The 44,099-nt window shown below is 36.9% G+C and carries 41 protein-coding genes and 1 pseudogene (1 of these 42 cut by a window edge); 3 read left to right on the forward strand and 39 right to left on the reverse strand.

Annotated features, from left to right (window positions below):
- The 24 genes from ACH0B5_RS02920 to ACH0B5_RS03035 form a co-directional block, all read right to left on the reverse strand.
- A protein-coding gene (locus ACH0B5_RS02920; protein WP_122970338.1) for a VanZ family protein crosses the window boundary here: on the reverse strand, nucleotides 1–28 show its beginning. Its footprint begins 470 nt before the window's first position; only the first 28 of its 498 coding nucleotides appear in the window; it begins with the start codon at nucleotides 26–28; its stop codon lies beyond the left edge, outside the window.
- A 270-nt stretch (nucleotides 29–298) separates the two neighbouring features.
- A complete protein-coding gene (ylqF, locus tag ACH0B5_RS02925; RefSeq protein ID WP_122970337.1) occupies nucleotides 299–1,177 on the reverse strand; it encodes a ribosome biogenesis GTPase YlqF in 879 nt (292 codons plus the stop codon).
- 96 nt (nucleotides 1,178–1,273) lie between these two features.
- A complete protein-coding gene (lepB, locus tag ACH0B5_RS02930; RefSeq protein WP_122970336.1) occupies nucleotides 1,274–1,837 on the reverse strand; it encodes a signal peptidase I in 564 nt (187 codons plus the stop codon).
- A 104-nt stretch (nucleotides 1,838–1,941) separates the two neighbouring features.
- Nucleotides 1,942–2,286 carry a 50S ribosomal protein L19 gene (gene rplS, locus ACH0B5_RS02935; protein WP_036171707.1) on the reverse strand — a complete coding sequence of 115 codons (345 nt, stop codon included), beginning with the start codon at nucleotides 2,284–2,286 and terminating at the stop codon, nucleotides 1,942–1,944.
- A gap of 135 nt (nucleotides 2,287–2,421) precedes the next feature.
- Entirely contained in the window at nucleotides 2,422–3,150 is a 729-nt protein-coding gene (trmD, locus tag ACH0B5_RS02940) for a tRNA (guanosine(37)-N1)-methyltransferase TrmD (RefSeq protein ID WP_122970498.1), read from the reverse strand.
- Nucleotides 3,150–3,668, reverse strand: coding sequence for a ribosome maturation factor RimM (rimM, locus tag ACH0B5_RS02945; RefSeq protein ID WP_122970335.1), 519 nt, complete (start codon nucleotides 3,666–3,668; stop codon nucleotides 3,150–3,152). The genes trmD and rimM overlap by 1 nt, the downstream gene beginning before the upstream one ends.
- A gap of 329 nt (nucleotides 3,669–3,997) precedes the next feature.
- Nucleotides 3,998–4,231, reverse strand: a complete 234-nt coding sequence (locus ACH0B5_RS02950; RefSeq protein ID WP_122970334.1) for a KH domain-containing protein — start codon at nucleotides 4,229–4,231, stop codon at nucleotides 3,998–4,000.
- A 14-nt stretch (nucleotides 4,232–4,245) separates the two neighbouring features.
- Nucleotides 4,246–4,518: a 30S ribosomal protein S16 gene (gene rpsP, locus ACH0B5_RS02955; protein WP_122970333.1), complete on the reverse strand. Its 273-nt coding sequence runs from the start codon at nucleotides 4,516–4,518 to the stop codon at nucleotides 4,246–4,248.
- Nucleotides 4,519–4,623: 105 nt separating this feature from the next.
- Nucleotides 4,624–5,982 (reverse strand): signal recognition particle protein, encoded by a 1,359-nt coding sequence (gene ffh / locus ACH0B5_RS02960; protein ID WP_122970332.1) that lies wholly within the window; start codon nucleotides 5,980–5,982, stop codon nucleotides 4,624–4,626.
- Nucleotides 5,983–5,997: 15 nt separating this feature from the next.
- Complete coding sequence (locus ACH0B5_RS02965; protein WP_122970331.1) at nucleotides 5,998–6,333, reverse strand: putative DNA-binding protein; 336 nt, start codon at nucleotides 6,331–6,333, stop codon at nucleotides 5,998–6,000.
- Between the two features lie 108 nt (nucleotides 6,334–6,441).
- Nucleotides 6,442–7,635, reverse strand: coding sequence for an MFS transporter (locus ACH0B5_RS02970; protein WP_122970330.1), 1,194 nt, complete (start codon nucleotides 7,633–7,635; stop codon nucleotides 6,442–6,444).
- Nucleotides 7,636–7,783: 148 nt separating this feature from the next.
- Nucleotides 7,784–9,013 carry a signal recognition particle-docking protein FtsY gene (gene ftsY, locus ACH0B5_RS02975; protein ID WP_122970329.1) on the reverse strand — a complete coding sequence of 410 codons (1,230 nt, stop codon included), beginning with the start codon at nucleotides 9,011–9,013 and terminating at the stop codon, nucleotides 7,784–7,786.
- A 19-nt stretch (nucleotides 9,014–9,032) separates the two neighbouring features.
- Complete coding sequence (smc, locus tag ACH0B5_RS02980) at nucleotides 9,033–12,587, reverse strand: chromosome segregation protein SMC (RefSeq protein WP_122970328.1); 3,555 nt, start codon at nucleotides 12,585–12,587, stop codon at nucleotides 9,033–9,035.
- 1 nt (nucleotide 12,588) lies between these two features.
- Nucleotides 12,589–13,350, reverse strand: coding sequence for a ribonuclease III (rnc, locus tag ACH0B5_RS02985; protein ID WP_122970327.1), 762 nt, complete (start codon nucleotides 13,348–13,350; stop codon nucleotides 12,589–12,591).
- Between the two features lie 153 nt (nucleotides 13,351–13,503).
- Entirely contained in the window at nucleotides 13,504–13,740 is a 237-nt protein-coding gene (acpP, locus tag ACH0B5_RS02990; protein ID WP_122970326.1) for an acyl carrier protein, read from the reverse strand.
- A 188-nt stretch (nucleotides 13,741–13,928) separates the two neighbouring features.
- Nucleotides 13,929–14,675: a 3-oxoacyl-[acyl-carrier-protein] reductase gene (gene fabG / locus ACH0B5_RS02995; RefSeq protein WP_122970325.1), complete on the reverse strand. Its 747-nt coding sequence runs from the start codon at nucleotides 14,673–14,675 to the stop codon at nucleotides 13,929–13,931.
- Complete coding sequence (gene fabD, locus ACH0B5_RS03000) at nucleotides 14,668–15,618, reverse strand: ACP S-malonyltransferase (RefSeq protein WP_406927369.1); 951 nt, start codon at nucleotides 15,616–15,618, stop codon at nucleotides 14,668–14,670. The genes fabG and fabD overlap by 8 nt, the downstream gene beginning before the upstream one ends.
- A 32-nt stretch (nucleotides 15,619–15,650) precedes the next feature.
- Nucleotides 15,651–16,640, reverse strand: coding sequence for a phosphate acyltransferase PlsX (gene plsX, locus ACH0B5_RS03005; RefSeq protein ID WP_122970323.1), 990 nt, complete (start codon nucleotides 16,638–16,640; stop codon nucleotides 15,651–15,653).
- On the reverse strand, nucleotides 16,624–17,214 hold the full coding sequence (fapR, locus tag ACH0B5_RS03010; RefSeq protein ID WP_122970322.1) for a transcription factor FapR: 591 nt from the start codon (nucleotides 17,212–17,214) through the stop codon (nucleotides 16,624–16,626). The genes plsX and fapR overlap by 17 nt, the downstream gene beginning before the upstream one ends.
- Nucleotides 17,215–17,323: 109 nt before the next feature.
- Entirely contained in the window at nucleotides 17,324–19,369 is a 2,046-nt protein-coding gene (gene recG, locus ACH0B5_RS03015) for an ATP-dependent DNA helicase RecG (protein WP_122970321.1), read from the reverse strand.
- Nucleotides 19,362–20,255 (reverse strand): L-serine ammonia-lyase, iron-sulfur-dependent, subunit alpha, encoded by an 894-nt coding sequence (sdaAA, locus tag ACH0B5_RS03020; protein WP_122970320.1) that lies wholly within the window; start codon nucleotides 20,253–20,255, stop codon nucleotides 19,362–19,364. Before sdaAA ends, recG begins: the two co-directional genes overlap by 8 nt.
- Nucleotides 20,256–20,266: 11 nt before the next feature.
- Nucleotides 20,267–20,929 (reverse strand): L-serine ammonia-lyase, iron-sulfur-dependent subunit beta, encoded by a 663-nt coding sequence (sdaAB, locus tag ACH0B5_RS03025; RefSeq protein WP_122970319.1) that lies wholly within the window; start codon nucleotides 20,927–20,929, stop codon nucleotides 20,267–20,269.
- Between the two features lie 200 nt (nucleotides 20,930–21,129).
- Nucleotides 21,130–22,782, reverse strand: coding sequence for a DAK2 domain-containing protein (locus tag ACH0B5_RS03030; RefSeq protein WP_122970318.1), 1,653 nt, complete (start codon nucleotides 22,780–22,782; stop codon nucleotides 21,130–21,132).
- Between the two features lie 18 nt (nucleotides 22,783–22,800).
- Nucleotides 22,801–23,163 carry an Asp23/Gls24 family envelope stress response protein gene (locus ACH0B5_RS03035; protein ID WP_122970317.1) on the reverse strand — a complete coding sequence of 121 codons (363 nt, stop codon included), beginning with the start codon at nucleotides 23,161–23,163 and terminating at the stop codon, nucleotides 22,801–22,803.
- A 325-nt stretch (nucleotides 23,164–23,488) separates the two neighbouring features.
- Between ACH0B5_RS03035 and rpmB the strand changes: the two genes are divergently transcribed.
- Complete coding sequence (gene rpmB, locus ACH0B5_RS03040; RefSeq protein WP_036202868.1) at nucleotides 23,489–23,677, forward strand: 50S ribosomal protein L28; 189 nt, start codon at nucleotides 23,489–23,491, stop codon at nucleotides 23,675–23,677.
- Between the two features lie 204 nt (nucleotides 23,678–23,881).
- Here rpmB and ACH0B5_RS03045 read toward each other — a convergent pair whose 3' ends face one another.
- The 15 genes and pseudogenes from ACH0B5_RS03045 to ACH0B5_RS03115 all read right to left on the reverse strand — a co-directional run bounded on the left by ACH0B5_RS03045 (nucleotide 23,882) and on the right by ACH0B5_RS03115 (nucleotide 38,025).
- A complete protein-coding gene (locus ACH0B5_RS03045) occupies nucleotides 23,882–23,983 on the reverse strand; it encodes a stage V sporulation protein SpoVM (RefSeq protein ID WP_122970316.1) in 102 nt (33 codons plus the stop codon).
- 15 nt (nucleotides 23,984–23,998) lie between these two features.
- A complete protein-coding gene (locus tag ACH0B5_RS03050; protein ID WP_122970315.1) occupies nucleotides 23,999–24,649 on the reverse strand; it encodes a thiamine diphosphokinase in 651 nt (216 codons plus the stop codon).
- A gap of 1 nt (nucleotide 24,650) precedes the next feature.
- Nucleotides 24,651–25,316: a ribulose-phosphate 3-epimerase gene (rpe, locus tag ACH0B5_RS03055; RefSeq protein ID WP_122970314.1), complete on the reverse strand. Its 666-nt coding sequence runs from the start codon at nucleotides 25,314–25,316 to the stop codon at nucleotides 24,651–24,653.
- 2 nt (nucleotides 25,317–25,318) lie between these two features.
- Nucleotides 25,319–26,200, reverse strand: coding sequence for a ribosome small subunit-dependent GTPase A (gene rsgA / locus ACH0B5_RS03060; protein WP_122970313.1), 882 nt, complete (start codon nucleotides 26,198–26,200; stop codon nucleotides 25,319–25,321).
- Nucleotides 26,201–26,211: 11 nt separating this feature from the next.
- Nucleotides 26,212–28,215, reverse strand: coding sequence for a Stk1 family PASTA domain-containing Ser/Thr kinase (pknB, locus tag ACH0B5_RS03065; protein WP_122970312.1), 2,004 nt, complete (start codon nucleotides 28,213–28,215; stop codon nucleotides 26,212–26,214).
- Between the two features lie 2 nt (nucleotides 28,216–28,217).
- Nucleotides 28,218–28,967 (reverse strand): Stp1/IreP family PP2C-type Ser/Thr phosphatase, encoded by a 750-nt coding sequence (locus ACH0B5_RS03070; RefSeq protein ID WP_122970311.1) that lies wholly within the window; start codon nucleotides 28,965–28,967, stop codon nucleotides 28,218–28,220.
- 13 nt (nucleotides 28,968–28,980) lie between these two features.
- Entirely contained in the window at nucleotides 28,981–30,120 is a 1,140-nt protein-coding gene (rlmN, locus tag ACH0B5_RS03075; protein ID WP_122970310.1) for a dual-specificity RNA methyltransferase RlmN, read from the reverse strand.
- A gap of 31 nt (nucleotides 30,121–30,151) precedes the next feature.
- Nucleotides 30,152–31,507: a 16S rRNA (cytosine(967)-C(5))-methyltransferase RsmB gene (gene rsmB, locus ACH0B5_RS03080; protein WP_122970309.1), complete on the reverse strand. Its 1,356-nt coding sequence runs from the start codon at nucleotides 31,505–31,507 to the stop codon at nucleotides 30,152–30,154.
- Nucleotides 31,504–32,445 carry a methionyl-tRNA formyltransferase gene (gene fmt / locus ACH0B5_RS03085; protein WP_406927370.1) on the reverse strand — a complete coding sequence of 314 codons (942 nt, stop codon included), beginning with the start codon at nucleotides 32,443–32,445 and terminating at the stop codon, nucleotides 31,504–31,506. Before fmt ends, rsmB begins: the two co-directional genes overlap by 4 nt.
- 2 nt (nucleotides 32,446–32,447) lie before the next feature.
- Nucleotides 32,448–32,939 carry a peptide deformylase gene (gene def, locus ACH0B5_RS03090; protein ID WP_122970307.1) on the reverse strand — a complete coding sequence of 164 codons (492 nt, stop codon included), beginning with the start codon at nucleotides 32,937–32,939 and terminating at the stop codon, nucleotides 32,448–32,450.
- Between the two features lie 61 nt (nucleotides 32,940–33,000).
- Nucleotides 33,001–35,415 (reverse strand): primosomal protein N', encoded by a 2,415-nt coding sequence (priA, locus tag ACH0B5_RS03095; RefSeq protein ID WP_122970306.1) that lies wholly within the window; start codon nucleotides 35,413–35,415, stop codon nucleotides 33,001–33,003.
- Between the two features lie 5 nt (nucleotides 35,416–35,420).
- A pseudogene (gene coaBC / locus ACH0B5_RS03100) lies at nucleotides 35,421–35,966 on the reverse strand (bifunctional phosphopantothenoylcysteine decarboxylase/phosphopantothenate--cysteine ligase CoaBC); the annotation flags it as partial.
- A 156-nt stretch (nucleotides 35,967–36,122) separates the two neighbouring features.
- Nucleotides 36,123–36,347: a DNA-directed RNA polymerase subunit omega gene (gene rpoZ, locus ACH0B5_RS03105; protein ID WP_122970304.1), complete on the reverse strand. Its 225-nt coding sequence runs from the start codon at nucleotides 36,345–36,347 to the stop codon at nucleotides 36,123–36,125.
- A gap of 4 nt (nucleotides 36,348–36,351) precedes the next feature.
- Complete coding sequence (gene gmk / locus ACH0B5_RS03110; RefSeq protein ID WP_122970303.1) at nucleotides 36,352–36,969, reverse strand: guanylate kinase; 618 nt, start codon at nucleotides 36,967–36,969, stop codon at nucleotides 36,352–36,354.
- 180 nt (nucleotides 36,970–37,149) lie between these two features.
- Nucleotides 37,150–38,025 carry a YicC/YloC family endoribonuclease gene (locus tag ACH0B5_RS03115; protein WP_122970302.1) on the reverse strand — a complete coding sequence of 292 codons (876 nt, stop codon included), beginning with the start codon at nucleotides 38,023–38,025 and terminating at the stop codon, nucleotides 37,150–37,152.
- A 257-nt stretch (nucleotides 38,026–38,282) separates the two neighbouring features.
- Here ACH0B5_RS03115 and ACH0B5_RS03120 point away from each other — a divergent pair, with 257 nt between their 5' ends.
- Together ACH0B5_RS03120 and ACH0B5_RS03125 are read left to right on the forward strand one after the other, a co-directional pair.
- The gene (locus ACH0B5_RS03120; RefSeq protein WP_122970301.1) at nucleotides 38,283–39,965 is read left to right on the forward strand and encodes an Rqc2 family fibronectin-binding protein; all 1,683 of its coding nucleotides are present in this window, start codon (nucleotides 38,283–38,285) and stop codon (nucleotides 39,963–39,965) included.
- A 289-nt stretch (nucleotides 39,966–40,254) separates the two neighbouring features.
- Entirely contained in the window at nucleotides 40,255–43,935 is a 3,681-nt protein-coding gene (locus tag ACH0B5_RS03125) for a S8 family serine peptidase (protein WP_406927371.1), read from the forward strand.
- Nucleotides 43,936–44,099 lie beyond the last annotated feature (164 nt).

The raw sequence follows: 44,099 nt of genomic DNA on the forward strand, positions 1-44,099 counted from the left end.
TTAGTGCTATTTTAATTACTTTTTGCATGTATCCTCCTTTCCGACCCAATTTCTCTTTAACTATCTAACTAAGGAAAAACTAATCATTCGGGAAATTTTGATAACTATAGTTTATCATTGGTCGTATCCTTAGAAAACAGATAGCTTTATATTCTCATCTTAACGGTTGATTTGGTCTGAAAATTGGAACTAAGTCAAATAATGAACGATACCAACATTGCTTAAAAAAGAACTATCCCTCATTTTTCCATTAAAAGGGATAGCTCTTCGTTTACACAAAGTTCAATTGTAATAGCTTTTAACTTTCAGCTACTGCTTCCTTTTCTAATTGTTCATCAACGATATCAAAGCTTAATTTGCCAAAATGTTGATTGCGTATATCACGAACGATAATTTCTGCCACTTGGTCATAGTCGATTTCTCCACCTGGACCAAATACATTTCTTCGTTTTCCAATATGATCAAAGGTTTCAACTAAATTTTCATGAACAAAGGTAATTCCATAACGTTCTTCCATTCGTTTCGGATAATGGATCGATAAAAAGCGTAATCCGTACACTGCTAAATCTTCCATATTGATAATCGTATCTTTAATGGCACCTGTTAAAGCAAGTTTTAACCCTACCTCTTGATCTTCAAATTTCGGCCATAAAATTCCTGGCGTATCTAGCAACTCTAACTCTTTTCCTACTTTAATCCATTGTTGGGACTTCGTTACCCCAGGTGTATTTCCTGTTTTTGCAATATTTTTCTTTGCTAAACGGTTAATTAATGTTGATTTACCGACGTTAGGGATGCCTACAATCATTGCTCGGATTGCTCTAGGCTTCATTCCTTTTGCTTTCATGCGTGCCCATTTATCAGCTAAAATTTCTTGAGCAGCTTTTGTCACCTTTTGCAGCCCTTTTCCATCTAATGAATTGATAGCAACAGCCATATGACCTTTATTTGCAAAATACTGAACCCATTTATGCGTTTCCGTTTCATCGGCCATATCAGCCTTATTTAAAATGAGAAGTCGAGGTTTTTGATTAATCACCTCGTCAATCATCGGATTTCTCGAAGAAAGAGGTAATCGGGCATCGATTAGTTCAAAAATAATATCAACAAGCTTTAGTTTTTCTTGAACTTCACGTCTAGCTTTCGCCATATGTCCTGGAAACCATTGAATCGTCATGTTGTTTTCCTCCTTATGTAATCTTGATGTTTACTACTTTTTTCTTATGTATCAAAAAGAAAAGGAGATTGCATAGAACCTCCTTCAATCGAAAAATTAATCTACAATTTTCATTTCGCTTAATGGCCAAAATACGATACTTGTATCTCCGATAATTTCATCTTGACTAACAACCCCAATATGGCGGCTATCTTTACTATAACGACGATTATCCCCCATGACAAATACGTATCCTTCTGGCACAACTTCTAAATTTGGATCAATTTCTTCTAAAGTGAAGTCTTGTGTTAGTGTACCCTCAGTTATTTGGGATTTATACTCGTCTAAATAAGGCTCATCAATTGGTTCTCCATTAATATAGAGCTGATCGTCTTTATATTCGATATGATCCCCTGGAAGTCCAATTACCCGTTTAATGTAATCCTTACCTTCTGGTGCATGGAATACTACAATATCAAATCGATCCGGTTCCCCGATTTTATAACCAATTTTGTTTACAATCATTCGGTCACCATTTTTTAATGTAGGCATCATGGATTCACCATCAACGACAATTGGTGTAAAGAATACATAGCGAATAATAAGAGCTATTCCAAAGGCAATAACGAGTGCTTTAATCCATTCCCAAAGTTCATTTTTTTCTTTTTTTGTTTTCTCCACGAGAGAAATCCCCCCATCTAACACTATTTTATTGTAAATGGATGATCTATGACAAGCAAAAAGAAAAGGGAGCTTGCAAACAAGCCCCCTTTCTTAAAAAGTGATTATCGAATTTCTTTAATACGAGCTGCTTTACCACGTAGGTTACGTAGGTAGTAAAGTTTAGCACGACGTACTTTACCACGACGGATAACTTCTAATTTAGCGATTTTTGGAGTGTGTACAGGGAATGTACGTTCAACACCAACACCGTAAGAAATTTTACGAACTGTGAAAGTTTCGCTAATTCCGCCACCACGACGTTTAATAACAACACCTTCGAAAACTTGGATACGTTCACGAGTACCCTCTACTACTTTCACGTGTACACGTACAGTGTCACCAGGACGGAAAGTTGGTAGATCAGAACGAAGTTGTTCTTTTGTAATTTCTGCAATAATATTTGACATTGTTTTTCTCTCCTTAGACAGATGCTCTTGCAGTCCTCTTTGGCCACAGCGGAACACCGTAATTCAGCACTTCATAAAAGAAGCACAGATTGAATATTACCATAAAACTATTGATTTATGCAAGTAATATATAAATTATTTTTGGTTCTTTAAAGCTTCAATAAAAGCTTGTTGGTCCTTTGTTAATTCCATTTGTTCTAGTAAGTCAGGACGTCTTTCAAACGTACGTTTTAATGACTGTTCTTGTCGCCATTTTTCAATGTTTGCATGATTACCAGATAATAAAACGTCAGGCACTTTCATCCCTCTAAACTCTGCTGGACGTGTATAGTGAGGGTGTTCAAGTAACCCCGTGGAAAAGGAGTCATGGATATGGGAATCTTCTTGTCCTAAAACGCCAGGCAGTAGTCTTACAACAGCATCAATAACCGTCATCGCAGGTAATTCTCCACCCGTTAAAACAAAATCACCGATGGAAATTTCATCTGTAACAAGATGTTGTCGTATTCGTTCATCATACCCTTCATAATGCCCACATAAGAAAACAAGTTCTTCCTCTTTAGCAAGCTCTTCTGCCTTCTTTTGAGTAAATCGTTCACCTTGAGGGCACATGAGGATAATTCGCGGTTTACGGCCTTCTGTAATCGTCTCTACCGCTTGAAACATTGGTTCCGGTTTTAATACCATCCCCGCTCCTCCACCGTAAGGATAATCATCGACTTGTTTATGTTTATTATTACTAAATTCACGAATATCCGATACGGATAATGTTACAGCTTCTTTTTCTTGAGCTTTTTTCAAAATAGATGAACCGAAAACACCTGTAAACATCTCTGGGAATAAACTTAAAACATGTATATTCATCATAAAAGCCCTTCCATAACGTGAATCGTAATCTTTTTCTCATCTACATCTATTTCTTTTACAATATCCTCAATGTACGGAATATAATGTTTTTTCCCGTTTGGTGCTTTAATCTCCCATACATCATTGGCACCAGTTTGTAAAATATCTGAAACCGTTCCGATTTTTTCTCCCTCTTCAGAGAACACTTCACAGTCCATGATTTCAAAGTAGTAATATTCATTTTCCTCTAATTCGTCATCCGCAAGTTGATCTTTCGTTACTTTTAGAAGACCTTCTTTAAATGGCTCTACAAGATTAATGTTATCGTAACCTTTAAACATTAATAATATAAAGTTTTTATGGCGACGAGAGCTTTCTACCGTAACCCACGTTGGTTTATTTTCATCTTTTTTGAATACCGCCAGTTTACTCCCTGGGGCAAACCGAACTTCTTCAAAATCTGTAGAAGAAAGAACCCGAACTTCACCACGAATTCCATGTGTATTCACGATTCTACCTACATTAAACCATTCCATAGTCATTATTCCACCCTTCAATCCGTTCTACTTCAGAATAACTGTCCCCTAATCCGCTCACATTTCTTACTTAAAGGGAACTGCCAAAACTGAAGTATTTACATGTAGTCGATTATTTTTCTATATTTATATCCTTCACTCTATCGACTTTATCATACTAAAAAGAGTAATAAAAAAGAAGGGATAGCCTAGGCTCCCTCCTATTTTATGTCCAGCTTTGGTGGTTAGCTGTTACGGTCACTTCAGTATGAACTAACCTATGCGAGTCGCATGCTAGAATCAAATCTTCAAGCACCTTCATAGCTCATCAAGCCACCTTCGCTTTTCTTTTAATCCAATATATCGACGTAAGTCTTTTTCTTATGGTGACTGCCTGCAGCTGAATAAACAATTGTACGAATTGCCTTTGCAACACGACCTTGCTTGCCTATGACTTTCCCTCTGTCTTGTGGATGGACAAAAAGTTTATAAACAATTCGACTCGAATTCTCATCCGTCTCAATACGAACTTCCTCCGGATAATCGACTAACGGTTTTACGATTGTTTCAATCAGCTTCTGCATGACGCCACCTCCGATTATTTACTGAATTTTTGGTTGTGGAATTTTTCCATAATACCTTGTTCTGAGAACAGGTTACGTACAGTATCAGATGGTTTTGCTCCATTAGCTAACCATTTAAGAGCTTTCTCTTCATCGATGTTTAATGTAGCTGGTGAAGTAAGTGGGTTGTAAGTACCAACTGTTTCAATTTGACGTCCGTCACGTGGTGAACGAGAGTCAGCTACTACGATACGATAGAAAGGAGATTTTTTAGCTCCCATACGTTTTAAACGAATTTTAACTGCCATTTTTTCTTGCACCTCCGAATAAGTTTCACACAAGATAGTATATTATCAATGTTTCTGTAGTTTGTAAAGTGTTTTTTCTTAACAGTAAAAAAAACCTTCAACTTTTTACTTAAATAATGAATCTAAACCAGGTAATTTCATCTTTTTCTTCCCTTTTCCTTGGGACATTCCTGTCATTTGTTTCATCATTTTTTTCATATCTTCAAATTGCTTCAGTAAACGGTTCACTTCTTGAATCGAAGTACCTGACCCTTGCGCAATCCGTTTTTTACGGCTTGCATTGATAATATCAGGATGTTTTTTCTCTGCAGATGTCATGGAATAAATGATTGCTTCAATTCGTCCCATTTGTTTTTCATCTACTTTAACGTTATCAAGACCTTTAATTTTATTGGCACCTGGTAACATTTTCAAAATTTCATCAAGGGGCCCCATTTTTTTCACTGCTTGAAGCTGCTCAACAAAGTCATCAAAGGTAAAGCTTTGGTTCATGAATTTCTCTTCCAATTCCTTCGCCTTTTCCATATCAACATTTGCTTGTGCTTTTTCAATTAATGAAAGAACGTCACCCATCCCTAATATACGAGAAGCCATTCGTTCTGGATGGAATGGTTCAAGGGCATCCATTTTTTCACCCATACCGACGAATTTAATCGGTTTTTCTGTTACAGCACGAATAGATAGCGCAGCACCACCGCGCGTATCACCATCAAGCTTCGTTAAAACAACGCCTGTAATTCCAATTGTTTCGTTAAAACTTTGGGCTACGTTAACGGCGTCTTGCCCAGTCATCGCATCAACAACTAAAAATACTTCATCAGGCTCTTTTAACGCTTTAATATTTTTCAATTCATCCATTAGTTCTTCATCAATATGCAAACGACCGGCCGTATCGATAATGACAACATCATGGTGTTCCTCTTTTGCTTGCTCTATCGCTTGGCGTGCAATCTCCACAGGGGAAACTTGATCGCCCAAGGCAAATACAGGAATGGAAAGTTGCTTCCCTAATGTTTGAAGTTGTTGTATGGCAGCTGGTCGATAAATATCCGCAGCTACTAATAAAGGTTTACGATTATATTTTTTTCGTAATACGTTCGCTAATTTACCAGTAGTTGTCGTTTTACCGGCACCTTGTAAACCGACCATCATAATAACTGTCGGTGGTTTTGTATTAAATTTAATTGGGCTTTGTTCGCCACCCATTAATGATGTTAACTCATCTTGAACGATTTTAATTACTTGTTGACCTGGCGTTAAGCTTTTCATCACTTCAGTGCCAACTGCACGTTCACTTACTTTTTTAACAAACTCTTTAACAACCTTTAAGTTAACGTCTGCCTCGATCAATGCAAGTCGAACTTCTCGCATCATCGCTTTAACGTCTTGTTCGGTAACGAGACCTTTACCTTTAATCTTTTGGATTGTTCCTTGGAGTCGTTCTGCTAACCCTTCAAATGCCATGTTTAGTTTAGCCTCCTAATCCGTTTCTTTTAGTTGATTAATTAATGTAAGACGATCTTCAACCGTTTTCGTTTCGTCTTTTATTGCAATTGTTAATTGCTCTAAGATTTGCTGACGTTCACCAAATTTTTCAAATAATCTTAGTTTATCTTCATATTCCTCAAGCATCGCCTCTGTACGACGGATATTATCATATACAGCTTGACGGGAAACTTTATAGCTTTCAGCAATTTCACCTAACGAAAGATCATCTAAATAATAAAGTTCCATATAACTTCTTTGTTTATCTGTTAATAATGCTTGATAAAAGTCGAAGAGAAAGTTCATGCGTGTTGTTTTTTCAATAAGCATCAAAATATCTCTCCAATCATAATTTGTCTACTGTATCATATATGTTTTCAAATATACTGTCAAGGAAATTTCCTTGTCCAAAAAGGTTTTCTATGTAGAATTTATTCGCTAGTTTTCTAACGGTAGATGTTGGCGAATACTCGCTTTACGACCATGGAATACAAAATAAACAACGATAGAAAGTAAAATCCAAATTACCGTCAAACTATACACCGAACGATAACTCATTTGCCCTAATAATAACCCATAAATATATGGCCCTACTCCAATTGCCAAATCCATAAAGATGAAAAAGGTTGAAGTTGCCGTCGCTTTCCGGTGTGAATCAGCTTCCTTAATAGCAATAGCTAAATAATTGGATTGAACTGTCCCGTAACCAATTCCGATGAAGACACTAGATAGCAAAATCATCCAACTACTATTTGCTTGACTGAGGACAAAAAAACCGACTACTAATATCGTAAGCATTGGATACGTTAATTTATTTTCCCCTAAACGGTCAAATAACCGTCCAGTAATTGGTCTTGTCAAAACTAATGCAATCGCGTACACAACAAAAAAATATGTTCCTACTGATGCATAACCAATATCGGCTGTATAAAGGGATAAAAAAGAAAGTAAACTCGAGTAACCAAGTGCTAACGTAAAAATACAAAGGGCAATCGGTAATGCTTTTTTCTCAAATACATCATTCCATGTAAAGGTTAATGATACCTTTTGATCCCCTTTTTGTTGTATTGGCGTAGCAACGGTTAAAAATATACCGATTAAATTACAAAAGGCTACTATAACTAAAATCCATATCAACATTTCAAAAGTAGCCGTTCTCATAATGATTATCCCGATAAAAGGTCCAATCGCCATCGCAATGTTCATTGCGGTTGCATAATAGCCCGTTCCTTCTCCACGACGTTCATCCGGCACTACATCGGCCATAATCGCGCCAGCTGCTGTCATTAAAAAGCCAAAGGTAAACCCATGCATTGCTCGAATGATCATGAGGAGGGAAAAGGATGAGGCGAATTGGTGGGCTAAAACCGCTATAAAGAAAAAGATTGCCGAAATAACAAGAATTTTTTTACTCCCAACTACTTCTACGATTTTCCCTGCAAATAAACGTGCAATGAGCGCCGTCAAAACATAAATCCCAACGGCTAATCCCGCTGCTCCTTGACTCATTCCAAAATTGGTAGTCACATGTAGAGTAACAGTAGCTAACAAGCTATAAAACACAATATGTGTAAAAAAATTAATACCCCATATCATAACGAAATTTTTCGTCCATAATTTTGGACGCTTCATATTGTAATCCCCCTTACGTTTCACCCAACATTATACTAAATCTTCTGTCAACAATCAGCATTACTTAAAACAAAATATTTCGGGTAAATATAAAAAGTGTAGATAAAGCAATACAACACTTTATCTACACTCAAGGTAAATTCATTTTTTAATCGTCAATTTTCTCTAATTCTTTTTCTAAACCTTCAGCAAATAACCCGTAAACATAACGTTCTGCATCAAATGGTTGAAGATCATCCATTTTTTCCCCTAGACCAACAAATTTAACTGGGATATGAAGTTTGTTACGAATCGCTAGTACGATACCACCCTTAGCTGTCCCGTCTAGTTTCGTTAATACAATACCCGTTACATTCGTCGCTTCTTTAAATGTTTGGGCTTGAACAAGGGCATTTTGTCCAGTTGTTGCATCAAGGGCTAATAACACTTCATGAGGTGCATTCGGAATTTCTCGGGAAATAACACGATGTACTTTTTCCAGCTCTTTCATTAAATTAACTTTGTTTTGTAAACGTCCCGCTGTATCACAAATTAATACATCCGCTCCACGTTTTCTAGCAGCCCCAATTGCATCATAAATAACTGCAGCTGGATCAGACCCTTCTGATTGTTTAATTACTTCACAACCAACTCGATCTCCCCAAACTTGAAGCTGATCAATAGCACCTGCACGGAATGTATCTCCTGCAGCAAGAATAACCGACTTCCCTTGGGACTTTAAACGATGGGCTAATTTACCAATCGTTGTTGTTTTACCAACACCGTTTACCCCTACAAATAAAATAACGGTTAATTCGCCATCCGGTTGTAAATTTAATTCTGCGATATCTTCCTCTCCTGCTTCGTAAATTTCAACAAGCTTCTCAGAAATAATCGCTTGAATACCTTCTGTATCTTTTATGTTTTTACGTTGTACTTCGAAACGTAATTTATCCATTAATTCCATTACTGTATCGAAGCCAACATCTGCTTGAAGTAATACTTCTTCTAATTCCTCGAAGAAGTCTTCATCTACTTTTCGGTAACGGGCAACTAAATCGTTTACTTTAGATGTAAAAGTATCACGAGTTTTAGAAAGTCCCTGTTTAAATTTTTGTGTAATAGACCATGCTGAAGGTTTTTTCTCAACTACTTCCGCTACAGGCTCGAGTTCATTTTCACGATTCGTATCAGATTGAGCTTTGTTTTCAGCCTCTTCAATTTCCTCGATTACTTCATCTACTATTTCTTCAACCGATTTTATTTGTTCACCCTCTTCAATTAACAGGGATGAATCATCGGATTTAACTTCTACCTCGGAATTTTCCAACTCTTGTTGAACTTTTTCTTCTTCGGTATTTCCAATAAGTTTTTCCTTCAATCGTTTAAAAAAGCTCATTTTCTTCCGCTCCTTTGTCCTACAATACAGCTTCCTCTTCAAGTTTTACTGAAACAAGTTTTGATACACCGGACTCTTGCATCGTAATACCATACAATACATCTGCCCCTTCCATCGTCCCTTTCCGATGGGTTATGACGATAAATTGTGTATCACTACTTAATTTTCGTAAATATTCACTATAACGTTGTACATTTGCCTCATCCAGCGCTGCCTCAACCTCATCGAGGATAACAAATGGAACTGGACGAGTGTTTAAAATAGCGAACAATAACGCAATCGCCGTTAACGCCCTTTCCCCACCGGATAAAAGACTTAAATTTTGAAGTTTTTTCCCTGGTGGTTGTGCAACGATTTCGATTCCAGTTTCAAGTAAATTTTCAGGATCCAATAATACTAGATCTGCTTGTCCACCACCAAAAAGTTCTCGGAATACGTGTCTAAATTGAGTTTGAATCATTGTGAACGACTCTCTAAAACGAATAGACATTTCCTCATCCATTTCTCGAATCGCTTCATGCAATGTCTCTTGAGCTTCTAATAAATCATTACGTTGTTCTGATAAAAACGTATGACGTTCTAAAACTCTTTCATATTCTTCGATGGCTGTTAAATTTACCGGACCTAATTCTTCGATTGATTGCTTTAACAATTTTACTTTTCGACGTACTTGATCAACGTTTTCAAGTTCAATTGCATGTTGCTGAGCTTCTTCAAAATCAAGCTCATACTGTTCTTCCAACAATGTATGTAAACGATTGATTTCAAATTCTACTCTACTTCGTTTTACTTCAACTGCTCGTAAACTTTCTAAGTAACCTTTATGAAGTCTTTGCAGCTCTTTTAGTTGTTCTTCTAGTCGAGATAAAGTTTGTTGATGCCCTAAACGTAATCCACGATTTTTTTGGATTTCTTTTGTTAACAAATCCTTTTTAATCGACCATTGTTGAACAGTTGCTTCTATTTCCTCTTCAGAAGGACCGTTTACCTCGTCGTTTTGAATCCATTGAATTTCTTGCGTAATGGAAGTTACTTGTTCCTTCGCTTTAGAACGTTGCAGGGCGAGTTCAGCAGTCGCAATTTGAAGCTGACTTAACTGTTCTTGAACAACGGCAAGTTCAGAACGTTTTTGGGCCGACGTTTCTCGAAGAACATCCTTTTCTGTTTCCACTTGAGATTTTAACTGGGTAAGTTGATCAACGGTTTGATTCACTTCCTCCAGTTCCGTTTTCAGCTGTTCAAGCCGCTCCATCGCCTCTTCTTTTTGTTGTAGAAGTGTCGATTTTCTAGTCGTCATAGAAGTTTGTTCTGAAGAAGCAACATTTACTGTTGCCTTCAATGATCTTTCTTCCACTTCAATTGCGTGTAACTTTGCCTTTTGCTCGATTTCCTCGCTACGTAGGGCATCACCTTCCAGCTTCAATTCTTCTAATTTTTCCCGTAAAACCGTTAACGTCTCTTTTTCAACTGAAACAGATTTTTCTGCTTGCATAATGGAATTTTCCATTTGTTCAAGCTTCACTGTTAATTGATCAAGTTCAGCTTTTCGGGTAAACAATGAAGATTGCTGCTTGGAAGCACCACCAGTTAACGAACCACCAGCATTGACAATATCCCCATCAAGGGTTACAACTCTATATCTAAAGCCACAACTTCTTGCAATTTGACTAGCCCCTTCTAGATTCGAGGCGACAATTACATTTCCAAGTAGATTTTCTACAATGGAGCGATTAGATTCATCGAACTCGACTAGTTCATAAGCAAGACTGACGAAGGATGGATGATCAAGTGCTGATGCATATTGCGTATGCTGAAGTTTACGGGATTTCATTACCGTTTTCGGTAAAAAAGTTGCCCTTCCTGCTCGTTTTGCTTTTAACCAACCGATCGCTTTTTGAGCATGTTGCTCCGTTTCTGTGACGATATGTTGGGATGCTGCTCCTAAAGCTGTTTCAATCGCTTTTGAATATTTTGCGTCAACATGAACTAATTCTGCTACAGCACCTTCAATACCGCTTAGTTCTCCCCGTTCACGGGCTAACAAAATTTCCTTAACCCCTTGGAAGAAACCAGAAAAGTCTGCTTCAAGCTCTGCTAATGTTTCTTTTCTTGCTTTTAACTGTTGCTGATGTTGATAAGCTTGATATAACAATTGTTGCTTTTCTTCAAAGGATGATGAAGTGCTCTTCAATTTTTGTTGCATTACTTCATATTGTTCAAGCTTTTCTTTCAGTTTGTGCTCTAAATTTTGAACGATGGATTGAAGCTCCTGTCTTTGGGCAGTTACTTGTTCTAGTTTTTTAGCCATTTCTGCAGAACGATCATTCATCCGTTCAGCTGTTTCCAGCTGTTGTGTTAATTGCTGTTCAATATGCTTTAATTCATTTTTAACTGTAGCTTCTTCATTCAATAAATCAATGTATTTATCCTTTGATTGTTCAATTTCTTTTTCAATTTCTACTGCAGAAGAATTTAGCGTTAACTCTAATTGCTTAATTTCACTTTTTAGCTTTTGGACTTCCTTTTGCTTTTCAGCAAATTGTAATTTTTTCTCTTCTTCACTTACTGCTAATTCTTTCTCTTCGTTTTTAGCTTGTTGTAATGCTTGTTCCAATTGGGATAGTTGTTTTAATACATTGGATCGCTTTTCCTTTGTGAGGGCTTTCCGACCTTCCCAACGTTCTACCTCTGAGCTAGCTTCCACTAGTTGTTCTTGGGCACTGTCTAAAACTGTATCGATATCTTTTAATTTTCCACGGATATCATCAATCTGCCCTTCGTAATTAGCAATTTCTAAAGCATGTTGTTGTTCCGTCGATTGTAATTGTTTATGTTCTTCATTGATTTGCTCTAAATCTTTCCCATTATTCAATAAATCGTGGACCGTTAAAGCTATGTCGGACTCCCTTAATTCTTCCGTCATCCGTACATAGTCATTGGCAGCAGATGCTTGCATTTGTAATGGTTCAAGACGACCATCTAATTCATGGAGAATATCTAATACCCGATGTAAGTTTTCATCGGTTTCCACTAATTTATGTTCTGCTTTTTTCTTACGAATTTTATATTTTAAAACTCCTGCTGCTTCTTCAAAAATCGTTCTTCGATCATCTGGTCGGCTATTTAATATTTCATCGACTCGTCCTTGAGAAATAATCGAAAATGCTTCTTTCCCAAGTCCCGAATCCATAAACAAGTCCGTAATATCCTTCAGGCGACATTGCTGATTGTTCAGCAAATATTCGCTATCACCTGAACGATACACACGTCTCGTTACACTAATTTCCGAATATGGTGTTGCTACTTGCTCATCTTCATTATTTAATACAAGGGTTACTTCAGCAAAATTGAGTGGTTTCCTTGATTGACTACCTGCAAAGATAACATCTTCCATTTTCGCACCACGTAAACTTTTTGCCGATTGTTCTCCTAATACCCATCGAATGGCATCGGTTACATTACTTTTGCCACTTCCATTCGGACCAACAACCGCTGTAACACCTGGTACGAAATCAATACCAATACGATCAGCAAACGATTTAAAGCCTATTACTTCAAGTCGTTTAAGGAACATACTACTCCTCCTTAAAACTAGACTGATTTAATGCAACCATCGCATTTTGCGCCGCTTGTTGTTCAGCCTCTTTCTTCGATTTCCCACGTCCTATTCCTAGTTCTTTGTCGTTTAATAAAACGCGCGAAACAAAGGTACGGTTATGTGCTGGTCCTTTTTCATCGACAATTTCATAATGCAATACACCATTGTTTGATTGTTGAACCATTTCTTGCAATTGACTTTTGAAATCCATCACATGCGAAAAAGCACCGACTTCTACTTTTGGGAACACGATTCGTTCTAAAAATGCTACAACGATTTCTAACCCTTGATCTAAATAAAGAGCACCAATGAAGGATTCAAAAACATCCGCTAAAAGGGCAGGACGTTCACGACCACCTGTAAGCTCTTCCCCTTTCCCTAAAAGAACATATTTACCGAAATTTAATTCGTTGGCAAAAATAACAAGGGACGGCTCACATACGATCGATGCCCGTAATTTTGTTAACTCTCCCTCACTCATATGGGGATATCGCTCAAAAAGGTATTTAGATACAGAAAGTTCAAGAACAGCGTCTCCTAAAAATTCTAGTCTTTCGTTGTCTGTAAATAATTTGCGACGATGCTCATTCACATAAGATGAATGGATAAATGCTTGATAAAGTAAACTTTTGTTTCGAAAATAAATATTTAATTCCTCTTGTAAATATTCAAATTGATGTCTTACCTTTTCAGGTAATACCCCAACTTTTTGATGATTCCCTTTTTTTCTTATTGTCATGAACAATCTGCCTTCCTAATAGATTCTACCGTTTAGTTTACCTTGTTCAGTGATAGAAATTCAACTTTTCTTTGTATAATCAGTAAACTAATATAAAAAGAGGCACAAATTAACGCTTTACTTAGAATGCGAAATGTGTGCCTCTTTAAATTTTTAGCTTATTTTACTTTCAATGTAACTGATAGCATCGCCAACAGTTCCAATTTTTTCAGCATCATCATCTGAAATTTCCATATCAAACTCATCTTCAAGTTCCATTACTAATTCAACAACGTCTAATGAGTCTGCACCTAAATCCTCACGGAAAGAAGCTTCTAATTTCACTTCGCTTTCGTCAACGCCTAAACGGTCAACGACTACTTTTGTAACACGTTCTAATACTGTAGCCAAGTCGGTCACCTCCCCTCAAATAGTATATTCGAAATAGCTAATTTATCGCAAATGGATAAATTCGATATTTTCGTTATACAAATTTAAAAGTTTATATGAAGTTATTCATACAATCAACAATAAATTGTAAAGAAGTAAACTATTAATTACTTTCGTATTAATAATATTTTACTAACTTCAGTTTTTTATTACATATACATTCCACCGTCAATATGAAGAGTTTGACCTGTCATATAACTTGCATCATTAGAAGCTAAGAATACAACCGCCTTCGCGATGTCTTCTGGTTGTCCTAATTTAGCTAATGGAATTTGATTTAACATTGAGCTTTTAATGTCTTCTGGCAATTCATCAGTCATTTCCGTTGTAATAAAGCCTGGAGCAATGGCGTTTACTAAAATGTTACGGGATGCTAATTCTCTCGCCGTTGTTTTTGTTAACCCGATAACACCAGCTTTTGCAGCAACGTAGTTTGCTTGACCGGCATTACCCATTACACCTACGATGGATGAAATATTAATGATACGACCTGAGCGTTGTTTCATCATTTGACGAGTAACAGCTTTTGTACAAAGGAATACGCCTTTTAAGTTCGTATTCATTACTTCATCCCACTCTTCTTCTTTCATACGCATAAGTAGGTTATCTCTCGTTATACCAGCGTTATTTACTAAAACGTCAATGGAACCAAATTGTTCAATTGCAGCCGACATTAAATTTTGTACAGACTCAGTATCTGAAACATTCGCTTGTACTGCAATAGCTTTTGTACCAAGTTGTTCGATTTCATTTACTACTTCCTGTGCTTTTTGTTCACTTCCACTATAGTTTACAACTACATTCGCACCTTCAGAAGCAAGTTGCAATGCGATTGCACGTCCAATTCCACGGGAAGCACCTGTTACTACTGCCGTTTTTCCTACTAGTTTACCCAATTAGCTCTCCTCCAATAGCTTCCACTACTTCGTTAAAAGAAGCTTCATCATAAACACAATATGTTTTAACTGAGCGATTTATTTTTTTCACTAAACCTGATAATACTTTACCTGGTCCACATTCGATAAAAATAGAAACTCCTTGTTCAATCATATATTTAACGGAATTTTCCCACTGTACCGGAGAATATACTTGTTCAACTAATTCATGTTGGATTGAAGAAACATCTTTCAACTCTTGTGCCCATACATTTCCTACAACAGGGATTTGAGGGTCAGTTAGTTGAACATTTTTTAATTCTTCTCCTAATTTTTCGGAAGCACCGCGCATCAACTCTGAATGGAATGGACCACTTACTACTAATGGAATAGCACGTTTTGCACCAGCTTCTTTTGCTGCTACACAAGCTTTTTCCACCCCATCTTTAGTGCCAGAAATTACAATTTGACCAGGACAATTTAAATTAGCAAGCTGTACTGGATTACCTTCGCTAGTAATTTTGTCGCAAACTTCCTTTAAAGGTTCTGCCGCTAAACCTAAAATCGCCGCCATCGCACCTTGACCAGCAGGAACTGCTTCATTCATATATAGTCCACGTTTATGAACGATTTGAACAGCGTCTTCAAAGGAAATGGCTCCAGAAATCACTAATGATCCATATTCACCTAGAGAGTGACCAGCTGTGTAATCTGGTTGAATACCTGCATCCATTAATTTTTTTGCAACCATCACACCAGTTGTTAATAAAGCTGGTTGTGCGTTATAAGTCAATGTTAATTCCTCTACCGGACCATTTAACATTAATTTGGATAACTCAAATTGTAAAACTTTATCTGCTTGATCGTAATACGCTTTACTCTCTTCACTATTTTGAACAAACTCCTGTCCCATCCCTACTTGTTGAGAGCCTTGTCCTGGAAAAATAAAAGCTATTTTCGTCATGTTAATCCCCTTTTCTAACATCCCTTTTGTTATTACTTTTGGCTTTCCGCAATTGTCTCTTTAATAACTTCCGTAACATGGTGTTCCACCATAATTGAAGCTTGACGAATAGCGCTATAGATTGCCCTTGCATCGGAAGAACCGTGGGCTTTAATGACTGGTGCTTGTAACCCAAAGAGCGCTGCGCCGCCATACTCTGAATAATCTAATTTACCTTTTAAGTTTTTCAATTCATTTTTCATGAGCAATGCACTGATTTTCGTTTTTCCTGAAGACATGAATGCTTCTTTTAACATCGTCATCATTGCACCAGCTGTACCTTCGATGGATTTTAAAACCATATTCCCTGTGAAACCATCTGTTACAACGACATCGGCCACATTATTTAATAAATCACGCGCTTCCACATTGCCGATAAAATGAATGTTGGATTCTTTTAATAAAGTGAACGCTTGTTTCGTTAAGTCATTCCCCTTTTTATCTTCTGTTCCGATATTTAATAATCCTACTCGAGGATTGTCGATACCTCTTACTTTTTTTGCATAAACATAGCCCATAATGGCGTATTGTAAAATATTTTCTGGTTTTGCATCGGCGTTTGCACCTAAATCTAGCATTAAAAATCCTTGGCCATCAATTGTCGGTAAAGTTGTCGCTAATGCCGGACGAGCTACCCCTTCAATACGACCGACTTTAAATAAGCCACCTGCCATTAAAGCACCGGTATTGCCTGCCGATAAACAAGCGTCCGCACGTTTCTCAGTGACCGCTTCTAAAATTTTCGCCATAGAAGAATCCTTTTTACGACGTACAGCCCGAGCTGGGTCATCATCTCCTTCGACAACTTCTTCACAGTGGATTACTTGTAAACGCTCATGTTGTTTTAAATACGGTTGCAACTCTTGTTGTTTCCCGTATAGTTGAATTTCAATATTTGGAAAGTCTTCTAATGCTAACAATACACCTTCAACGATTGACTTCGGTGCATGATCGCCACCCATACCATCAATTGCTATTTTCATTTTGGTCACCTAAACCTTTCGTGCGATACATCTCAAATTCACCTTTAAAAACAGTTTCATTATTTACAGTTGATACAACATCTATATATGTACGATTTTTTTGATCGTCTTGGCCGCGTACTGTTGCTTTCGTTATCACACGGTCACCTGCTTTCACAGGTTTTACAAAGATGACATTTGATTTTACAGTCAATGCCAGTTCATCATTAATTACCGCAACCGCTAACGAGTTTGCTTGTGCAAATAAATGATGTCCCCTCGCAATGCCATTACGTTGGAAAACATGCTCCTCTTTCACATCAAAAATAGATAGGGCACGTTGATCTAATTCAATATCAATAATTTCTCCAATTACTTCATCAATTGGTAGAGCCTTTACTTCGTTCTCATAATTTTTAGCAGCTACGTCTTTTATACGTTCACGCAATTCAGGAATAGAAAGTTCCATCCTATCTAGACGTATGGTTTGAACGCTGACTCCAAACTCGGAAGCTAACTGTTCATCGGTGACGAATGGGTTCTGTTCAATTGTTTCCGTTAGTAGTCGTTGACGTTCTTTTTTTGTTCGCTTCAATCCCTCGTCACCTACTTCTAATTTTTTTAGCACTTGGTACTAATACCAGTATACATTTCAAAAAAAAAGAACGCAACAAAAAATGTTACGTTCATAAAAAAGCATTTATTTAGTCAATTCGTTCTCCCGTTAAAACTCCGGATTCCTCTAACATTTCTCGCAAATAACGATATTCCGCATCTTGCCAAAACTGCTCATCATAAATAAGCTTTGCAGCATCCTGTCTTGCTACTTCTAACGTTCGATAATCATGGACTAAATCAGCCATTTTAAAATCTGGCAACCCACTCTGTTTCTTTCCAAAGAAATCTCCTGGTCCCCGCAATTCCAAGTCCTTTTCAGCAAGTTTAAAACCATCGTTTGTTTGGGTCATGGACAACATTCGCTCTTTCCCTTCATCTGTTTTCGGGTCTGCGAGCAAAATACAATAGGACTGATGCTGGCCACGCCCAACCCGGCCACGTAATTGATGAAGCTGAGACAATCCAAATCGATCGGCATCATAAATAGCCATAAAAGTAGCGTTTGGAACATTTACCCCTACTTCCACGACGGTTGTAGAAACAAGTACATCGATCTTACCTTCTGTAAATGCTCGCATCACTTCATCCTTTTCTTCTGAAAGAAGTCTGCCGTGCATTAAACCTACATTATAGCGACCATTAAAAATCGTTGCCAATTGTTCATATACTTCCACTGCATTTTGAACGTCCAATTTCTCCGATTCTTCAATAAGGGGACAGATTACATAGGCTTGTCTTCCCTGTCGTATTTCTAATTCCATTTTTGAAATGACAGCATTTAATTGTTCTTTCTTCAACCAATGGGTCTCGATTTCTTTACGTCCAGCTGGTAATTCATCGATTATCGAAACGTCCATTTCACCGAATGCAGTAATTGCTAACGTTCTTGGGATTGGAGTTGCAGTCATAAAAAGTACGTCGGGATTCATCCCTTTGTCTCTAAGAATTCTACGCTGTTCTACTCCGAACCGATGTTGCTCATCGGTAATGACAAATCCAAGATTAGAAAAAATAACATCCGGTTGTATTAACGCATGGGTCCCTATTAAAATATTAATTTCTCCATTTTGTAATTGTTCTAATAAAAGCCGTCTTTCTTTCGTTTTAGTAGAACCTGAAAGCAGTGCAATTTTCACCCCAATCGGTTCAAACAACGATTGTAAAGACTTAGCATGTTGTTCAGCTAAAATTTCTGTAGGTGCCATTAAAGCTCCTTGATAGCCCGCTGTAACGGCAGCATAAAGACAAATGGCAGCAACAATCGTCTTACCAGAACCAACATCCCCTTGTAATAGACGATTCATACGATGGGGCTCTTTTAAATCTTTACAAATTTCATTTACGACTCTTTTTTGAGCATTCGTAAGCTCAAATGGAATCCTTTGTATAAATTGACGCACTTTTTGTAAATCATAGGCAATGGCAATGCCCTTTTCATTTTCTTTCCTTGCCTTACGCAAAGATTGAATACGTAATTGGAAATGCAACAGTTCCTCATATACAAAACGTCTTCTAGCCTGTTTCGCCTGGTTTGCATCTTTCGGGAAATGAACTCCTTCCAAAGCATCTAAAATCGGGAGCAACTGATATTGCTCCAAAAGATGCTTCGGAAGTGTTTCATCCATGTCGCCACCGATTACATCTAACGCTTGTCGCATATATTTACGAAACTTATTTTGGTGAATGGATCCCTTTAAACTGTATACCGGTTCAAAATCTGCATTATCGGTTTTCGGGCCAAATTTGATGGATGTACCATTGATGACCTGTCTTCCTCTATCCCATTTCCCTGATACGGTTACGATTGTACCTGGCGTTAATTTTGTTTTTAAATAATTTTGATTAAAAAAAACAACTTTTACGAGATGTCTTCCTGCTAAAACGGTTACTTGAATTCGTGACTTATTTTTCCCTAAATAAAGGACAGAAGGGACACTTTCTACCCTTGCTTCAATGGTTACTTTCTCATTGTGAGGTGTTGTAGCCAAATCCTTCAAACGATAATCTTCATGTCGATATGGAAATGTCCAAATTAAATCTTCTATCGTATAAATTCCCATATCACCGAGGTGATCAGCCGTTTCTTTCCCAATTCCTTTTAAAGCTATAACCGGATCAGTAATACTAGTCAACTTTTACCGCGCTCCCAAAGATTTTCGCAGCAAGAGCCTGACCAGTAGGCGTTGCAGCTAAACCACCACGGGCTGTTTCTTTTAAGCTCGGGTGCATCGTTTGACCGATTCTAAACATCGCTCCAATTACTTCATCACAAGGAATCCGACTTGTTATCCCAGCAAGTGCCATATCAGCGGCAACCATTGCGTTGGCAGCACCCATCGCATTACGTTTTACACACGGCACTTCAACGAGTCCTGCAACGGGGTCACAAACTAATCCAAGCATGTTTTTCAACGTAATAGCAAAGGCTTCTGCACTTTGAGCTGGTGTTCCACCCGCCATTTCTACAATAGCAGCAGCTGCCATCCCTGCAGCAGAACCGACTTCAGCTTGGCAGCCTCCAGCTGCACCAGAAATAAAAGCGTTGTTCGCTACAACAAATCCAAAAGCACCAGAAGTAAATAAAAAGCGAATCATTTGCTCTCTGCTAGGATTCAATTTATTTTTCACGGCAAATAGAGTTCCCGGAACAACTCCAGCTGATCCCGCAGTTGGTGTTGCACAAATTGTTCCCATAGCAGCATTGACTTCATTTGTGGCAACCGCTTTACTTACTGCATCTAACAGTAAGTCTCCAGATAAACTTTTACCTGATGATATATATTTTTGTAGTAATACAGCATCTCCACCTGTTAAACCAGATACGGATTGAACACCATTTAACCCCCGTTCAACCGCCTGCTCCATTACAACTAAGTTTTTATCCATTTGTTCAAAAATGGCTTCCCTTGAACGTCCACTCATGTTCATTTCTTGTTCAATCATAATATCAGAGATGAGCTTATTTTCTTTATCCGCAAGTTCAACCAATTCTCGTACGTTTCGAAATAATACGTCCATCTAGCTCACTCCTAATTGTTAATTTTAGATACTTTCGTAATGTTTGGTATCATTGAAATTTGTTGTATGATGCGATCATCAACATTTTGGTCCACTTCGATGACCATTAATGCGGTTAAACCACGCTCAATTCGCGATACTTCCATATGACCGATGTTGACATGATGCATTGCCAAACAATTGGCAACGTTTGCAATACAACCGGCACGGTCGTCATGAACAACTAGTAAAGCCGGCATACCCCCCGTTAAACGTAGCTTAAATCCATTTACTTCACTGATTTCAATTTTTCCGCCACCGATAGAAATTCCTTCAACCGACAACTCATCTATTTCATCCCCTAAAACAATGCGTGCCGTATTCGGATGCTCCTTATTAGCCGTCTCTGGAATAATTTCAAATTCTAACCCCGCTTCTTTTGCAAGCTCAAAGGACGTTTTAATACGTTCATCAAAAGTATCAAAATCCAGCAATCCACCTACAATCGCTACGTCCGTTCCATGTCCTTTATACGTCTCTGCAAAAGAGCCATATAGATGAATTTTTGCCCATTTAGGTTTTCGACCAAATAAATCTCTCGCCACTCGTCCGATGCGTGCTGCACCAGCCGTATGAGAAGATGAAGGGCCAATCATAACCGGTCCTATGATGTCAAATACAGATGTGAATTTCAACCTATCTCCCCCTTAAACGATTATTCTATTCCAGATTCATAGAAAATCATTTCGATAATGTCTTTTAATTTAAGCCTAGTTTATCATGAACATTCTATGACATTCAAAATAAATAGTTTTCTAAAAATTTGTACACCCACGGTTGTCTTTATAAAAAATATAGCCTTCCCTATAATTTATGAGAAGGCTATCAAGATGGATTATTCGATTGATAAAATAAACGGATATAAGGATTGTTTTCCCTCTACAATTTCTACTTCAGCATCTGGATAATGACTTTCGATAAAGCTTGAAAGTTCATTCGCTTGCTCTGCTGTTGCATCTTCTCCGTATAAAATAGTAATAATTTCTGAATCTTCATCAACTAATTCAGAAACGACCTTTTTTGCTGCCTCTAACATTTTAGGCGTTGATAAAATGATTTTTCCTTCTGCTAAAGCCATATAATCATCTTTGCGAATTTCGACACCATCAATGGAAGTATCACGTACCGCAAAAGTTACCTGGCCAGTCTTCACATGGGAAAACGCCTCAGTCATTCCTTCTTTATTATCTTCTACGGAAGCTTCAGGATTGAAGGCTAAAATAGCAGCCATTCCTTGAGGAATTGTTTTCGTCGGTACGACTGCAGCTTCTATATCTAATAATTCTACAGCCTGCTCAGCAGCCATTAAAATATTTTTGTTATTCGGTAAAATTAATACACGTTCAGCTTCAATTTCTTTCACCGCTTTAACAATATCTTCTGTAGAAGGGTTCATCGTTTGTCCACCTTCTATAACATAAGAAGCGCCGATGCTGCGTAAAAGATTCGCTATTCCTTCACCCATGGCAATCGTTACAACCGCATATGGATGTTTTTCTTTTTTCTTTGCTGGAACCACTGCTGAATCGGAATGGTCATTGACAATAGCAGAATGTTGCTCTCGCATGTTATCTACTTTAATTTTAATTAAGCTACCATATTTTTGACCTGCAGAAAGTACAGCTCCCGGTGTTTCAGAGTGAATATGTACCTTTGCAATTTCGTCATCGGAAACAACTAGTAAAGAATCTCCCATGACATTTAACTCTTCACGGAACTTCATTTCATCAAACGGCTCTTTATCTTTTTCTAATCGAACCATAATTTCAGTACAATAGCCAAAAACAATCTCTTCCGTACTCATAAAATCTTGTGCCCGGTGATGTTCAGCACTAATTAAATCATCAAGGGATGCATCGTTACGTTCTGGAAGCGCTTCACCTTTTAGAGATGCAAGAAAGCCTTCATAAACGAAAAGTAAACCTTGTCCACCACTATCTACTACACCAACTTCTTTTAAAACCGGCAGTAAGTCAGGGGTACGATCCAATGATTTTTTCCCTTCAGCAACTAATGCTTCCACCACTTTAATAATATCAGTTTCCGTTTCTGCAACTTCTACTGCTTTTGCAGCAGCTTCACGGGCAACGGTTAAAATTGTACCTTCTACAGGTTTCATTACAGCTTTATAGGCCGTATCAACACCCGCTTGAAACGCATTTGCTAAGCGATAGGCATCAATTTCTTCTTCTTTTTCTATCGCTTTTCCGAATCCACGGAATAACTGGGACAAAATAACCCCCGAATTTCCTCGGGCTCCCATTAATAATCCTTTTGATAAGCTCTGGGCAGTTTTCCCAATATGTTTTTGTGCATTTACTTCTGTTTCTTTAGCACCAGATGTCATGGACAAATTCATATTCGTACCAGTATCTCCATCGGGAACTGGAAAAACATTTAAAGAGTCAACATAACTTGCATTTTGTGATAGGTGATGGGCACCCATCTGCACCATTTCGGCAAATTTGATTCCGTCTAGTGACTTCATCCGATTTAAATCCTCCTCTTACACATTCATAACACGAACGCCTTGAACAAAAATGTTAACTGATTTAACGCTCATACCTAATGTTTTATTTACTGTGTATTTTACTTTTGATTGAACTTGATAGGCTACTTCAGAAATTTTCGTTCCATAACTAACTATAATATACATGTCAATATGAAGGTCTTGTCCTTCTTGACGAATAATAACGCCTTTAGTAAAGTTTTCTTTTCGTAAAATATCTGTTAAACCATCTCGAATTTGGTGTTTTGATGCCATACCAACAATACCGTAGCATTCAATTGCAGCTCCACCAGCTATTTGTGCAATTACATCATTTGAAATATCAATTTGTCCGAAATCATTATTAATTTCTACTGACATAAATTTGCCCCCTTGGCTCTTTTTGACTAATCTATATTGTACTACACAAAAATTCATTATAAAAGAAAACGTTAGCATCCGTCTACTTAATTACTGGAATCCGTCGATTTCCCTTCTATTCCAATATGCTTTATGTATACTATGATAGTGCTTTTATATAGCATTTCCATTTTCTCCGACTTTTTTCTAACTGTAAATGATTTTTTCTTGAAAGGTTATGTGAAATAGGTTGCAACGATTTGTTGTCTATGTTAAATTATTATAGTATGTGAAATAAAGAACTGAAAAACAATCTTTCAGATTCATCTGTAAGGAGGGAATATACATGCCTAAACAATGTGTAGTAACTGGTCGTAAAACTCGTTCAGGCAACAACCGTTCACACGCTATGAACGCTAACAAACGTACTTGGGGTGCAAACTTACAAAAAGTTCGTATTCTAGTGAATGGTAAACCAAAACGTGTATGGGTATCTGCTCGTGCTCTTAAATCTGGTAAAGTTGAACGCGTATAATCAACTTCCATCATTGAAAACATCGGTTTTTACAAATTATGTAAAAGTCGATGTTTTTTTATGTACTAGAAAAAACTATATTAAAAAAGAACTGCCCTATCAATTTTAGAGGACAGTTCCTTCTTTTTTACTGAAAGTATTCCCAAATGCATTTGTTTTAATTTATAGGCGTTTTGGAAAATCAAATAAGTAATGAAATAAAAATTATTCCTTTTTCTTCTTCTTCCCGCCGCCTGTAAATAAATTAATGCAACTACGTGTAAGGCTACTAACAATTTTCGGCAATTGAAATGTATAAACTCTCAAACGCTGGCCTCCTTTTTAATCACTGCTTCTTATCATTAAACATATGCCTGATGAAAAAGAGATATACCCAAGCTCAGAAATCAATTCATTACTAGTAAAGCGAGATGTACCAATTTCAATTGTTTCATTTGTAGTCTCGTATTTTACACCACGTAATGTCACATTTTCTACTTCCTTTTCATAAGCAAAAAATGAAATATATCGATACTTTTCATCTCGTAATATAGTATGTTTGCCAGGCAATAGTATGCAAATTTCGTTATGGGAGTTTATAATTTTTATTTTTGTTTTTTGATTTAACATTTGAAAGCGATACATGGAACGAATGGCTGCCTCAAAATGATCTAAACGTCCACCTGTTACACCCGTTAAATAGATTTCTGACGGGTCGTATTTCATTGCCTTTAATAAAGCTAAATCGGTGTCCGTTTCATCTTTCTCAGCTTGAACTTTTTCAACGTTTTCAACGAGTGTAGATACTTTGATCCATTCTTCTTCTGATAACGAATCAAAATCTCCGACAATTTCCTTTGGCATAATTCCTTCTTCAATTAAATAAAGAGACCCTCTGTCAGCACCAATAAATATGACATCTTTTAATTGAAACGGTTTAAAAGAACATAGCTCCTGCTTCGGTCCACTAGAACAAATTACAACAGTTGTCATACTATTGAACAACGGCCTCGCCAGCTAATTTAATCTCTTGCAAAGCCTTCGTGCGATCTTCTTTGTTAAATATTGCTGAACCTGCCACAATCATCGTTGCTCCTGCTTTAGCACAAGGTACAACCGTTTCTGCCGTAATTCCACCATCAACTTCAATTTCAATGTTTAATCCACGTTCTTTAATGATTTTAAATAATGCCTCAATTTTTGGAACGACTGAAGAAATAAACTTTTGACCACCAAATCCAGGATTAACGGTCATAAATAATACAAAATCAATATCCTCCAAAATATGTTGAATCGATTCGATTGGTGTATGAGGATTTAATACAACGCCCGGTTTCACATTAAAGGATCGAATCAATTGAATCGTGCGATGCAAATGTCGACATGCTTCCACATGTATTGAGATATAATCAGCACCAGCTTTCGCAAATTGTTCGATATAACTTTCTGGGTTTTCAATCATTAAATGAACATCAAGAGGTAAGTTCGTAATCGGACGTAAAGCTTCCACAACGATAGGACCCATTGTAATATTCGGAACAAAATGGCCGTCCATTACATCGATATGAATGAGTTCAGCTCCTGCCTTTTCTACTTCTTTTACGTCTTGTCCTAATTTTGCAAAATCGGCTGCAAGAATGGATGGTGCAATTTTAATCATCATTAGTACCTCGGCTTTCGATCAAGTATTTCTTGTAAAAATTGTTGATAATGTTCATAGCGGTAAGAAGGAACTTCTTCCCTTTCTAGCGCTCCCTTTACAGCACATTTCGGCTCTTTTATATGCAAGCAACCTCTAAACTTACATCCTTCACTAAGCCGCTCAAATTCAGGGAAACAAGAAGTTAACTCTTCTTTTTCAATTGTATCAAAATCAAAGGAGCTAAAACCAGGTGTATCAGCTAATAACCCACCACAAACTTCAATTAGCTCTACATGGCGGGTTGTATGTTTTCCTCGACCAAGACTGTGGGAAATATCACTTGTTTGTAACTTTAATTCTGGTAATAACGTATTTAGCAAAGTAGATTTACCAACTCCAGATTGACCGGCTAAAACAGAAGTTTTCCCTTCTAAAACCGGTTGCAATCGTTCAAGTAAAGTTTTGTCATTTTTATAAGTTTCAATGATTTCATATCCAATGGATTTGTAATCATCGATATATTTTGTTAACTTAACCCGTTCTTCTTCATCCAATAAATCCATTTTTGTCAAACAAATAATTGGATTTACACGGAATGATTCCAGTACAACTAAAAATCGATCCAATAATATCGTATTAAAATCTGGTTCTTTTACTGAAAAAACTAAAATTGCTTGATCAACGTTAGCAATAGGGGGGCGTACTAATTCGTTCATTCTCGGATGAATTTTCATTATGTAGCCATCCGATTCCCCTTCTTTTGTATAATCGACAAAGTCGCCGACAAGCGGTGATTCCCCTCGATTTCGGAAAACACCGCGCCCTCGGCATTGAATTAACTCACCGTTTTGGTAAACATAATAATAACCGCTTAACGCTTTACGGATTTGGCCTTCAGCCATTTTTTCACTCCTTATTCTGCCCTATCATAGGGTATTGTCTCTTCTGCAATGTTAGTGGAATCACGTTCAATTCGATAGGCCGCTGTTTCTCCCTCAGCAATTTCTAATTGAATTCGATAATTCGTATCCTCCGTTATCGTGAATTCGTCATAAGGCTCCACCATCGAATGGGTCTTGTCTTCAATGAAAATTCGAACTGATTGTATTTCACCTAATTGAAACGGTTCGTAAGGAATTACAATATCTTTATAATACATTTTTACTTGTTTTTCAGCAGGACCTTTAGAAAGAACGACTTCAATTGTTCCGCCTTCTTCTAAACTTGAATTCGCCTTTGGATTTTGGGAAATTACTTCACCAGCGGGAACCGTATCAGAGTTTTCTTCACTATCTATTTCAACATTAAAGCCTGAGCTTTTTTCATACTCTTCTAATTCCGCCTCATCATACCCTGTTAAGTCTGAAACAGTTACTTCATTTTTTCCTTGACTTACTTTTAAAATAATTGTCGTTTCACTCGGAACAACCTCTTCTCCAGCAGAAGGCTGTTGTTCAACAATTGTACCTTCCGGCTCATCCGAATAGACTTGTTGAATATCAAAATCTTGATAATCGCTATTCTCTAAAATTGAAGTGACTTGATTAATTTGTTTTCCAACATAATCATCCACTTCAATTTTTTCATTACCTAAGCTAACAACTAATTCGATTTCTGTCCCTTCAAGACGGCTTAAACCAGCCTTCGGATTCGTTTTTATTACTAACCCTTCTTCTACTTCATCAGAATGGGCTTCTTTTTGTTCACCTATAGCAAATCCTTCACTTTCAAGTATTTCAATGGCTTCTTCAACTTCCATATTCGATACATCAGGAATTTCTATTTTCTTTGGACTTAACAAATTAAAGGCAAGGACAGAACCTAGAATAATAATGGCAATAATGGCCACAATAATGGCTACCATTTTTCGACGATTCTTTTTCTTATTGTTGTTCTTATTATTTTTCTTATCTTTTTCTTTAACAGGTACTTCTTTTTGAGCTTTTTCCGGCTTTACTCGTTCTGCCTTTTCCGTTTTTTGAGAATTCACCTTCGTATTAGCAATGTCGCTAAACGGTAAAGAATCTTTAATAATAGGAATTGCCTTTGTTTCATCATCATCAACGGGTGGTTGGAATTTCTTTTCCGACAAACGTTCTGGAGATAATACTGTTTGTAAGTCCTCTTCCATTTCCTCTACAGAAGAATAACGATGTAGGGGATTTTTAGCTGTTGCCTTCAAAATAACATTTTCCAAACTTTGTGGAATGGATGCGTCCAAAGCTCTTACAGAAGGTGTTTCCGTTTGTAAATGTTTTAATGCGATAGATACTGCCGATTCACCAGAAAACGGTAATTCCCCCGTTAATAACTCATACAACACAATCCCTAACGAATAAATATCCGATTGATTCGTCGCAGTACCACCCCGTGCTTGTTCAGGAGATAAATAATGGACTGTTCCAATAACAGAGTTTGTTTTCGTATAGCTTGTAGCACTTAAAGAAGTTGCGATCCCAAAGTCTGTTACTTTCACATTTCCTTCATTATCCACTAAAATGTTTTGCGGTTTAATATCACGATGAATAATTTGATTTTCATGGGCATGGGCAATGGCAGAAGTTAATTGTTTCATAATTTGAACACTTCTAGCTGGTGATAAAGGCGAAAACTCATTTATGTATTGTTTTAATGTTTTGCCTTTTATATATTCCATGACGATGTAGTGCATATCTTGATCTTCCCCAACATCGTAAATACTAACGATATTTGGATGAGTTAAACTTGTCGCCGATAATGCTTCCCTTTGAAAACGCCGATGAAATTCTTCTTCGTTTGACGCATCATAACGTAAAACTTTAACCGCCACATCACGATTTAAAATCATATCATGAGCCAAATAAACATTCGACATTCCACCGCCGCCGATAAGCTCCAGTATTTTATAACGGTCATTAATTCTTTTTCCCTTTAGCATAGTTACACCTCCTCATCGTTCATTGATAATAAAATGACCGATATATTATCTTCTCCACCTGAATCGTTTGCTAACTGCACTAGTTTTTTTCCTTTATTTTCAATTGAAAGGGGTAAAGTTAGAATAGCAGCCATTTCATCAGTTGAAATTTTATTACTTAAACCGTCTGAACAAATTAATAAATAGGACGGTTGAAATAGGCTTAATTCGTAAAAATCAGGTTCTATCGTCGATTCAGTTCCAAGGGATTTTACGATAAAGTTTTTTTGCGGATGGTTTTCTGCTTCCTCTTCACTAATTTCTCCATTCTCAACTAGTAAATTAACGTAAGAATGATCTCTTGTAACAAGAGATACATTTTCAGAAGTAAAATAATAAACTCTACTATCTCCGATATGGCCAATTAAACATTGATTACCGTCGATTAAAACCGCGATTAATGTTGTCCCCATACCTTGGCAACCTTCAGTAATGAGAGAGTGATTATATATTTTTTCATTGATTGCTTTAATCACTTCCAACATCCATTGTTTTTTTGCTTCAATCGTGTTTAATTGTGTGACATTTACATTAAGAAAGTGGGTTTTCATTTCCTCAATCGCCATTTCACTGGCCACATCACCAGCATTATGTCCACCCATACCATCTGCTAATATCGCAAGTTTAAAGGAATCGGGATGCTCTAAAAAAGCAACCCGATCTTCATTTACCATCCGTTTTCGTCCAATATCACTTTCGACTGTATACTTCACAGTAGTCACCCACCTACTTTATTTCATCTTGGCGTTCTTGCGCTCGTAACTGGCCGCATGCTGCTGCAATATCAGCACCTTGTTCACGACGAATTGTTACGTTAATTCCACGTTTCTTCAAAGTTTTTTCAAAGGCAAATATACTGCTACGTGAAGTTCTTACATAATCACGCTCTGGTACATAGTTAATAGGAATTAAATTAACATGACACTTAATCCCTTTAATTAAATCCGCTAATTCCTCTGCCACTTCAACAGAATCATTTTCACCTGACATTAAACCATATTCAAAACTTACACGACGACCCGTTTTCTTCGTATAATAACGTACCGCTTCTAAAAGTTCATCAAGTTTATAGGCGCGAGCAATAGGCATTAATTTTTGACGTGCTTCTTGGTTTGGTGCGTGTAAAGAAACAGCGAAATTAATTTGTAATTCTTCATCTGCAAATTTGTAAATCTTCGGTACGATTCCTGATGTGGAAACGGTAATATGACGAGCACCGATATTTAATCCTTTATCATTATTGATGACCTTTAAGAAATTCATCATCGCATCATAGTTATCAAACGGTTCCCCAATTCCCATGATAACGATATGGGATACCCGTTCACCTGCTTCATCTAATTCTTTTTGTACTTTTACAACTTGCTCTACAATTTCACCTGCTAATAAATGACGTTTTAAACCACCAAGGGTTGATGCACAAAATGTACAGCCAATACGACAGCCAACTTGCGTTGTTACACAAACAGAATTTCCATAATCATGGCGCATTAATACCGTTTCAATGGAATAACCATCTTGAAGTTGGAATAAAAACTTAATCGTTCCATCTTTCGATTCTTGTTTAATGATGGTTGATAGTGTTGTTAAAGCAAAGTTTTCTTTTAATTTTTCACGAAGGGATTTTGATAGATTCGACATTTCGTCGAAGGTTTTCACTCGTTTATCATATAACCATTCATAAATTTGACCAGCTCGGAAAGGTTTCTCCCCATTCTCTTTCAACCATTCTTGTAACTCATCAATTCTTAACGAATAAATGGATTCCTTTAGTTGAGGTTTTTCTTTTTTCACACGTCGAGCTGGCTTTTGTTCAGCCTCTTCTACTAGGTCTTGAATACGTTCATTAAATTTATTTTGATCCATTTGTGTTAGGATTCTCCTTTTTTATTTCTAACTAATCTTGCTTTTTTCTAAAAGTTGCTACAAAGAAACCATCGCTGCCGAAATCTTGAGGGAATACTTGTAGCATTCCACTTTGACTGCGATCTACAAGTTCCTTCGGTAAATTTTCTATTTCAATCGATTCCATTTCTGGATGGGTCGCTAAAAATGCCGATACAGTGTCTTCATTTTCTTCCTTATTGACTGTACAAGTGCTATAAACTAATCGCCCACCTTTTTTAAGGACTTTCACAGCATTGTTTAATAGTTCAAGCTGAATCGTATGGAGGCGAGACAAGTCTTCTTCCCGTTTTGTATATTTAATGTCCGGTTTACGTCTCATCACACCTAATCCTGAGCAAGGAGCATCAACTAAAACGGCATCAAAGGATTCAGCTTGTAAAAGTTCCGCAGCCTTCCGACCATCGATTGGTGCCGTTTGAATAATATCTAACCCTAAGCGGACACTTGTTTCGTCGATTAAATCTAATTTATGTGGGTGTAAATCTGTTGCTAAAATAGAACCTTCATTGGCCATTAATTCAGCCATATGAGTTGTTTTTCCGCCTGGTGCCGCACACATATCAAGGACACGCCATCCTCGTTTTGGATTTAACGCATTTGCCGGCATCATCGAACTTTCATCTTGAATCGTAATAAAACCATCTTTAAATGCTTTTGTCCTCGATGGTTGACCTGTTAAGAAATGTAAACACTCAGGCATTATTTTACTTTGTTTTGCTGAAACACCTTCTTGTTCCAGCATTAAAAGTACTTCTTGAACCGATGCTTTTGTCATATTCACTCGAACGGTTGGAATTGGTGGAACATTGTTTTCTTGTAACATTTCTGTTGTGCGCTCAAGACCATAAGAATTAATAAATCGCTCGACTAGCCATTTTGGATGACTCGTTTCAATAGCTAATCGATGAATAGGATCCGTAATCCCCTCTGTTGAACGTACACCTTGACGTAAAATCGACCGGAGGATGCCATTTACTAATGAAGCGATTCCTTTATGTCCTCTACGTTTTGCAATTTCCACGGATTCATTCACGACCGCATGATCAGGAACCCTGTCTAAGTACAGCATTTGATATAGGGAAAGGCGAAGAAGCCAATTTACCCAAAGGTCTATTTTCCCGCGGATAAAAGGCTCTAAATAATAATCTAATGTATATTTATGTTGCAAGGTTCCGTAAGTTAATTCGGTTAGAAGGGCTCGATCTTTTGCTTCAATTTTATATTTATTAATCGTTTGATTAAGTAGTAAATTACTGTATGCTTGATCTTTATCAACTGCTAAAAGGATGGCTAATGCGGCATCGCGCACATTACCGTTCCAAATTGGTACTTTCTTTTTTGTCATTCAAATTGGTCCCCTATCACAAGTTTTGACCCCGTTCCGCGCAAGTAATCTTGCGCCGTCATCCGTTTTTTGCCCGCTGGTTGAAGTTCAAAAACAATGATTGTTTTTCCGTCACCACAAGCGACCTCAAAACTATCTTTATTAATTTTCACAACTTTACCTGGCGCATCCTTTGTTAAAGTATCTCCCTCTTTAACTAACCAAATTTTCACATTCTCACCTTGAAAAGTTGTGTAAGCGGTTGGCCATGGCGTTAATCCACGAACTTGATTAAAAACAGTTCTTGCACTATTGGACCAATGAATTCGTTCTTGCTCCCTTGAAATATTATGGGCAAAGGTTACCTTTTCTTCATCTTGTGGAATACGTTCATTTTTCCCTTCAATAATAAGGGGTAACGTAGATTTTAAAAGATCTCTTCCGACAAGGCTTAATTTTTCAAACATAGTACCTGTATTATCAGTATCCTCAATAGCAATCTCAGCCTGAGAAATAATATCCCCCGCATCTAATTTTTCCGCCATGTACATAATCGTTACGCCGGTTTTCTCTTCCCCATCTATAATTGCTTGATGGATTGGTGCTCCACCACGATATTTCGGTAATAAAGAGGCATGAACATTAATACAACCGAAACGAGGTGCATCAAGTAAAGTCTTTGGTAAAATTTGACCAAAGGCAGCAGTTATGACAATATCAGGATTTAACAATAAAATTTGTTCCAATTCTTGAGAACCACGTAATTTTTCTGGTTGGATGACAGGTAAACCTAAACGTAATGCTTCTTCTTTTACAGGAGGAGGTGTTAATACCTTTTTCCGGCCGACCGGGCGATCGGGTTGAGTGACGACTGCTAATACGTCATACCCTTCCTCATGAATCATTCGTAATATAGGTACTGAAAAAGAAGGTGTCCCCATAAATACAACTGAAGTCATTTTTACTCCTCCTCACCATACATTTCTGCTAGCTCTTCCTCCGGTACAACACGAATTAATTTTGAATCAAATAAAACCCCATCTAAATGGTCAATTTCGTGTAAAATGGCACGAGCATCAAAACCGCCAGCTTCCAATTCGTATACTCTTCCTTCACGATCACAAGCTTCAATTTTTACATATGTCGGTCTTTCTACTTCTCCAAAAAGATTTGGAAAGCTTAAACACCCTTCTATATCAACTTCTGACCCAGAAGTTTCTAAAATAGTTGGATTAATCATTTCTAATATATCTCGTTCTCCACCTAATTCAACAATTGCTACACGTAATGGAACATTAATTTGAGGCGCCGCTATTCCAACACCATCATATTCCACCATTGTGTCGTATAGGTCATCAAGAAGTGTAATAATTTCTTCGTTAATTACTGTAACTTCTTTACATTTTTCTGTTAGTACCTTTGCAGGATGTTTTACAACTTCTTTAATTGCCATTATTTTACCTCTTTCTACACTTCTTTAAGCAGCAAGGAAATATTCCTAACCAAAAAATCGTTTAAATCATTGTTGGATCTAAATCAACAGTCAGGATAATTCCCTTTTTAATCCAATCCGAACGGTATAACTTAATAAGTTGTAATAATGTCGGGATTAAATTTGGTTCTATTTTGTATTTTATCAAACATTGATAGCGATATCTATTTTGGAGACGACTGATTCCAGCTGTAGTCGGCCCAATGATGGAAATGTTAAAGGACAGTTTTGAACGTAACCAATCAGCAGCTTTTCCAGCATATTCCGCCGCCATCATGACATCATGATGGGATATTTGAATTAACGCTAAATAGTAATATGGAGGGTATCCAGCTTGATGACGCATATGCATTTCCCGTTCATAAAACGGTTCATACTCCTGGGACTTAGCTAATTCAATAGCATAATGTTCTGGTGTATATGTTTGAATGACTACTTCCCCTGGCTTACTATGTCGTCCAGCTCGTCCACTTACTTGAGTTAATAATTGGAATGTCTTTTCCGCAGCACGGAAATCTGGTAAATGGAGAGATGTATCCGCACTTAACACCCCTACTAATGTAATATTTGGATAATCAAGTCCTTTAGCAATCATTTGAGTGCCTAATAAAATATCCGCTTCCCCGTCACCAAAGGCTTGCAATAGTTGCTCGTGGGACCCCTTAGTTTTCGTCGTATCCACATCCATTCTTAACACTCTAGCTTCAGGAAATAATTTTGCAATCTCTTCTTCCACTTTTTGTGTTCCTGTACCAAAAAATCGGATATGATCACTTTGACATTGGGGGCATGTTTTAGGGACATGAATTTCATAGCCACAATAATGACATTTACATTTTTCATTACTACGATGGTAAGTTAATGAAATGTCACAGTTTTCACATTGGAGAACCGTTCCACAGTCTCTACAAAGAACAAAGGCCGAATAACCTCTACGATTTAAAAATAAAACGATTTGTTCTTTTCTTTCTAATCGAATTCGAATGGATTCTACTAATTGTTGAGAAAACATCGAACGATTTCCCTGTTTCAATTCATCTCGCATATCGACTACTTGAACAGTTGGTAACGACTGTTTTAAAGCACGTTCTTTTAATGTTAATAATGTATAAACCTTTTTCTTTGAGCGGGCAAAGGATTCTAATGATGGTGTGGCACTGCCTAATATAACTGGACATGAGTGGTAATTACTACGCCAAATCGCTACGTCTCTTGCATGATATCGTGGTGAATCTTCTTGTTTGTAAGTGGACTCATGCTCTTCATCTAAAATAATGATACCTACATTTTCAAAAGGAGCAAAAATAGCGGAACGGGCCCCGACAACAACTTTTACTTTCCCTTGATGTACCTTTCTCCACTCATCATATTTTTCACCAACGGATAATCCGCTGTGCATGACCGCAACTAGCTCTCCAAAACGGGAACGGAATCGCTCCGTCATTTGAGGGGTTAAGGAAATTTCCGGAACAAGTACAATCGCTTCTTTTCCTTCTTCTAAACATTTAGCAATCGCTTGTAAATATACTTCCGTTTTCCCACTACCTGTAATACCGTGCAATAAAAAGGTTTCAGGTTGTTTACGGTTCATTGCATCAGTTATTTTATAAAGGGCCGTAGACTGCTCATCTGTTAAATTTAAAAAATCTGTTTTTTTCACATCTTTTGTAAATGGATCACGGTACACTTCTTGTTGAATAAAAGAAGCGGCACCTAATTCAATTACAGCCTGTAACACTTGAGAAGATGTATTTAATTCTTTATAAATAATATCGGGCTCCATTATTTCCCCTACATGATTGAACATCCACTCCACAAGGAGCTTTTGTTTTTTAGCCCGTTTCGAAATGTTGTTAAAGATTTCAGTTAATGTTTCACGTTCTGGACAAATTCGTACTTTTCTTACTTCCTTCACTTTTCCCTTTTGTTGCACGACATTTTCCAAAGAAACCATTTTTTCTTTTAATGCTTTCTTAATGTCCGGAAGTAGATTATTTTTTTCAAATTGTTTCAAATATACCCGTTCAGATTTCTCAAACCATTCTTTTAATGAAGATGGTAAATGTTCAACATCCGTTTGCAATGTAATAACCTTTTCATATTTTGCACGCAAAGCAGAAGGTAGCATAACTTGCAAAGCATCAATTTCGTAACAAATTGTTTCATTTTTTAACCATTTGGCCAACTGTAACATTTCACCCGTTAAAACAGGTTCAATATCAAGTATTTGAGTAATAGGCTTAATCTTTTCAAGAGGAACATCTGTATCGTTTTTTAACGCCACAACAAATCCAAGTACATTTCGTGGTCCAAATGGTACTTTTACTCGACTACCGCACTCCATAATATTTGTCATTTCTGCAGGGACTAAATAATCGAAGGGGCGATCGACAGGATAGGCTGCGACATCTACGATTACCTCCGCAACGGTTATCATCCCTTTTTCGCTTCCCCTTCAAAAAATTCGACCACAATTTGTGTAATTTTTTCTGGTTCTTCTAAACGACCCTTTCCAACATACCCACACGCTAAAAAACCTTCCGACGGTTCGATAAATGAACAACCATCTTCTGCTAATTGAGCAATATTTCGTTTCACAGCTGGATGATCATACATATGTACATTCATGGCTGGAGCAAGCCAAACGGGACAAGTTGCTGCAAGTAAAGTAGTTGTGACCATATCGTCTGCAATACCATTTGCCAATTTTCCGATGACATTAGCCGTTGCTGGCGCTACTAAAATTAAATCAGCCCAATCCGCTAAATCAATATGGGCTATGACCTTTGAATCTTTTTCATCAAATGTATCGTAATAAACGTCGTTTTTAGACATCACTTGAAAACTTAATGGTGTGACAAATTTACGAGCTGACTCTGTCATAATGACTTTCACATTAAAATTTGCCTGTGTTAGTTTACTTACAAGGGCTACCGCTTTATAAACCGCAATGCCACCTGACACACATAATAATATATTTTTTTGCATGACTCACTCATCCTTTCAAATGACAAGCTCCCAAAGAATAATTCTCCGGGAGCTAATAGATCGTCATATCTTCAACTAATTATAAACAAAAAACCATTTAGAACTTCAATGAAAACGACTTAAACAAATAGAAGTTACTTCGTAAACTTTCTGAAATTAAATTTCGTCCTCGTAAATTGTAGAAGCATCTTGTTTCTCTTTCTTTAATAGACCAGCTGCTACTTCTTCTAAAGCTTTCCCTACTGGTTTATGGGAAACGTAGGATTCTAATTGCTCGTCACCTTGTTCTTGCATTTGACGAGCACGTTTTGATGCAAGACTTACTAAAGAATATTTTGAATCGATTTTACTTTTTAAAGCATCAACAGATGGGTACAACATAAAATTATTCTCCTCTCAACATAGACAAATATCTTTTTTCAACACGGTCACGACGACAATGTTCCGCAACAATGATAGCATTTATTTTATCACATGCATTCTGAATTTCATCATTTTCTACAACGTAATCATATAAACTCATCATTTCGAGCTCTTCCCGTGCTGTTTCAATTCTTTTTTTAATAATTTCCTCTGTTTCAGTACCGCGTCCAATTAAACGATTCTGTAACTCGGTAATACTTGGGGGTGCTAAAAATATAAAGAGGGCTTCAGGAGCTTTTTCACGAATTTGTGCCGCTCCTTGAACTTCTATTTCTAAAAATACATCTCGGCCTGCATCCAATGTTTCATTGACATAAGCAAGCGGAGTCCCATAGTAGTTACCAACAAACTCGGCATGTTCTAACAAACCGCCTTCTTCGATAAGCGTTTCAAACTCTTCCCGAGTTTTAAAAAAGTAATCCACACCATCGACTTCACCTTCACGCGGAGCACGAGTTGTCATTGAAATCGAATATTCATAATTTGTGCCGGCCTTTGAAAAAAGTTCTTTACGTACTGTCCCTTTACCGACACCGGATGGGCCCGATAGAACAATTAATAAGCCTCGTTCTTTTCTCATTGTTCTCAACTTCTCCCTTGCTAAACTACTATTACAATTATTTTATGATGTTCCTTATTAGAAACATTAGAAATGACTGGAGTAGTCGAATCGTCTAAACGTTAATTCGACTCCATTCACAAACTTCAATGAGCATGAAAACTCGTTCCTAAAAAAATTCCATATAACAGCATAAACCAATTATTCAATATTTTGTACTTGTTCTCGCATTTTTTCTAAAATTGTTTTTGCTTGAACAACTTCAATTGAAATATCAGCATTTTGATTTTTAGAGCCAATTGTATTAATTTCACGATGCATCTCTTGCATTAAAAAGTCTAGCTTGCGGCCAACTGAATTCGCTTCTTCCAGCGTTCCTTCTAATTGTTTAAAATGACTTTCAAGGCGATCCAATTCTTCTGCAATATCTACTTTTTCTGCGAAAATAGCGACTTCTGCAAGTATACGTTCATCTATACTATCTAAATGAACAACTTCCATAATTCGTTCATTTAATTTCGCTCGATATTTATTTACCGAATCAGTGGATAGAGCACGAATTTGCTGAATATGTTCTTTTAATTGAGTATTATAGCACAATAAAGCGTTTTTTAACTGATTACCTTCTAACTCACGCATTTCAACTAATTTTTCGGCTGCTTCTTTTACAGCATCTTCAATAGCTTCTTTTATTTCTTCTGGCGTCAACTCTTGTTTTTCATACGTCAACGCATTTTCCAAAGAAAGCAGTTCTTGCATAGACCATTTTTCATCAAAGGGGACTACTGAGCTTAATTGCTCCTTTGCCTGTTTATAAGCTTCAATTAATGGCCAATTGATTTGAATAGATAGAGAATCGTTCCCTAAGGATTTCAAATTTACAACGACATCTAATTTTCCCCGCTGTACATATTGGGATAATAGTTTTTTAGTAGCTATTTCAGCTTCTAGCCAGTCCTTAGGAAATTTTGTATAAACTTCTAAAAAACGATGATTTACAGAACGAACTTCAACAGTTAGTTGATAGTTATTCGTAGTTGTGACACCTCTGCCAAAACCAGTCATACTACGCACCAAGGTTCGTCACACCTTTCTTTGCATACTATTTTTAGTATAACACATCCTGAGCCTTAATTTAATGTTAGACGTATGCAAAAAGTAAATGTTGAATGCAACGATAAAGAACTATAGTATAATATGTTATATATTTTTGTCTTTGAACTACATTTTATAATGAAATATCGTTGTAAATGAAGTCTTACTAATTTTTATATGGATTTCTAACCATATAGGATTGATCGAAGATTACGTGAAAGAAGAAAAGAGGAAATAACATGGCTTTTGATGGCTTATTTACAATAGCAATGGCAAATGAATTAAAACAATTAGAAACAGGTCGTATTACGAAAATTCATCAGCCAAACGCCCTTGAAATTATGTTACATATTCGTGCTAAAGGGGAGAATTATAAACTATTATGTTCGATTCACCCGGCCTATGCGCGGGTTCATTTAACAGAACATTCGATTGATAACCCAGCTGAACCACCAATGTTTTGTATGCTTTTAAGAAAACATATTGAAGGCGGTATTATTCATACAATTTCAACCGATTCCTTTGAACGAATTTTAACTTTTAATATCGAAAGTAAAAATGAAATTGGAGATCAAGTTTTTCGCAAGTTGACAGTCGAGATTATGGGGCGTCACAGCAATATTATGTTAATCGATGATGAAAACGATAAAATTATTGATAGTTTAAAACATCTACCACCATCTGTTAATAGTTATCGTACCGTCTTACCCGGTCAACCGTATATTGCCCCTCCAAAACAAAATAAAGTCAATCCAGCTACGATGACCGATGACGAAATACAACAATTTTTCGCAGAAGAAAAAACAGCAAAACACGTTGTTGAGCATTTAAAAGGGTTTTCACCTATTCATGCAAACGAACTTTTATATCGTATAAAACAAAATGATATACTTCCTACTTTTAAAACTTTTTTAGAAGAAATTGTTGCTGGTGCACATCCCACTTATATAGAAGTAGATAAAAAAACTTATTTTTCACCAACAACATTAACCCACTTGAAAGGTCAAAAAACCCAATATGAGTCATTAAGCACCTTATTAGATCGGGTATTTTATGCCCGGGCTGAACGGGATCGGGTAAAGCAGCAGGCTGGAGATTTGGAACGTTGGCTTCAAAACGAACGCAATAAATTAACTTTAAAATTAAAAAAACTTCAAAAAGATTTGGATAATGCTTCGAATCTAGATAAATTTCAACTTTATGGTGAACTCTTAATGGCCCATTTATATCAATTCGAAAAGGGTATGAAAGAAGTAACCGTAACGAACTACTACAGTGAGAACGGGGAGCAAATAACAATACCTTTAAGCGTTAGAAAAACACCAGTTGAAAATGCCCAAAGTTATTACACGAAATATAATAAAGCAAAAAATGCTTTAGTTATGGTAAAAGAACAAATCGAAAAAACGGAAGATGAAATTCAGTACTTTGATATGTTAATGGCACAAGTGCATCAAGCATCCCCTTCGGATATAGAGGAAATTCGCGAAGAATTAGCGGAACAAGGTTACTTAAAAATGCGCAATAGTAAACGGAAGAAAAAGCCGACTAAACCTTCTCCAGAACAATTTGTATCCTCTTCTGGAATCCCCATTTCCGTTGGGAAAAATAATAAACAAAATGATTATTTAACTTTTAAAATAGCAAAAAAGACAGACATTTGGTTGCATACAAAAGATATTCCAGGATCCCATGTCGTTATCCATTCCAATGAACCAGATGACAAAACTTTATTTGAGGCTGCCACTTTAAGTGCTTATTTTAGTAAAGCTCGCGATTCTTCTTCAGTTCCCGTTGACTATACGGAAATTCGGCAAGTGAAAAAACCGAATGGAGCAAAGCCTGGCTTCGTTATTTATTTCGAACAAAAAACCCTTTTTGTAACACCCGACGAAGAGCTCGTACTAAAACTAAAAAAATAACTTTACAAAGATGAAGGCGATTGGTGGAGAATTCAATTTATTCTTACCAATCCCTTTTTGTTTTACCGTAATAACTCCCCTATTTCTTTCTATTTATCTATCTACCATTCCCCAAAATAGAAATGTCGAATTTTGAAAACTAAAAAACTACAAATTTCGATTTAAAAGTAACTATTTTGTAATGTATTCCCAATCTATTATCATATATTATTAAAATTAGAAAAAGTTGACTAAATATTATATTTATTCTATTTTTTCAGACTAATAGAATACTAAGAGGAGTGGATTTATGAAACTTAGAAAAATAGTACTTGTGGCAATTGCTTTCTTTTTGGCATTCAGTACACCACTGTTCGGCGTGAACAGTACGAGCGCAAAAAGTTTAAAAAACTTGCCTACCATTCAACAAGAAAAAAATGAACCAAACATCTCAAAATCTCTAGCAAATCCAAAAAACCCCGACAAAAAAGTTCGAATCGTCGTTGAACTTGACGGGGAGCCTGCTATTGAAAAAGCAACAAAAAAAGGCGTTTTATATAAGCAATTAAAACGGTCAGAAAAAGAATCCATTGAAACTGCCGTTACGGAAGAACAAGAAAGTGTTCAAGATACATTAAAAAAACAAGTGCCTTCCGTCAAATATATTGAAAACTTTTCAGTTGTATTTAATGGATTCTCAGCAGAAGTAGAAGCAAAATATGTTGAAAAAATCGCAGCTACATCTGGTGTTAAAGCTGTCTATGAATCTACTGAATATGAACGACCAGAAGTAAAACCCGATATGATTCATTCGAAGGAATTAGTTCAAGCTCAACGCGCATGGAATGAATACGGTTTTGAAGGTGAAGGTATGGTTGTCGGTATTATTGATACTGGTATCGATCCGAGCCATAAAGACATGGTTTTATCTGATGAAAGTACAGCCGAACTAACTGAAGAAGAAGTAAATGCTCTGCGATCAGATGGATCCATTAAAAATGGTCAATATTATACGACAAAAGTTCCTTTTGGATATAACTATATGGACGGTAATGATGAAATTTTAGATTTAGGTCCAGGTGCATCGATGCATGGTATGCATGTTGGTGGTACAGTTGCAGCCAATGGAGATGAAGAAGACGGTGGTATTAAAGGAGTAGCTCCTGAAGCGCAACTTTTAGCTTTAAAAGTATTCGGAAATGATCCAAACTTTTCATCCACTTATGGTGATATTTATATAAAGGCAATTGATGATGCCATCAAGTTAAATGCCGACGTTTTAAACATGTCACTAGGTTCTCCTGCGGGATATGTAGATGAATCTAGCCCGGAACAACAAGCCGTATCTAGAGCTACAGAAAATGGTATTATCGTTTCGATTTCTTCAGGAAACTCGGATATGTATGGCTCTGGATATTTTTATCCTTATGCTGAAAACCAAGACTACGGTGTGACAGGATCGCCGGGTATATCCTATGACTCAATCAGCGTTGCTTCCGTTGAAAATTCGATGATTACTGCATATAGTTTTTCTTATCAAGTCGATGGAGCGCCATCAGGAGAAGCCCTTTATTTATTAGCAAATGACGCCAACCCAATTGAAACATTTAGCGGACCAGTAGAAGTCATGGATGCTGGTTTCGGAACAGCTGCTGATTTTGAAGGAAAAGATTTCACAGGAAAAGTCGCTTTAATTTCCCGTGGTTCTAATACGTTTGTTGAAAAGGGACTGAATGCTCAAGCTGCAGGTGCAGTAGCAGCCATTATTTACAACAATACTGAAGGTACAATTAATATGGCAACTGACCCTGGTATTACGATTCCATTCATGTCCATTTTAAAAGTGGATGGAGAATCATTAAAAGCTGCTTTAGATAACAATCAAAGTGTGACAGTCTCCTTCGATGGAAACTTTATTGAAACACAAAATCCGAGCGCAGGACAATTAAGTAGTTTTACTTCTTGGGGTCCAACGCCTAACTTAGATTTCAAACCGGAAATTACAGCTCCAGGTGGAAATATCTTCTCAACATTAAATGATGATAAGTATGGATTAATGAGCGGAACTTCTATGGCGGCACCTCATGTAGCGGGTGGTAGTGCCCTTGTTTTAGAAAGGGTAGACCAAGAATTTGATGCAACTGGTGCGGATAGAGTTCAAATAGCGAAGAATTTATTAATGAATACAGCTCTTCCAATGGAAACAACTCCAGGTGAGTATGTTTCACCACGTCGACAAGGGGCTGGATTAATGCAACTTGCAAATGCTCTATCAACGGATGTTATTGTAACAAATTCAGAAACGGGAGAAGCAAAAGTTGCTTTAAAGGAAATTGAAAATGACCAATTTACCTTTACTTTAGTTGCTGAAAACTTCTCAAATGAGGAAAAAACATATAATGTTGAAACACAACTTCAAATCGACATGCCTGTTAATGCCGGCGATGGATTATATGTAACGGTTCCAAACACATATGGTCAATATGTTCTTACGGATGAAGATGCAGATATCAATACTCCAGAATCGGTTACAATTCCTGCAAATGGTACAAAGGAAATTACTGTATCAGTTGACGTTTCCAATTTACCAGAAGAGATTCGTTCCATTTATTCTAACGGCTTCTTTGTTGATGGTTTCGTTCGATTAATTGATCCAAATGAAGAAGTAACAAATAATGTACCATTAACTGTCCCATTCTTTGGATTTAACGGCGGTTGGGATGATGCAAGAATCTTTGATTACTTTGCTTGGGACAATTTAACTTATTGGGGTTATACTGCTTTAGCAGATGAACAAGGTTCCTTCATTACAGGAGCAGGCGAACAATTTGATTCTTCTCGATTTGGTTTCTCTCCAAATGGAGATGGTATTCGTGATCAAGCAATTCCTGTCTTTTCTTTATTCCGTAATGCGAAGCAATTGAAAGTGGAAGTTGTCGATATGAACGGGAAAGTTTTACGTACTTTAAGAACTGCTAACAACTTAACGAAACATTATACATCTGACAACCCATACACTTATAATACGAACTATGGTTGGGATGGGAAAATTAATAATGCAATCGCTAAAGATGGAGACTATATTATTCGTGTAAGTGGGGTTATCGATTATGAAGGAGCACAATGGCAATCCATTGAATTCCCTGTTAAGGTCGATACGGCAGCCCCTAGCGCTAAAGTAACTTTCGATGCTTCAACTAAGACAGTTGTTGTCTCAAATCCTACCGATAATAAAGGTGGAACAGGTGCAGAATACTGGCAAGTATATGTAAATGGAGAAGCTGTTTCAGAAACTCTTCCTCTAACTACATCAACATTTACAATTAGTGGAGAATTAACGAATAAAGATAAAATTTCGGTACAATTAGTAGACGTTGCACGAAATGCTCAAACCTATGACTTCCAACTAAATAGTAATGAAGAAACAACACCTCCTGTTATTTATATTGAAAGTCCAAATTACTTTGATATATTTAACACGAACGAAATCGAAGTGAATGGAACAATTGAAGATGATTCAAAAATCACTTCAGTTACGGTGAACGATGAAGAAGCATCATTCGATGGTGTTCAATTCTCTCATACTTTAAATCTTGAAGATGGTTTCCAAGACATTCGTGTCAAAGCAATTGATGAATTCTCAAATGAAATGCAAATCTCTCGTAAAGTTTTCGTTGATACACAATTCCCAACAATTTCTTTTGGAAAAATTCCTAAAAACACAAAAGAAAGTGTGATTGTAGTTCCAGTTACTTTAAAAGACAATTTTGATGAAGTTCGATTAACGGTAAATGGAGACGAAAAATTCTTACACGAGTTATCAGAACCATACGAAATGAAAGGTTTTGAAGAACAAGTGGAAGTAGAACTTCCATTAGTAAATGGAAATAATGAGTTCATTTTTGAAGTAGAAGATTTAGCAGGAAATGTAACAACGAAAACGATTCAAATTAAAAAGAGTGGGAAACCTGGCAAGGGAAAAAATAAATAAACTTAAAACCGAAAAAGCCTATGATGGTATCATCCATTATAGGCTTTTATCTATAAAAAGTTTTATAAGAGAGTAGCTTACTTTATTGGCTCTAAAATATTTGTTGGGGTACAGATAAAATTCAGAAAAAATAAACACGCAATCTCCTAATTTTGTTAGACTTT

The sequence above is a fragment of the Ureibacillus sp. 179-F W5.1 NHS genome (assembly GCF_045369345.1).
In the GTDB taxonomy this organism is placed as follows: Bacteria; Bacillota; Bacilli; order Bacillales_A; family Planococcaceae; genus Ureibacillus; species Ureibacillus halotolerans.

Coding starts and splice junctions, on each gene's coding strand:
- ylqF (WP_122970337.1), bottom strand. CDS start 1,177: ATGACGATTCAATGGTTTCCAGGACATATGGCGAAAGCTAGACGTGAA.
- rplS (WP_036171707.1), bottom strand. CDS start 2,286: ATGTCAAATATTATTGCAGAAATTACAAAAGAACAACTTCGTTCTGAT.
- trmD (WP_122970498.1), bottom strand. CDS start 3,150: ATGAATATACATGTTTTAAGTTTATTCCCAGAGATGTTTACAGGTGTT.
- rimM (WP_122970335.1), bottom strand. CDS start 3,668: ATGGAATGGTTTAATGTAGGTAGAATCGTGAATACACATGGAATTCGT.
- ACH0B5_RS02950 (WP_122970334.1), bottom strand. CDS start 4,231: ATGCAGAAGCTGATTGAAACAATCGTAAAACCGTTAGTCGATTATCCG.
- rpsP (WP_122970333.1), bottom strand. CDS start 4,518: ATGGCAGTTAAAATTCGTTTAAAACGTATGGGAGCTAAAAAATCTCCT.
- ffh (WP_122970332.1), bottom strand. CDS start 5,982: ATGGCATTTGAAGGGTTAGCAGAACGACTCCAAGGAACAATCCAAAAG.
- ACH0B5_RS02965 (WP_122970331.1), bottom strand. CDS start 6,333: ATGCTTATTGAAAAAACAACACGCATGAACTTTCTCTTCGACTTTTAT.
- ACH0B5_RS02970 (WP_122970330.1), bottom strand. CDS start 7,635: ATGAAGCGTCCAAAATTATGGACGAAAAATTTCGTTATGATATGGGGT.
- ftsY (WP_122970329.1), bottom strand. CDS start 9,013: ATGAGCTTTTTTAAACGATTGAAGGAAAAACTTATTGGAAATACCGAA.
- smc (WP_122970328.1), bottom strand. CDS start 12,587: ATGTTCCTTAAACGACTTGAAGTAATAGGCTTTAAATCGTTTGCTGAT.
- rnc (WP_122970327.1), bottom strand. CDS start 13,350: ATGACAATAAGAAAAAAAGGGAATCATCAAAAAGTTGGGGTATTACCT.
- fabD (WP_406927369.1), bottom strand. CDS start 15,618: ATGACGAAAATAGCTTTTATTTTTCCAGGACAAGGCTCTCAACAAGTA.
- plsX (WP_122970323.1), bottom strand. CDS start 16,640: ATGAAAATAGCAATTGATGGTATGGGTGGCGATCATGCACCGAAGTCA.
- sdaAA (WP_122970320.1), bottom strand. CDS start 20,255: ATGGACGTATTATTTCGAAACGTACGAGAATTGGTTGAACTTGCGGAT.
- ACH0B5_RS03030 (WP_122970318.1), bottom strand. CDS start 22,782: ATGAAGTCACTAGACGGAATCAAATTTGCCGAAATGGTGCAGATGGGT.
- ACH0B5_RS03035 (WP_122970317.1), bottom strand. CDS start 23,163: ATGTCAGTAGAAATTAATAATGATTTCGGACAAATTGATATTTCAAAT.
- rpmB (WP_036202868.1), top strand. CDS start 23,489: ATGCCTAAACAATGTGTAGTAACTGGTCGTAAAACTCGTTCAGGCAAC.
- ACH0B5_RS03050 (WP_122970315.1), bottom strand. CDS start 24,649: ATGACAACTGTTGTAATTTGTTCTAGTGGACCGAAGCAGGAGCTATGT.
- rpe (WP_122970314.1), bottom strand. CDS start 25,316: ATGATTAAAATTGCACCATCCATTCTTGCAGCCGATTTTGCAAAATTA.
- rsgA (WP_122970313.1), bottom strand. CDS start 26,200: ATGGCTGAAGGCCAAATCCGTAAAGCGTTAAGCGGTTATTATTATGTT.
- pknB (WP_122970312.1), bottom strand. CDS start 28,215: ATGCTAAAGGGAAAAAGAATTAATGACCGTTATAAAATACTGGAGCTT.
- rlmN (WP_122970310.1), bottom strand. CDS start 30,120: ATGGATCAAAATAAATTTAATGAACGTATTCAAGACCTAGTAGAAGAG.
- rsmB (WP_122970309.1), bottom strand. CDS start 31,507: ATGACAAAAAAGAAAGTACCAATTTGGAACGGTAATGTGCGCGATGCC.
- fmt (WP_406927370.1), bottom strand. CDS start 32,445: ATGACTTCAGTTGTATTTATGGGGACACCTTCTTTTTCAGTACCTATA.
- def (WP_122970307.1), bottom strand. CDS start 32,939: ATGGCAATTAAAGAAGTTGTAAAACATCCTGCAAAGGTACTAACAGAA.
- priA (WP_122970306.1), bottom strand. CDS start 35,415: ATGATAACCGTTGCGGAGGTAATCGTAGATGTCGCAGCCTATCCTGTC.
- rpoZ (WP_122970304.1), bottom strand. CDS start 36,347: ATGTTGTACCCATCTGTTGATGCTTTAAAAAGTAAAATCGATTCAAAA.
- gmk (WP_122970303.1), bottom strand. CDS start 36,969: ATGAGAAAAGAACGAGGCTTATTAATTGTTCTATCGGGCCCATCCGGT.
- ACH0B5_RS03120 (WP_122970301.1), top strand. CDS start 38,283: ATGGCTTTTGATGGCTTATTTACAATAGCAATGGCAAATGAATTAAAA.
- ACH0B5_RS03125 (WP_406927371.1), top strand. CDS start 40,255: ATGAAACTTAGAAAAATAGTACTTGTGGCAATTGCTTTCTTTTTGGCA.